The sequence below is a fragment of the Actinosynnema sp. NPDC004786 genome (assembly GCF_053601135.1).
Window position 1 is genome coordinate 1 of the sequence record NZ_JBSGBG010000048.1, and the last position, 56,031, is coordinate 56,031.

52 protein-coding genes and 1 pseudogene (1 of these 53 only partly in view) are annotated in these 56,031 nt (G+C 73.7%); 29 read left to right on the plus strand and 24 right to left on the minus strand.

All coding sequences use genetic code 11. The features are described from left to right. Positions 1–101: 101 nt before the first annotated feature. The 3 genes from ACWEFJ_RS32015 to ACWEFJ_RS32025 are packed head-to-tail and all read right to left on the minus strand — an operon-like array spanning position 102 to position 2,202. Entirely contained in the window at positions 102–902 is an 801-nt protein-coding gene (locus ACWEFJ_RS32015; RefSeq protein WP_449716027.1) for an alpha/beta fold hydrolase, read from the minus strand. Beyond that, positions 899–1,615, minus strand: a complete 717-nt coding sequence (locus ACWEFJ_RS32020; RefSeq protein ID WP_449716028.1) for an SRPBCC family protein — start codon at positions 1,613–1,615, stop codon at positions 899–901. Before ACWEFJ_RS32020 ends, ACWEFJ_RS32015 begins: the two co-directional genes overlap by 4 nt. A 2-nt stretch (positions 1,616–1,617) precedes the next feature. Next, positions 1,618–2,202 carry an ArsR/SmtB family transcription factor gene (locus tag ACWEFJ_RS32025; RefSeq protein WP_378086859.1) on the minus strand — a complete coding sequence of 195 codons (585 nt, stop codon included), beginning with the start codon at positions 2,200–2,202 and terminating at the stop codon, positions 1,618–1,620. Positions 2,203–2,474: 272 nt separating this feature from the next. Between ACWEFJ_RS32025 and ACWEFJ_RS32030 the strand changes: the two genes are divergently transcribed. Beyond that, positions 2,475–3,182 (plus strand): DUF2306 domain-containing protein, encoded by a 708-nt coding sequence (locus ACWEFJ_RS32030; RefSeq protein ID WP_449716029.1) that lies wholly within the window; start codon positions 2,475–2,477, stop codon positions 3,180–3,182. Here ACWEFJ_RS32030 and ACWEFJ_RS32035 read toward each other — a convergent pair. Together ACWEFJ_RS32035 and ACWEFJ_RS32040 are read right to left on the minus strand one after the other, a co-directional pair. Continuing rightward, complete coding sequence (locus ACWEFJ_RS32035) at positions 3,156–3,647, minus strand: methylated-DNA--[protein]-cysteine S-methyltransferase (protein WP_449716030.1); 492 nt, start codon at positions 3,645–3,647, stop codon at positions 3,156–3,158. The two genes, ACWEFJ_RS32030 and ACWEFJ_RS32035, sit on opposite strands and share 27 nt — an antisense overlap. Further along, positions 3,644–5,119 carry an AlkA N-terminal domain-containing protein gene (locus ACWEFJ_RS32040; protein WP_378086853.1) on the minus strand — a complete coding sequence of 492 codons (1,476 nt, stop codon included), beginning with the start codon at positions 5,117–5,119 and terminating at the stop codon, positions 3,644–3,646. The genes ACWEFJ_RS32035 and ACWEFJ_RS32040 overlap by 4 nt, the downstream gene beginning before the upstream one ends. A gap of 618 nt (positions 5,120–5,737) precedes the next feature. Between ACWEFJ_RS32040 and ACWEFJ_RS32045 the strand changes: the two genes are divergently transcribed. Next, positions 5,738–9,796 carry an nSTAND1 domain-containing NTPase gene (locus ACWEFJ_RS32045; RefSeq protein WP_449716031.1) on the plus strand — a complete coding sequence of 1,353 codons (4,059 nt, stop codon included), beginning with the start codon at positions 5,738–5,740 and terminating at the stop codon, positions 9,794–9,796. A gap of 113 nt (positions 9,797–9,909) precedes the next feature. Further along, positions 9,910–10,383 carry a DUF2165 domain-containing protein gene (locus ACWEFJ_RS32050; RefSeq protein ID WP_378086849.1) on the plus strand — a complete coding sequence of 158 codons (474 nt, stop codon included), beginning with the start codon at positions 9,910–9,912 and terminating at the stop codon, positions 10,381–10,383. A 65-nt stretch (positions 10,384–10,448) separates the two neighbouring features. Here ACWEFJ_RS32050 and ACWEFJ_RS32055 read toward each other — a convergent pair whose 3' ends face one another. After that, positions 10,449–12,815, minus strand: coding sequence for a LuxR C-terminal-related transcriptional regulator (locus ACWEFJ_RS32055; RefSeq protein ID WP_449716032.1), 2,367 nt, complete (start codon positions 12,813–12,815; stop codon positions 10,449–10,451). After that, complete coding sequence (locus tag ACWEFJ_RS32060) at positions 12,812–14,089, minus strand: Hsp70 family protein (RefSeq protein ID WP_449716033.1); 1,278 nt, start codon at positions 14,087–14,089, stop codon at positions 12,812–12,814. The genes ACWEFJ_RS32055 and ACWEFJ_RS32060 overlap by 4 nt, the downstream gene beginning before the upstream one ends. Before the next feature lie 222 nt (positions 14,090–14,311). Between ACWEFJ_RS32060 and ACWEFJ_RS32065 the strand changes: the two genes are divergently transcribed. From ACWEFJ_RS32065 to ACWEFJ_RS32085, 5 genes are all read left to right on the plus strand, one after another. Further along, the gene (locus ACWEFJ_RS32065; protein ID WP_378086844.1) at positions 14,312–15,211 is read left to right on the plus strand and encodes an IniB N-terminal domain-containing protein; all 900 of its coding nucleotides are present in this window, start codon (positions 14,312–14,314) and stop codon (positions 15,209–15,211) included. 108 nt (positions 15,212–15,319) lie between these two features. Then, positions 15,320–17,128, plus strand: coding sequence for a dynamin family protein (locus ACWEFJ_RS32070; protein WP_378086842.1), 1,809 nt, complete (start codon positions 15,320–15,322; stop codon positions 17,126–17,128). Then, on the plus strand, positions 17,128–18,501 hold the full coding sequence (locus ACWEFJ_RS32075) for a GTPase domain-containing protein (protein ID WP_449716034.1): 1,374 nt from the start codon (positions 17,128–17,130) through the stop codon (positions 18,499–18,501). Before ACWEFJ_RS32070 ends, ACWEFJ_RS32075 begins: the two co-directional genes overlap by 1 nt. 517 nt (positions 18,502–19,018) lie before the next feature. After that, positions 19,019–20,029 (plus strand): papain-like cysteine protease family protein, encoded by a 1,011-nt coding sequence (locus tag ACWEFJ_RS32080; RefSeq protein WP_449716035.1) that lies wholly within the window; start codon positions 19,019–19,021, stop codon positions 20,027–20,029. A gap of 10 nt (positions 20,030–20,039) precedes the next feature. Further along, entirely contained in the window at positions 20,040–20,621 is a 582-nt protein-coding gene (locus ACWEFJ_RS32085) for a hypothetical protein (RefSeq protein WP_378086836.1), read from the plus strand. A gap of 183 nt (positions 20,622–20,804) precedes the next feature. On the opposite strand, the gene ACWEFJ_RS32090 is transcribed toward ACWEFJ_RS32085, so the two are convergent. Beyond that, positions 20,805–21,620 (minus strand): LysR family transcriptional regulator, encoded by an 816-nt coding sequence (locus ACWEFJ_RS32090; protein ID WP_378086834.1) that lies wholly within the window; start codon positions 21,618–21,620, stop codon positions 20,805–20,807. A gap of 76 nt (positions 21,621–21,696) precedes the next feature. Between ACWEFJ_RS32090 and ACWEFJ_RS32095 the strand changes: the two genes are divergently transcribed. Beyond that, a complete protein-coding gene (locus tag ACWEFJ_RS32095) occupies positions 21,697–22,536 on the plus strand; it encodes a PhzF family phenazine biosynthesis protein (RefSeq protein ID WP_449716036.1) in 840 nt (279 codons plus the stop codon). 46 nt (positions 22,537–22,582) lie between these two features. Here the strand turns inward: ACWEFJ_RS32095 and ACWEFJ_RS32100 are convergent, their stop codons facing one another. Next, positions 22,583–23,014 carry a nitroreductase family deazaflavin-dependent oxidoreductase gene (locus ACWEFJ_RS32100; RefSeq protein ID WP_378086830.1) on the minus strand — a complete coding sequence of 144 codons (432 nt, stop codon included), beginning with the start codon at positions 23,012–23,014 and terminating at the stop codon, positions 22,583–22,585. 322 nt (positions 23,015–23,336) lie between these two features. Between ACWEFJ_RS32100 and ACWEFJ_RS32105 the strand changes: the two genes are divergently transcribed. Continuing rightward, positions 23,337–24,323, plus strand: coding sequence for a LysR substrate-binding domain-containing protein (locus ACWEFJ_RS32105; protein WP_449716037.1), 987 nt, complete (start codon positions 23,337–23,339; stop codon positions 24,321–24,323). 106 nt (positions 24,324–24,429) lie between these two features. Here the strand turns inward: ACWEFJ_RS32105 and ACWEFJ_RS32110 are convergent, their stop codons facing one another. Further along, positions 24,430–25,230, minus strand: a complete 801-nt coding sequence (locus tag ACWEFJ_RS32110; protein WP_378086826.1) for an SDR family oxidoreductase — start codon at positions 25,228–25,230, stop codon at positions 24,430–24,432. Positions 25,231–25,325: 95 nt separating this feature from the next. On the opposite strand from ACWEFJ_RS32110, the gene ACWEFJ_RS32115 reads away from it, so the two are divergent. The 4 genes from ACWEFJ_RS32115 to ACWEFJ_RS32130 all read left to right on the plus strand — a co-directional run bounded on the left by ACWEFJ_RS32115 (position 25,326) and on the right by ACWEFJ_RS32130 (position 28,443). Beyond that, positions 25,326–25,700, plus strand: coding sequence for a winged helix-turn-helix transcriptional regulator (locus ACWEFJ_RS32115; RefSeq protein WP_378086824.1), 375 nt, complete (start codon positions 25,326–25,328; stop codon positions 25,698–25,700). A 153-nt stretch (positions 25,701–25,853) separates the two neighbouring features. Next, positions 25,854–26,954, plus strand: a complete 1,101-nt coding sequence (locus ACWEFJ_RS32120; RefSeq protein ID WP_449716038.1) for a gamma-glutamylcyclotransferase — start codon at positions 25,854–25,856, stop codon at positions 26,952–26,954. 97 nt (positions 26,955–27,051) lie between these two features. Then, entirely contained in the window at positions 27,052–27,657 is a 606-nt protein-coding gene (locus ACWEFJ_RS32125) for a DUF4232 domain-containing protein (protein ID WP_378086820.1), read from the plus strand. Beyond that, positions 27,658–28,443: an alpha/beta fold hydrolase gene (locus ACWEFJ_RS32130; RefSeq protein WP_449716039.1), complete on the plus strand. Its 786-nt coding sequence runs from the start codon at positions 27,658–27,660 to the stop codon at positions 28,441–28,443. Positions 28,444–28,450: 7 nt separating this feature from the next. On the opposite strand, the gene ACWEFJ_RS32135 is transcribed toward ACWEFJ_RS32130, so the two are convergent. Together ACWEFJ_RS32135 and ACWEFJ_RS32140 are read right to left on the minus strand one after the other, a co-directional pair. Further along, a complete protein-coding gene (locus ACWEFJ_RS32135) occupies positions 28,451–29,194 on the minus strand; it encodes an SDR family NAD(P)-dependent oxidoreductase (protein ID WP_449716040.1) in 744 nt (247 codons plus the stop codon). A 94-nt stretch (positions 29,195–29,288) separates the two neighbouring features. Next, a complete protein-coding gene (locus tag ACWEFJ_RS32140) occupies positions 29,289–29,693 on the minus strand; it encodes a hypothetical protein (protein WP_378086814.1) in 405 nt (134 codons plus the stop codon). A gap of 219 nt (positions 29,694–29,912) precedes the next feature. On the opposite strand from ACWEFJ_RS32140, the gene ACWEFJ_RS32145 reads away from it, so the two are divergent. The 5 genes from ACWEFJ_RS32145 to ACWEFJ_RS32165 all read left to right on the plus strand — a co-directional run bounded on the left by ACWEFJ_RS32145 (position 29,913) and on the right by ACWEFJ_RS32165 (position 34,613). After that, positions 29,913–30,770: a hypothetical protein gene (locus ACWEFJ_RS32145; protein ID WP_449716041.1), complete on the plus strand. Its 858-nt coding sequence runs from the start codon at positions 29,913–29,915 to the stop codon at positions 30,768–30,770. Positions 30,771–30,907: 137 nt separating this feature from the next. Then, positions 30,908–31,168 (plus strand): hypothetical protein, encoded by a 261-nt coding sequence (locus ACWEFJ_RS32150; RefSeq protein WP_378086809.1) that lies wholly within the window; start codon positions 30,908–30,910, stop codon positions 31,166–31,168. Between the two features lies 1 nt (position 31,169). Further along, the gene (locus tag ACWEFJ_RS32155; RefSeq protein WP_378086807.1) at positions 31,170–31,421 is read left to right on the plus strand and encodes a hypothetical protein; all 252 of its coding nucleotides are present in this window, start codon (positions 31,170–31,172) and stop codon (positions 31,419–31,421) included. A 1-nt stretch (position 31,422) separates the two neighbouring features. Then, a complete protein-coding gene (locus ACWEFJ_RS32160) occupies positions 31,423–34,188 on the plus strand; it encodes an FtsK/SpoIIIE domain-containing protein (protein WP_449716042.1) in 2,766 nt (921 codons plus the stop codon). Further along, complete coding sequence (locus tag ACWEFJ_RS32165; RefSeq protein ID WP_378086802.1) at positions 34,185–34,613, plus strand: hypothetical protein; 429 nt, start codon at positions 34,185–34,187, stop codon at positions 34,611–34,613. Before ACWEFJ_RS32160 ends, ACWEFJ_RS32165 begins: the two co-directional genes overlap by 4 nt. Before the next feature lie 54 nt (positions 34,614–34,667). On the opposite strand, the gene ACWEFJ_RS32170 is transcribed toward ACWEFJ_RS32165, so the two are convergent. Next, positions 34,668–36,788 carry a PIG-L family deacetylase gene (locus ACWEFJ_RS32170; protein ID WP_449716043.1) on the minus strand — a complete coding sequence of 707 codons (2,121 nt, stop codon included), beginning with the start codon at positions 36,786–36,788 and terminating at the stop codon, positions 34,668–34,670. A gap of 125 nt (positions 36,789–36,913) precedes the next feature. On the opposite strand from ACWEFJ_RS32170, the gene ACWEFJ_RS32175 reads away from it, so the two are divergent. From ACWEFJ_RS32175 to erm, 3 genes are all read left to right on the plus strand, one after another. Then, positions 36,914–37,624, plus strand: coding sequence for a GNAT family N-acetyltransferase (locus ACWEFJ_RS32175; protein ID WP_449716044.1), 711 nt, complete (start codon positions 36,914–36,916; stop codon positions 37,622–37,624). A 41-nt stretch (positions 37,625–37,665) separates the two neighbouring features. Then, entirely contained in the window at positions 37,666–38,673 is a 1,008-nt protein-coding gene (locus ACWEFJ_RS32180) for an NADP-dependent oxidoreductase (RefSeq protein WP_449716045.1), read from the plus strand. A gap of 196 nt (positions 38,674–38,869) precedes the next feature. Further along, complete coding sequence (gene erm / locus ACWEFJ_RS32185) at positions 38,870–39,631, plus strand: 23S ribosomal RNA methyltransferase Erm (protein WP_378086793.1); 762 nt, start codon at positions 38,870–38,872, stop codon at positions 39,629–39,631. Between the two features lie 107 nt (positions 39,632–39,738). Here the strand turns inward: erm and ACWEFJ_RS32190 are convergent, their stop codons facing one another. The 3 genes from ACWEFJ_RS32190 to ACWEFJ_RS32200 are packed head-to-tail and all read right to left on the minus strand — an operon-like array spanning position 39,739 to position 43,213. Beyond that, complete coding sequence (locus tag ACWEFJ_RS32190) at positions 39,739–40,356, minus strand: hypothetical protein (protein WP_449716046.1); 618 nt, start codon at positions 40,354–40,356, stop codon at positions 39,739–39,741. 33 nt (positions 40,357–40,389) lie between these two features. Further along, positions 40,390–41,586 (minus strand): amidohydrolase, encoded by a 1,197-nt coding sequence (locus ACWEFJ_RS32195; RefSeq protein WP_449716047.1) that lies wholly within the window; start codon positions 41,584–41,586, stop codon positions 40,390–40,392. Next, a complete protein-coding gene (locus ACWEFJ_RS32200) occupies positions 41,576–43,213 on the minus strand; it encodes an FAD-binding oxidoreductase (protein ID WP_449716048.1) in 1,638 nt (545 codons plus the stop codon). Before ACWEFJ_RS32200 ends, ACWEFJ_RS32195 begins: the two co-directional genes overlap by 11 nt. Before the next feature lie 16 nt (positions 43,214–43,229). Between ACWEFJ_RS32200 and ACWEFJ_RS32205 the strand changes: the two genes are divergently transcribed. After that, positions 43,230–43,796, plus strand: a complete 567-nt coding sequence (locus ACWEFJ_RS32205) for a TetR/AcrR family transcriptional regulator (protein WP_449716049.1) — start codon at positions 43,230–43,232, stop codon at positions 43,794–43,796. Next, positions 43,793–45,235, plus strand: coding sequence for a glycerol-3-phosphate dehydrogenase/oxidase (locus tag ACWEFJ_RS32210; RefSeq protein ID WP_449716050.1), 1,443 nt, complete (start codon positions 43,793–43,795; stop codon positions 45,233–45,235). The genes ACWEFJ_RS32205 and ACWEFJ_RS32210 overlap by 4 nt, the downstream gene beginning before the upstream one ends. 167 nt (positions 45,236–45,402) lie before the next feature. Here the strand turns inward: ACWEFJ_RS32210 and ACWEFJ_RS32215 are convergent, their stop codons facing one another. The 3 genes from ACWEFJ_RS32215 to ACWEFJ_RS32225 are packed head-to-tail and all read right to left on the minus strand — an operon-like array spanning position 45,403 to position 47,824. Continuing rightward, a complete protein-coding gene (locus tag ACWEFJ_RS32215; RefSeq protein WP_449716051.1) occupies positions 45,403–47,058 on the minus strand; it encodes a WXG100 family type VII secretion target in 1,656 nt (551 codons plus the stop codon). Beyond that, entirely contained in the window at positions 47,055–47,369 is a 315-nt protein-coding gene (locus ACWEFJ_RS32220; RefSeq protein ID WP_378092872.1) for a type VII secretion target, read from the minus strand. The genes ACWEFJ_RS32215 and ACWEFJ_RS32220 overlap by 4 nt, the downstream gene beginning before the upstream one ends. Positions 47,370–47,380: 11 nt before the next feature. Beyond that, positions 47,381–47,824: a YbaB/EbfC family nucleoid-associated protein gene (locus tag ACWEFJ_RS32225; RefSeq protein WP_449716052.1), complete on the minus strand. Its 444-nt coding sequence runs from the start codon at positions 47,822–47,824 to the stop codon at positions 47,381–47,383. A gap of 195 nt (positions 47,825–48,019) precedes the next feature. Between ACWEFJ_RS32225 and ACWEFJ_RS32230 the strand changes: the two genes are divergently transcribed. The 3 genes from ACWEFJ_RS32230 to ACWEFJ_RS32240 are packed head-to-tail and all read left to right on the plus strand — an operon-like array spanning position 48,020 to position 50,413. Next, on the plus strand, positions 48,020–48,277 hold the full coding sequence (locus tag ACWEFJ_RS32230) for a helix-turn-helix transcriptional regulator (protein ID WP_378092867.1): 258 nt from the start codon (positions 48,020–48,022) through the stop codon (positions 48,275–48,277). A gap of 28 nt (positions 48,278–48,305) precedes the next feature. Then, positions 48,306–49,217 carry an ABC transporter ATP-binding protein gene (locus ACWEFJ_RS32235; RefSeq protein ID WP_449716053.1) on the plus strand — a complete coding sequence of 304 codons (912 nt, stop codon included), beginning with the start codon at positions 48,306–48,308 and terminating at the stop codon, positions 49,215–49,217. Continuing rightward, entirely contained in the window at positions 49,214–50,413 is a 1,200-nt protein-coding gene (locus tag ACWEFJ_RS32240) for an ABC transporter permease (protein WP_449716054.1), read from the plus strand. The genes ACWEFJ_RS32235 and ACWEFJ_RS32240 overlap by 4 nt, the downstream gene beginning before the upstream one ends. On the opposite strand, the pseudogene ACWEFJ_RS32245 reads toward ACWEFJ_RS32240, so the two are convergent. The 4 genes and pseudogenes from ACWEFJ_RS32245 to ACWEFJ_RS32260 form a co-directional block, all read right to left on the minus strand. Then, positions 50,409–50,552, minus strand: a pseudogene (locus tag ACWEFJ_RS32245) (FAD-binding domain-containing protein); the annotation flags it as partial. The gene ACWEFJ_RS32240 and the pseudogene ACWEFJ_RS32245 sit on opposite strands and share 5 nt — an antisense overlap. A gap of 68 nt (positions 50,553–50,620) precedes the next feature. Beyond that, positions 50,621–51,934 (minus strand): citrate synthase, encoded by a 1,314-nt coding sequence (locus ACWEFJ_RS32250; protein WP_378092862.1) that lies wholly within the window; start codon positions 51,932–51,934, stop codon positions 50,621–50,623. A gap of 266 nt (positions 51,935–52,200) precedes the next feature. Continuing rightward, positions 52,201–53,139: a carbohydrate kinase family protein gene (locus ACWEFJ_RS32255; protein WP_449716055.1), complete on the minus strand. Its 939-nt coding sequence runs from the start codon at positions 53,137–53,139 to the stop codon at positions 52,201–52,203. Next, complete coding sequence (locus ACWEFJ_RS32260) at positions 53,136–53,732, minus strand: TetR/AcrR family transcriptional regulator (RefSeq protein ID WP_378092858.1); 597 nt, start codon at positions 53,730–53,732, stop codon at positions 53,136–53,138. Before ACWEFJ_RS32260 ends, ACWEFJ_RS32255 begins: the two co-directional genes overlap by 4 nt. A gap of 89 nt (positions 53,733–53,821) precedes the next feature. Here ACWEFJ_RS32260 and ACWEFJ_RS32265 point away from each other — a divergent pair, with 89 nt between their 5' ends. Continuing rightward, the gene (locus ACWEFJ_RS32265; protein WP_449716056.1) at positions 53,822–54,964 is read left to right on the plus strand and encodes an acyl-CoA dehydrogenase family protein; all 1,143 of its coding nucleotides are present in this window, start codon (positions 53,822–53,824) and stop codon (positions 54,962–54,964) included. 83 nt (positions 54,965–55,047) lie between these two features. Next, the gene (locus ACWEFJ_RS32270) at positions 55,048–55,725 is read left to right on the plus strand and encodes a DUF3800 domain-containing protein (protein WP_449716057.1); all 678 of its coding nucleotides are present in this window, start codon (positions 55,048–55,050) and stop codon (positions 55,723–55,725) included. Positions 55,726–55,845: 120 nt separating this feature from the next. Here ACWEFJ_RS32270 and ACWEFJ_RS32275 read toward each other — a convergent pair whose 3' ends face one another. Then, positions 55,846–56,031: the end of an amidohydrolase gene (locus ACWEFJ_RS32275; protein WP_378092852.1), read on the minus strand. It continues 1,008 nt past the right edge of the window; only the last 186 of its 1,194 coding nucleotides appear in the window; its start codon lies off the right edge, out of view; the stop codon is at positions 55,846–55,848.

Below are 56,031 nucleotides of genomic sequence, written 5' to 3' on the forward strand. Positions count from 1 at the left end.
GGGACGGACCTTCCTGGGGGGGCGGGGGCGCCCCCACGCGGGGCCGGCGGGCCCGGGGGGGGGGGCGGGCGCCCCCCCGCCCACCACCCGGTTCCGCGCGGTCAGCGGCGGAAGAAGTCGACCAGCACCGGCGCGGTCACCTTGGCCTTGACCATGTGCGTCTGGCCGGGGAGCACGGTCAGCTCGCCCTTCGGCAGGGTCGAGGCCAGTCGCCGCTGCGCGTTGCGCAGGTACTCCGGGCTCTTGCCGCCGGCGATCACGAGCGCGGGCGCCTCCGCGCCGGCCCACCGGTCGGCGGGCGGCGGCGTGCCGCGCTGGAACTCGGCGACGAGCGCGAAGTCGTGCGGCAGGGTGTGCGCGACGGCCTTGAGCTTCCGCCACGGCGGCATGACCCGGAGCAGCGCGATCACCGGGCCGGGCGTGCCGACGTACCGCATGAACAGCTTGACCGCGTCGCCCCGGCGGCCTTCGGCGAGCGCGCGGCGCACCCGGTCCGGCAGGTCGTCGGCCATGGGCTCGCGGGTGTCGTCGACGATCATCGGCGACTCGTAGATCGCGATCCGCTCGGCCGCCACGCCGCGGTGCGCCGCCTCGGCGACCAGCGTGCCGCCGGAGGACATGCCGAACAGGTGCGCCGAGCCGCCCGCGTGCTCGATGAGAGCGGCGATGTCCTCGACCTCGCGCTCGACGTCGTAGGACGTGGCGTTGCCGCTCTCGCCCCGGCCGCGCCGGTCGTAGGTGTAGACGGTGAAGTGCGCGGCCAGCTCGCCCGCCAGGGCCGTGGCCGGGCCGAAGGCGCGGTGGCACAGCGCGCCGTCCACGATGATCAACGCGGGGCCGGAGCCGACGCGCGTGCAGGCGATCGTCGTGCCGTCCTTGGACACGACCCGTTCCGTGGTCATGCGAGGTCCTCCATCCAGGTCGACCACGTCCGCTCGTCGCGGTGGTCGTCGGTGAACACGTGGTGCATGGCGGTGGGGAAGCCGGCGATCCCCTGGAAGAAGCGGTACAGCGCGCGGTCCGTGCGGATGCCCGCGGTCTGGGCGTTGGCGAAGTAGACGACGCCGGGCTCGCCGTCGAGCACGACCTCGTCGCCGGTGCGGGGGGCGCGGTCGAGGCCGAGCTTGCGGCCGAGCTTCGCCCACGTCGCGGGCCAGTCGGCGACCGGAGGGCCGAAGGCGGTGACCGGGCGGGCGGTGCGGCCGGCGAAGTGGCGCAGGTAGGTGACGAGGGTCTGCCAGAACATCTCGCCGCCCGCGAGCATGGCCTCGAACTCGTCCTCCCAGTCGTCGCCGGGCAGGAAGCCGCTCGCGACCATGCGCAGCACCGTGCTGCCCCGGTCGCGGCCCTCGATCAGGAACTCGTAGGCGACGAACCGGCCGTCGGGCTCCTCGTCGCCGCCGTAGGCGAGGCGCTTGCCGGGCTCCCAGGCGGTGATCGAGTGGGCGGGGCGGTAGTCGCCGAACGCCTGCCGGACGACCTCGCCGGGCTCGACCTCGTTCGAGCCCATGAACCAGGAGTCGATGCCGGGGCCGGTGGCGATGGCCTCCCAGACCTGCTCCGGCGTCACGCCGTCCAGCTCGGCTTCGTTGACGCCTTCGAACGCGTGACCCATCGTCACTCCTTCGGGATGCTCGGGTGGACGGCGACGACCACGCGGTGTGGTCGTCCGCCGGGCGCGGACTCGTCGTGGTACTTGGCGACCAGGGTCGTGACGGCGGCGGCCAGCTCCTCGGCGAACGCCGCGCGGTCGGCGGCGGTGGCGAAGCGGACCTCGCCGTCGAGGGCGAAGGTGGCGACCCTCTTGTCCGCCTTGGCCGCGCCGGTGATCAGCGTGCCGACGTCGCGGACCAGCCGTGCGGCCACGGCCAGGAGCCAGCGGGCCGACAGGCGGTCGGGCGCGCGTTCCGGGTCGGGCTGGACGGCGGCCAGGGCCGTGGGCGAGATGACGTAGGACGCGGCGGTGGCGCGCATGACCCGTTCGGTCATGTTGCCCTTGCGGCGTTCCTCGGCCAGCTCGACCAGGCCGTGCTGCTCCAGCGTGCGCAGGTGGTAGTTGACCTTCTGCCGGGGCAGCCCGATCTTCGCCGCCAGCGTGGTCGCCGAGTTCGGTTCGGCCAGCTCGGCCAACAACCTCGCCCGCACCGGGTCCAACGAGACCTCGGCCACCGCCGGGTCCTCGATCACCGCCACTTCGAACATGCCGGAACCCTCCCACCGACAACTTCTCTTGTCAAGCCAACAAACCTTGTCGGCTGCGCGTGTCCTACGTCCGCGTCACGCGTGTCCTACGTCCGGAACGGCCGAGTTGAGCGTTCAGAACAAGGTCCGGTCGTCCTGAACGTTCAACTCGGGGTGCGCGAACGTAGGACACACGCGTTCTGGACGTAGGACACACGCGTTCCGGACGTAGAACACGCGGGTTGTGCGGGGATGGTGCGTGGTTGGTCAGCGGGGGGCGGTTGGGTGCGGGCATGGGGATGACGAAGTGGTACCGGCGGCCCTGGGTGGTGCCGTTCGGGTTCTTGGTGCTGGTGTTCGTGGCGTTCTCGGTGCCGCCGTACGTGACGTTCGACCCGGCGTTGTCGCGGGTGCCCGAGGTGCCCGCGCACCCGTGGCACTTCCCGGTGCTCGTGGCGCACGTGCTGTTCGGGTCGGTGGCGATCCTGACCTGCGTGGTGCAGGTGTGGCCGTGGTTCCGGCAGCGGTACCCGGTGGCGCACCGGCGGGTCGGGCGCGTCTACGTGTTCGCCGGTGTGCTGCCGGGCGGGGTGACGGCGCTGGCCATCGGCGCGGTCTCGCCGTTCGGGCCGCTCAACCAGGTGGGCAACGTGCTGATGGGGGCGCTGTGGCTGGCGTTCACGGTGGCGGGCTTCCGGATGGCGCGCCAACGCCGGCACGTCGACCACCGCCGGTGGATGATCCGCAGCTTCGCGCTCACCGCGTCGATCATGAGCAACCGGATCTGGGCGGCCGTCGCCGCGATCACGCTGTCGCCGCGGCTGGACACCGCGTTCGGCGGCAGCGAGGTCGCCCTGCTCCAGACGGTCTCCGGGCTGGCCGCGTGGCTCGGCTGGACGATCCCGCTGCTGCTGGCCGAGTGGTGGCTGGAACGGGGCGACGCCCGCAGGCGCCGCGCCCGCCGCGCCCCGGCCTCAGATCGGCAGCCGGTAGGCGTCTGACCGCTGCTCGAAGTCGAGCAGCTGCCGCTTGCGCACGATCCCGCCCGCGTACCCGGTGAGGCCGCCGTTCGCGCCGACCACCCGGTGGCACGGCACGATGATGCTGATCGGGTTGTGCCCGTTGGCGAACCCGACGGCCCGCGCGGCCGACGGCCGGCCCAGCTGCCGGGCCAGCTCGCCGTACGTCGTGGTCTCGCCGTACGGGATCTCGCGCAACAGCCGCCACACGGTGCGCTGGAACGGCGTTCCGACCGGGTCGAGCGGCAGGTCGAACGACGTCCGCGCGCCGTCGAAGTACTCGGCCAGCTGCGCGATCACGTCCCCGAAGGGCGAGGGGTCTTCGGGGCCGAACGACTCGCGCGGCGGCCGGTACCGCTGCTCGGCCAGGTACAGCCCCGACAGCACGCCGTCCCGCGCGACCAGCGTGAGCGGTCCGACGGGGCTGTCGACGGTGGTGTGGCTCATCGACGGACGTCCTCTCGGGCGGGCAGCCGGTTGATCGCGTGGTCACCGGTGGCCCACAGGTACTGGACGGCGTAGGCCCGCCACGGGCGCCACGCCTCGGACCGCCGCACCAGGGCGGCGGGTGTGTCGGGCAGGCCGAGGGCTCGGGCGGCGATGCGGATGCCGAGGTCGGTGGGGGTGAACGCGTCGGGGTCGCCCAGCGCCCGCATCGCGATCACCTCCACCGTCCACGGCCCGAACCCGGGCAAGGCCAGCAGGTCGGCCCGCGCCTTGGCCCAGTCCGCGCCGACCCCGAGGTCGATCTTCCCGTCCGCCAGCGCCTCGACCAGCGCGCGGAACGCGGTCTTGCGGGCCTGCGGCATCGCCAGCACGGCGGGGTCCAGCGCGGCCAGCGCCGACGACGTCGGGAACAGGTGGGTCAGCCCGACGTCGGTGATCGGCTCGCCCGCGGCGGCCACGAGCCGGCCCGCGTGGGTGCGGGCGGCGGCCGTGGACACCTGCTGCCCCAGCACCGCGCGCACGGCGAACTCCTCGGCGTCCACCGTGCCCGGCACGCGGCGGCCCGGTCCGGCGTCCACCACGGGTCCGAGCAGCGGGTCGGCGCGCAGTCGCTCGTCCACCGCGACGGGGTCGGCGTCGAGGTCGAGCATCCGCCGGCACCGCGCGATGGCGATCGACAGGTCGCGCAGGTCGCTCAACGCGAGCCGGCACGCCACGTGGTCGGCCTGCGGCGTCAACGACACCACGCCGTGCCCGCGCGGCAGCCGCAGCGTGCGCCGGTACGCGCCGTCACGCCACTCCTCCACCCCCGGCACGCCGGTCGCGGCGAGGTGGCCGAACAGGTTGTCCGGCCGCAGCGGCGCGCGGAACGGCAGCCGCAGCGACAGCACGCCCGGCGTGTCGGGCGCGGGGCGCCGGCGGGCGCGCAGGTCGGTCGGCGACAGGCCGAACACCTCGCGCACCGTCTCGTTGAACGCCCGGACGCTCGCGAACCCGGCCGCCAACGCGACCTCCGCCATGGGCAACGCGGTCGTCTCGATGAGCAGCCGGGCGGTCTGCGCGCGCTGCGCCCTGGCCAGGGCCAGCGGTCCCGCGCCCAGCTCGGCCATCAGCAGCCGTTCGAGCTGCCGCACGCTGTAGCCGAGGCGGGCGGCCAGGCCGGGCACGCCCTCGCGGTCCACCACGCCGTCGGCGATCAGCCGCATGGCCTTCGCCACCGCGTCGGCGCGGTGGTTCCACAGCGGGGACCCCGGCGACGCGTCGGGACGGCACCTCTTGCACGCCCGGAATCCCGCTTGTTGCGCGGCCGCCGCACTCGGGTAGAACCGCATGTTCTCGACCTTGGGCGCGGTGACCGGGCAACTCGGTCGACAATAGATCCGGGTGGTCAGGACCCCGGTGAAGAACCACCCGTCGAACCGGGCGTCTTTCGACCGCACGGCCCGGGCGCAGCGTTCCGCTTCTTCGTGCACGGCACCAGCATCGGTCAAAGCGGCACCCGGTGGCCGGCGGAAATGCGACATGGCGGAAAACCGGGCCGGACGGGTCGCGCCGCACCGCGTCGTGCGGCGCACCCGGAGGGCTCGGCGGCCCCTGGGCCCGACACCGGCTAGCGGTGCGTCGGGACGGCGAGCCTGGCCAGGAGGTCCAGACCCACCTCGGCACGGTCCCGACCGTGCGCGTCCAGCACCGTCCTCACGATCGGGCAGACCCGTGCTTCACCGGGGACACCCCGGTCCTCACGGGCCGTGACCGGCACGGGCGCGGGCCGCACCGGGTCAACTCCGCCCGGCGTGGCAGGTCGCCGCGCCGTTCCACCGGTCGTGCCGGTGGGGAGCGCACCGCTGAGAAGACCCCCAGGACCCCTCAGCGACGAACGAGCTGCCACTCGCGGTAGTTGCCTGCGACACCACTTCGACCGGTCCCTCCGCATGCCCTCGACGACGTCATCGGAACGTCTCGACCAGTTTGTCGGCGCAAGTCGTTAGGGTGGACTCACAAGGGCTCCACCGGTCGGCAAACGACCTGTTCACGCGCTCACATCCGGTTTTCCGGTCCGGAACGCCGGATCTTGAGGAGGCACGTCGCGGATGGCTGGTTCCGGTCCGGGGTCGGGTCCCCGCGCCCTGTTCGCGGAGCGGTTCGCGCTGCTCTACGCCGAAGCCGGCGACCCGCCTTTGAAGAAGGTGACCGAGTCCGTCGCCCGCGCGCGGCGCACCGACGAACGCGGTCGCCCGGTCCGCGCGACCGCGCAGCGGGTCAGCGACTGGCGTCGCGGGCGAAACGTGCCCGCCCGTTTTCCGGCACTCTCGGTAGTCCTCGAGATCCTGATCGGCGAGGCCCGCAAGTCGCGGCCGCAGCCGCCGGCGCCCGGCCTGTACGACCTGGACGCGTGGCGCGCGCTGTGGGAGGAGGCGCTGGCCAGCCCGGTGTCCTCGTCGGACGTCGAGGACCCGCCGAGTTCCGAGGAAATCGGCGTGTGCCCCTATCGGGGATTGGCCGCGTTCCAGCCGGAGGATTCGAGCTGGTTCTTCGGCCGGGAACGCAGCACGGCCGCGCTGGTGTCCCGACTGGGCAGTGCCGCGGAAACCGGCGGAATCGTGATGCTGGTCGGCGCGTCGGGCGCCGGGAAATCGTCCCTGGTGCGCGCCGGCGTGATCCCGTCCATTCGCGACGGCGCGTTGGCGCTGGAGGGTTCGACGAATTGGCCGGCGGTGGTCATCACGCCCGGCGTCGACCCGGTGAAGGAATTGGTCCGGCAGATCCCGGAATTGTCCGACGTGCTCGACCTGGCGCTCACGCCGGACGCGGTGGACCACGACCTGGTGGCGGCCGGGCACGGGCCCGACACGTTCCTCGGGCAGGCGCTGTTGGGCGTGCCGCGGTTCGCCGCGCGGATCCGGGCCGCGTTCGCGGCATACGCGGCGCGGCACGGCGGCGAGCGGGTGGTCGTCGTCGTGGACCAGTTCGAGGAGGCGTTCACGCTGTCCTCGGACGAGAACCGGGTGCAGGTGTTCGTGCAGGCGCTGCACGTGGCGTGCACGCCCGCGGTGCCCGGCGGCACGGCCCCCGCGGTGGTGCTGGTGGGCGTGCGGGCCGACTTCTACGGCCGCTGCCTGGCGTTCCCGGAGCTGGCCGACGCGTTGCAGGACCGGCAGATGGTGCTGGGGCCGATGACGTCGGCGGAGCTGCGGGAGGCGGTGTCGCGGCCCGCGAAGGCGGCGGGCCTGCAACTGGAGCCGGGCCTGATCGAGCTGATGCTGCGCGACCTCGGCGTGCGCAGCGGCCGGGCGAAGGCGGGCGGCGGCCAGGGCGCGTACGACGCGGGCGCGCTGCCGCTGCTGTCGCACGCCCTGCTGGCCACCTGGCAGCGCCGGCAGGCTGGCAAGCTGACCATCGCGGGCTACCGGTCGGCGGGCGGCATCCAGGGTGCGGTGGCGGCCACCGCGGAACGGGCGTGGGCGGACCTCGCGCCGCCCGCGCAGCAGGCGGCGCGGCCGTTGCTGCTGCGGCTGGTGCGGGTCGGCGAGGACACGCAGGACACCCGCCGCCGCTCGACCCGGCACGAGCTGGTCGAGCAGGCCGCGAACCGGACCGCGGGCGAGGAGGCGCTGGAGGTGCTCGCGCGGGCCCGCCTGGTCACGCTCGACGCGGGCTCGGTGGAGATCACGCACGAGGCGCTGCTCCAGGCGTGGCCGCGCCTGCGGAGCTGGATCGACCAGGACCGGGAGGGCCAGCTCCTGCGGCAGCGCCTGGAGGAGGACGCGGCGACGTGGGCGGGCCAGGACCGCGACCCGTCGCTGCTGTACCGGGGCGCGCGGCTGGAGACGGCGCGGCACTGGGCGGACGCCGCCGGACCCGAGGGCCTGACCGGGACCGCGCAGGACTTCCTGGCGGTGTCGATGCAGTACCGCCGGCGGGCCGCGTGGGGCCGGCGCGCGGCGGTGGCGTGCGTGGTGGTGCTCGCGCTCATCGCCGCCACGGCCGCGGTGGTGGCCGTGCGGCAGCGCGACGACGCGGTGTTCCGGCAGGTGGTGGCGGAGGCGGACCGGTTGCAGGAGTCCGACCCGTCGCTGTCGGCGCAGCTCGCCCTGGTGGCGCACCGCATGCGGCCCGACGACCGCGACGTGCAGACCCGGCTGCTGTCCACGCAGACCACGCCGCTCGCGATCCCGCTGGCCGGGCACACCGGTCCGGTGTACCTGACCTCGTACTCCCCCGACGGGCGGTTCCTGGCCACCGCGAGCTTCGACCAGACCGTGCGGCTGTGGGACCTGCGCGACCCCGACGACCCGAAGCCGCTCGGCTCGCCGCTGACCGGGCACCGCAGCTGGGTCACCTCGGCCGTGTTCAGCCCGGACGGTCGGACGCTCGCCACCGCGGGCAACGACCAGACCGTGCGGCTGTGGGACGTGACGGACCCGGAGCGGCCGCGCTCGCTCGGCCAGCCGCTGACGGGCGGCAACGACACCGTCTACCTGCTCGCGTTCACGCCGGACTCGCGCACCCTGGTCACGGCCAACGCCGACGGCACGGCGCGGCTGTGGGACGTGGCCGACCCGGCCGCGCCGCGACCGCTGGGCGAACCGCTCGGCGGGCACACCGCGCAGGTGCGCGCGGTGGCGGTCAGCCCGGACGGCGCGCTGCTGGCCACCGGCGGCGACGACAACACCGTGATCCTCTTCGACCTCCGCGACCGGGCCGCCCCGAAGGCGCTCGGCGCGCCGATCACCGGGTTCGACCACCGCGTGCACTCGCTCGCGTTCGGCCCGGACGGCCGGGTGCTGGCCGTCGGCAGCGAGGACCACACGGTGCGGCTGTTCGGGGTGGCCGACCCGGCGGCGCCGCGGCCGCTGGGCCGGCCGCTGACCGGCCACACCGAGGGCGTGTGGTCGGTGGCGTTCAGCCCGGACGGCCGGGTGCTGGCGTCCGCGGGCGGCGACGGCACCACGCGGATGTGGAACGTCACGGACCCGGAGCGCGCGCAGCCGCTCGGCCGGCCGCTGGCCGGGCGCAGCGGCATCGTCTACGCGGTGTCGTTCAGCCCGGACGGCCGGACCCTGGCCACCGGCAGCCACGACTCCGTGGTGCGGCTGTGGTCGCTGCCGCACGGCGTGCTGGTCGGCCACTCGGCGCGCACCGTGGGCCCCGCCTTCACCCCCGACGGCCACCATCTGGTGTCGGGCAGCGAGGACCGGTCGGTCCGGGTGTGGGACACCGGCGACCCGGCCACGCCCGAGTCGGCCGCGGTGGTGTCGCACGGCGCGCCCGTGTGGGCGGTCGAGCTGAGCGACGACGGGCTGACGCTCGCCACGGTCAGCGACAAGGCGGTGCGGCTGTGGGACCTGTCGGACCCGGAGCGCCCGCGCCCGCTGGGCGAGCCGATCGAGGTGGGCACCCGCTACAGCTCGCCGGTGGCGTTCCGGCCCGACGGCAAGGTGCTGGCCACCGGCGCCACCGACACCTCCGTGCAGCTGTGGGACATCAGCGACCGGGAGCACCCGGAACGGCTCGGCAACCCGCTCGTCGGGCACACCGAGTACGTGCACTACGTCGGGTTCGCCCCGGACGGCCGGACGCTCGTCACGGCGAGCGCGGACAAGACCGTGCGGCTGTGGAACGTGTCCGACCCGGCCGCCGCCCAGCCCTCGGGGCACCCGTTGACCGGGCACACCGGCGCGGTGGGTGCGGCCGACATCAGCCCGGACGGCCGGACGTTGGCGACCGCGAGCGACGACCGGACGGTCCGGCTGTGGGACGTGAGCAGGCCCGACCGGCCCGCGCCGCTCGGCCGGCCGCTCACCGGGCACGTGGAGGCCGCGGTGGCGGTGGCGTTCAGCCCGGACGGGACGACGCTGGCCAGCGGCGGCGAGGACCGGACCATCCGGCTGTGGGACGTGCACGACGCGCAGCGGCCCATCGCGGTCGGCCGGATGCTGACCGGGCACGACGGCGGGCTGCGCGACCTGCAGTTCAGCCCGGACGGCAAGCGGCTCGCCTCCACCAGCTCCGACAGCACGGTGCGGCTGTGGGAGCTGGACCTGGACCACGTCATCGAGCGGCTGTGCAGCAAGACCAAGGGCGTGCTGCCGGAGGAGCGCTGGCGCGAGCACCTGCCGCAGCTCGACTACGAGCCGCCGTGCCCGTGACGGGGCGACCCGGCGGACGGCACCCCGAACGGTCGTCTTGACTGGTGAATTCTTCCCGTGGACTTCCGGTGGATCGTGACTAGGTTCTACAGAACATGCGCGCACTTGCCAGGGTGGGGACCTCACAGGCGGCGATCACGGCGCTGACCGGGATCACCGCGCTCTACATGGGTCTCGTCGTGTTCGGCAACATCACCGACTACGAGACCAACCACGCGTTCGTGCAACACGTGCTGGCCATGGACACCACGTTCGGCTCGCCCAACACGTCGTGGCGCGCGATCACGAACCCGACCGTCGTGACCGTCGCCTACGTGCTGATCATCGCGTGGGAGGCGGTGACCGCGCTGGTCCTGCTGGCCGGGCTGGTGGCCTGGCTGCGGCGGCGCGAGGAGTCGGCGCGCCGGCTGTCGTCCGCGGGCTGGGTCATGCAGGTGCTGCTGTTCGGCGGCGGGTTCATCGCGATCGGCGGCGAGTGGTTCGTCATGTGGCAGTCCAAGGACTGGAACGGGTTGTCGGCCGCGTTCCAGAACTTCGTCATCGCCGCGCTCGGGCTCGTGCTGCTGCACGCGGGCAAGCGCGACTGACCTCTCCGGACCGGGGGCCGTCTCCCCGCCTGACGGCCCGGCCGGGAGCGGCGGTTTTGCCGTGCCTAGCCGACGATCTGGCGGAGCTGGTCGAGCAGTTCGGCCCGGCTGGCGCAGCCCAGCCGCTGCCGCATCCGGGCCACGTGGTGCTCGACCGTCTTCGCGGAGATGAACAGGCGGTCGCCCACCTGCTTGTAGGTCAGCCCGCCCACGACCAGCTCCGCCACCTCGCGCTCGCGGTCGCTGAGCTTGCCCGCGTCCACCTCCGCCACGGGTTCGGGCTGCTTGCGCGCGGTCGCGGCGGGCCGGCCCTGGAGCAGCCGGGCGCAGTCGAGCAGGCGCACCATCGCCTGCCGGTCCGACGTCCTTATCGCCGCCTGGCCGGCCAGGCGTGCCGCGTCCCACCACTGGCCCACGGCCTGCAGCCCGCGCGCCGACTCCTCGACCTGGTCGGCGTCCACCTTGCCCGCCACCACGTCGAGCCAGCTCTCCGCCGCCGCCGACACGACGCCCGCGTACCGGCTGCGGTCCCGGCACGCGGCCAGCGACGCCGCGTGCTCCTCGGCGACCGACGTCTCCTCGGCGATGATCGCCGCGTGCAGCGCGCTCCAGTGCAGCGGCACGGACCACAGGCTCGGATCGCCCAGGTCCCGCAACAGGGTCCGCGCCGCCGCGAGGTGCGGCGCGAGCCGGTGCTGGTCGCGCAGCCGCGCGGCGGCGGTGGCGAACTCGCCCAGCGGCAGGAACGTGAACAGGTCGACCGGGTGCCGCAGCACCGCCTCGCACGCCTGCTCCCACGTCCGCTTCAACGTGGCCAGGTCGCTCGTGCGGCGCGCGACGCCGATCTCCAGCGCCACCGCGAACAGCCAGTCGCGCGGCTCCAGCGGGCGGCCCGCCTTCCGCAGCGCGGCCAACGTCTCGCGGGCCCGCGGCAGGTCGCCGCGCTGCATCGCGATCCAGGCCCGCAGCAGCCGGTGCCGCACGGCCATCAGCGCGCCGCCCGACGCGGTCGCGAGCGCCCGGTCCAGCACGGACTCGGCGATCCCCGGCTCGCCGCTGTGCAACGCCACCAGCGCGGCCAGCGCGGCGGGCGTGTCCGGCAGCAGCACGGCCCGCCCGGCGGGCTCCAGCAACCCCGCCGCGCGGACCAAAGTGGACAGCGCGGTGGTCGCGGACGACGTCACCGACTCCACCACGCCCTGCGCCATCAGGGAAGCGCCGCCGTCGAGCATGGTCGGCGGCGCCTCCGGCAGCGCCTCGTCCGGCAACCGCCCCGTCCCGACCCGGCCGATCACCGCGAACGCCGCCGACGTGGCGCTGGACGACCACCGGTGCAGCTCCGTGCCGCGGGCGAGCTGGCCCCGGTGCGCCAACGCGATCGCGGCCACCTCCGCCGCCGCGCCGCGGTGCTCCGGGTCGCCGCCGGACAGCACGCCGTCCGCCAGCCGCAGCGCGGCGTCCAGGTCGCCGGCCATCGCCGAGGCCACCGCGCGCCGCACGGCCACGTCGGGACCGGCCGTGCCGACGGACTCCAGCAGCCGCGCCGCCAGCGCCGGGTCGGTCGCCAACGCCTCGTCCGCCGCCGCCCGGAACACGCGCCCCAGCTCCGGCCCGGCGACCCCGATCAGCGGCCGCACCAGGTCGAGCACCGGCCCGCCCGACCGCAGCTGCAACTCCGCCAGCCGCTGCCGCACCGCGATGCGCCGGTCCGTGCGGCTCAACGCCGCCACCGCCACCCGGGCCACGGGCGGCAACGCGCCGTCGGCCCCGACGAGCCCGGTGGCCCGGCCCGCCTCGATGACGTCGCCCACCGCGTCGGCGTCGAGCCCGAGCAGCCCGCCGAGCAGGTCCAGCCGCAGCGCCGCGCCCGCCTCGGCGGCGAGCAGGTACTTCTGCACGTCGGCGTCCAGCCAGTCCAGGTCGGCCCGGAACGACGCCACCACCTCGGGCGTCAGCTCGGCCGCGGTCAGCCCCGCCAGCCGCCGCACGAACCGCGGCACGCCGCCGGTCTGCTGGTGCACGAAGTCCGCGAGCCCGCGCGCGGACGGCGGCAGCACCGCCCGCACCTGCTCCCGGGTGAACGGCTCCAGCGCCAGCGCCGGCCGGGCCCGGCCCAGCGACTCGGCCAGCGCCGCCAGCGCCCGCGACCGCGGCCAGGGCCGGTAGGCCACCACGACGTTGGCGTCACCGCGTTCGACGCGGGCGCGCAGGGACAGCAGCTCGGCGTCGGGCAGCAGGTGCGCGTCGTCCACCACCGTGGCCGACGCGCCCGCGTCCTCGAACGCCCGCTCCAGCTCCCGCAGCACGGTGGTCTTGCCGTGCCCGCCGGGCGCGACGACGCCGAGCCGCACGACGGCTCCCGCCGCGACGGCGTCCAGGACCTGCGTGACTTCCGGGGACAACACCGGACGCGCGGTCGTGCTCAAGCTCAACGGCCATCCTCGGGATCACGGGCGCGGCGCCCACCGGTCACGACGAGCCCGCGCACGACGCGCTTCACCGTGCGCCGCTCGGGCAGGTCGAGGGGGGTGATGTCGACGGGCGGCCGCGGCGGCGGCGCGGTGAACTCCGCGTCCGGCACGTCCAGGCTGCCCACGGGGAACCTCAGCAGCGGGTCGTCGTCCCGCACCAGCACCGACGTCTCGATCGGCTCGGGCTCGGCGTCCGGGCCGGCCACGAGCCGGCGGGCCGCCAGCGCCGCGCCCTTCACCACCGACGTCTCCGGCGCGGCCTCCAGCACCACCCGGCCCGGCACGGACGCCGCGACCAGCGGGATGCGGGCGCTGCCGCCGACGAGCACGGTCATCGCGACGCCCGACGCGACCCTGGTGAACAGCGACACGGCCTGCTCCACGTCGGCGCGGACCAGGTCCTCGAACCGCGCCCGGGTGATCGGCACGTCCACCCGCCCGGACGGCAGGTGCACCGGGATCGCCGTCTCGACCGTGCCGGACAGCACGCGCTTGGCCGCCTCGCAGTCGCGGCGCAGCCGCGCGTGCAGGCCGCGGGTGCGGGGGTCGTCGGGGTCGAGGTCGGTCAGCTCCCGCCCGAGCGAGGTCCGCACGTGCGCGAGCACCGCGTCGTCGAAGTCGGCGCCCGCCGCCTGGTCCACCCCGTCGGCGGTGGCGACCAGCTCGAACCCCCGGCCCACCACGGAGGCGCTGAACGCGTGGCTGCCCAGGCTGAACACGCCGAGCGGGCCGACGGGCGACCGGGTGAACGCGTGGTTCTCGGCCGCCGCGACGGGCTCGGGCACCAGCGACGCCGCCACCCCGACCGACCGCAGCGCCCGGTGCGCCAGCCCCTTGGCGTGCGGCCCCCACCCGGGCGGGTGGGCGAGCACGACGTGCTCGGGGCGCTCGCCCTCGCGTGCCGCGACCTGGTCGACCACCCACATGACCAGCAGCGCGGTCAGCTCCTCGGCCGGGATCCGCTCGACGCCGCCGAGCACGACCGGGGTCGTGTCGCCGAGCCGGCGGACGAAGCCCGTGGCGGTCCACCGCGGGTCGCCCGGCTCGCCGACCGCGAACGCGCCGTCCGGGGTGAGCTGGAGCGTCGAGGCCACGCCGCCGCCGGGGCCGCCCAGGTCGACCGGTTCCGGTTCGCCGCGACCCGCGCCGCCCAGCCGGCACACGGCCGCCGCGGTGCGCGTGGAGCCCACGTCGACCCCCAGGACGTACGGCAACGCGGCGGCCTCCTCACTCACCTGAACGAATTACGGCCAGTGCCTACACGGGTCACGAGATGGTCACAAGTCCATCCCCTAATCCCCTAGGGAGTGAACGAGTCCCACCCCATAGTGGTTGCGGCATCTACGGGGAGTAATCCCCGATGGCCGGTCGGCGGCCTGCTCCTAGCGTGGTCCAGGCCGGATCCCACCCCTGCCGGGCCGGCTTCCCGCGTCCTACTCGACCAGGAGAGATCGATCATGGGCTCCAGCCCCACCACGCTGCACGACTTCGTCCTCGACCTGCTCAGCGACCCGACCGCGCTGGCCGACTTCCAGGCCGACGCCGAGGGTTCCCTGGCCGCGGCGGGCCTGAGCGACATCAGCGCCCTGGACGTGCAGGAAGTCATCCCGCTGGTGCTCGACTACGTGCCGACCGGGAGCCTGCCCGCTCTCGACGGCGCGCTGCTCGAGGACCTGCCGCTCGACCTGGTCGACGCGGGCCAGGCCGGCGCGATCTTCCGGCTCAAGGCCGTCGCCGACCAGCTCGCCGTGTCGGGCGCCACCGGCGCGGGCGACGTCAAGGCCGCCGTGGCGGGCACGCTCAGCGCGGACGCCGACGGCCTGGCCCTGTTCGGCGGCGTGTCGAGCTGGGACCTGCTGGACGGCTCCGCGGCGGCGGAGCTGTCGGTCGAGGGTGACTTCTCCGCGGTGGGTGACGTGACCGACACCCTGGACGGCACGCTGCACACCGCCACCGGTCAGGTCTCGGACCTGACCGCCACGGCGACCGGCACGCTGGACGGTGCCGTCGCCACCGCGGGTGGGGTCACCGGCTCGCTGCCCGGCGCGGACGGCCTGACCAGCACCGCGTTCGGCGCCGTCGACACGCTGCACGGCGTGGTCGGCTCCGTGACCGGTGGCCTCACCAGCGCGCTGCCCGCCAACCTGGGCAACGTCGCCGACCTCGGCGACACCCTCGACGTCTCCGGCGCCACCGACCTCGCCGGCGCCGCACCCCTGTCCGGCGTGACCGACACCGTCGCGGGCGTCGCGGACACCGCCGGCGTCGGCGGCGTGGTGAGCAACGTCACCGGCACGGTCGACCACCTGGACCTGCCGGTCGTCGACTCGCTCGGCGTGGACGACCTGCTCTTCTGAGACTGATCCACCACCGGAGGGCCGGTCCTGCCCGTGGGGGGCGGGACCGGCCCTCGCCCCGTCCGGACTTTCACCCGGAGTGCTTTTGCGGGCACACTCTGCCAGGTGATGTCCGCGCCCTGGCTCGACGTGCTCGACGACACGATCCGGGCTTGCGCTGCGCACAACCGGCCCGACCTGGCCGAACGGTTGCGCGAGAAGCGCGCCCGCCAGCTCGACCCCAAGCTCCGCGTGCTCGTGATCGGCGAGCCGAAGCAGGGCAAGAGCCAGCTCGTGAACGCGATGGTGAACGCCCCGGTGTGCGCGGTGGGTGACGACGTCACGACCACCGTTCCCACGTTCGTGCAGCACGCGGAGACACCGTCGGCCGCGCTGGTGCGGGGCGCGTCCGTCGCGAACACCCCCACCGAGCGGATCCCGGTGCCCCTCGACCGGCTCGCCAGCGAGGTCAGCGCGAGCCACCACGGCGGGGAGCTGGTGCGCGCCGAGGTCGGCATCCCCCGCGCCCTGCTGGACTCGGGCCTGGTGCTGATCGACACGCCCGGCGTGGGCGACCTGCGGCCCGCGCACACCGCCAGCACGTTCACCGCGCTGCTGCAGGCCGACGCGGTGCTCATGGTCTCCGACGCCACCACCGAGCTGACCGGCTCGGAGCTGGAGCTGATCAAGCAGGTCATGACGTCCTGCCCCAACGTGATCGTGGTCCTCACCAAGATCGACATCGCGGCGCAGTGGCGGCGCGTGGTCGAGCGCAACCGCGCCCACCTGGCCCGCGCCGGCGTGACCGCGAAGCTCATCCCGGTGTCCGCCGCGCTGCGGCTGCGCGCGGCCAGGACGGGCGACAAGGCGCTCAACGCCGAGTCCGGCTTCCCCGAGCTGCTGGCGTGCGTGCGGCAGGACATCCTCGCCGCCGCCGACCAGTTGGCCCGCCGCACGGTCGCCGTCACGGCCGCGTCCGCGATCCGGCAGCTCGTCGCGCCGGTGCGCGAGGAGCTGTCCACCCGCGCCGCCCAGGGCCCGGAGAAGACCATCGCCGCGCTCAACGAGGCGCAGCGCCGGATCGACGAGCTGCGCCGCCGTTCCGCCCGCTGGCAGACCGTGCTGGCGGACGAGATGGCCGACCTGGTCTCCGACATCGAGTACGACCTGCGCGACCGCACCCGCAGGATCATGCGCGAGGTCGAGAAGACCTTCGAGACCGCCGACCCGGCGCTGGGCTGGGACAGGTTCGAGACGTGGCTGGAGGACAACCTCACCGAGGCGGCCACCACCAACTTCGCCTGGCTCCTGGACCGCTCGGAGTGGGTGGCGGAGAAGGTCGCGAAGAGCTTCCCGGTCGCCCGCGACGACCTCCTGCCCGAGTCGATCTTCCCGGACGACGTGCTCGACCGCGTCGCGCCCATGGACAAGCCGCTGATCGAGAAGTTCAGCCTGGCGCAGAAGGCGTTCACCGGCCTGAAGGGCTCCTACGGCGGCGTGCTGATGTTCGGCCTGGCCACCAGCCTCGCCGGCATGCCGCTCATCAACGCGATCTCCCTGGGCGCCGGCGCGCTGTTCGGCGGGAAGTCCATCATGGACGAGAGCGACCAGCGCCTGCGCCGCCGGCAGGCCGCGGCCAAGGCCGCCGCCGCCCGGCACGTGGACGACTTCTTCGTGAAGTTCAGCAAGGACTGCCGTGACGCGGCCCGGCACATCCAGCGCAGCCTGCGCAACCACTTCTCCACGCTGGCCGAGGAGTTGCAGGAGACGCTGCTCGAGTCGGCCCGCAGCGCCCGGCGCGCGGTCCAGGACGACACGTCGGAACGCGAGCGCCGCAGCCGTGACGCCAGGCGGGAGCTGGACGAGCTGGTCGCCCTCTACCAGCGCGTGCAGGCGCTGGCGGGCGGTCAGGCGCCACCGCTGGGGATCAGCGCCTGATGGGGTTGGCCGACGAGGTCCTGGCGTTGCTGGACGACGCCCTGGCGATCTACCGCGACAGCCCCCGTGCCGTCGCCTGGCTGCGCGCGCACCGCGCCCGGTTCGCCGAACCGCTGCGCGTCGCCGTCGCCGGCGCGCCGCGATCGGGCAAGTCCACCGTGGTGAGCGCCCTCATCGGCGAGGAGCTGACCTCGACCGGCGCGACCACCTGGTACCAGGACGGCCCCCAGCCGAAGGCCCACGTCGGCCACTACGAGGTCCCGGTCGTGCGCCGCGACGGCAGGGCGTTCGTGGACGCCCCGGACGCCGAGCGCGTCGTGGTCGAGTGGCCCTCCCGCTCGCTGCGGGACGTCACCCTGATCGACACCCCCGCCGGCGCCCCGGTCGAGCACGTCTACGGCGAAGCGGACGCCGTGCTCTACCTGACCCGGCACATGCACAACACGGACCTGCGCTTCCTCCAGGCCGCGCACGACCACCCGGTCGCCCGCGCGACCCCGGTGAACACCGTCGTCGTGCTCTCCCGCGCCGACGAGATCGGCGGCGGCCGGATCGACGCCCTGACCTCCGCCAAGCAGATCGCCCGCCGCTACCGCCGGGAGGCGGCCGTCACCCCGCTGTGCCAGAACGTCGTCGCCGTCGCCGGCCTCCTCGCCGTGGCCGCGCGCACCGTCCGGCCGGACGAGTTCGCCGCCCTCGCCACGCTGGCCGGCCTGCCCCGCACGGCGCTGGAGGAGCACCTGCTCTCCGCCGACCGCTTCGTCGGCGACGACTTCCCGATCCCCCTGGACCCCGCCACCCGCCGCGCGCTGGTCGACCGCTTCGGCATCTTCGGCGTCCGCCTGACCACCACCCTCATCCGCCAGGGCTTCGACACCCAGGTCAAGCTCACCGGTCAACTGGTGCAGCGCAGCGGCCTGGGCGAACTGCGCGACTCGATCGGCATCCACTTCACCGAACGCCACGACGTGCTCAAGGCCCGATCCGCCCTCCTGGGCCTGGACGTCGTCCTGCGCGCCGAACCCCGTCCCACCGCCGCCACCCTGGCCACCACCACCGAACGGATCCTCGCCTCCGCCCACGACTTCCGCGAGCTGCGCCTCCTCGCAGCGATCCACAGTGGACGGATCCGGCTGCCCGACGGCCTGGAAGCCGAAGCCACCCGCCTCGTGGGCGGCCTGGGCGCCGATCCCCTGACCCGCCTCGGCCTGGACCACGAGCCGCGGCCGGACGAACTGCACCACGTGCTCCACCACACCCTGAACCGCTGGCGGGACCACGCCGCCGACCCGCTCCTGGACCACGCCCAACGCCGCGCCGCGGCCGTGGTCGTTCGGACCTGCGAAGGTCTGCTGACCGAACAACCCGCGTAGTCCACGACAGACCACCCCGTTGCGCCAACCGGGTCGTGACACCGCCGCGGCACACCCCGTCGAACCGGTGACCGGTGTTCAGCGGGACAACCTCACCCGGGCGGGTCGGTCGCTGCGCTGTTCCCCCTGGGTTCGACCTCCTGAATGGCGCACGAAAGCCCGTCCACCGTCACCGCCGAAATGCGGCCACCGCCCCGTCGACGGAAGAGGGTGCGACAAAAACCGCAAAACCACTTCACGAGTTGATCACGCAACGTGAAGTCGCCCCCGTTCGACAACGGCTTTCGGCCTATAGCCGGTCCCGTCGGCGCGTGCGATGCTTCCCGACGCCAAGGAAGCCACCGGGGCGAGGGGAGCGCCCGTTCGACCCTTGGCATTCCCGCATGCCCGCGACGATCGGCGGGCAAACGCACGCCTCGGCATTACCGGCCGATTCCGCATTCCGTCCCGCACGAGTGCAGACGGGGTGGGAACACAGCCTTGAGCAGCACAGACGATCAGCAGGAGAGGGGCCGTCATGCCGTTGTCGAAAGCCGACCTCGGAGCACTGGGCGAAATACCCGTCACGATCAAGTCGAAGGCTTACGCGAACGTCTACCTGCGCATGGACGGCAGCAACGTGACGTCGTTCACCGATCCCGGCAGCGGCAAGGTCAACGCCCAGTTCAAAGCCGGAGCCACCGAGAAGTTCAAGCTCCGTCCCCATTCCGACGGCACGTACTCGTTCGAGTCGGCGACTTTCCCGAACGTGTACCTGCGGCTGGACGGCAGCGGGGTGGAGCCGGGCAGCTCACGTGTCGGAACGGTCAACTGCCAATTCGGGGCACCCGGCCTGTACGAGAAGTTCAAGCTCAACGCCCAGCCCGGCGGTGATTTCATGGTGGAGTCGGCGGCCTTCCCGAACGTGTTCCTGCGGCTCAACGGCAGCGGGGTGACCGCCACCACGAGCACCGGGGGCGGGACGGCCACCGGTGAGCCAGGCAGCAGCACGCTCGCGAATTTCGTGCTCGACATGGCCGACCAGAACGTCAACTTCGTCATGCAGCACCAGGAGCAGACCATGTGGTGCTGGAGCGCGGCCACGGTCAGCGTCTCCAGGTTCTACGACCCGGCCTCGGCGTGGACCCAGTGCTCGCTCGCCAACGCGGAGTTCAACCGCAAGGACGCCTGCGTCCCCGCCGGTCAGGAGTCGCCCGCCAACGAAGGGCGGTGGCCGGACACGGCGCTGCAGCGCGTCGGGAACTTCAGGGAGCGCCTGAACGAACCGCTGACCACCGTGCAACTCGGTGCGGAGCTGGCGAAGTCCGCGCCCGTCGTGGTGAACATCGCGTGGCGCGACCAGAACGGCTTCATCTGGGGCGGCCACATCGTCGCGGTGCGGGGACGCTCGGTGCGCGACGGGGTCGAGTGGGTCAGCGTGGGCGACCCGTGGTCCGGCGACCTCGACATGACCTACGACAACTTCCGCAGCAGGTACCAGAACAGCGGACTCTGGAACGTCAGCTACAAGACCAAGGCCCGGGGCTGAAGGAGCTGCCATGCCACTGCACCTGCCCGACCCGCCGACCGGACTGCCCGACCGGGTCAAGGCGACCCTCCACTCCTTCGTGGACGGAGCCCACTTCTCCACCAAGGCCCTGCGCGGCGCGCGGAAGGACCGGCTCGACCTCTCCACGCCGCACCAGGTCTTCACGCTGGGGATCGACGACATCACCTCCGGCGGCGGCCTCGACCGGGCGCAACCGGTGGGCTGGCGCTACCTCGTCGAGGACGGCGGGCAGGCCATCGCGAGCGCCGAGACGACCCCGGGCCCGGACGGCGCCCAGGAGGTGTCGCAGTTCACCGAGGGCCCGTTCGTGGCCGAGACCGACAAGGCCGTCAAGGCCGTCCGCCTGCTGCCCCAGCTCGCGGTGGCCGGCTTCGAACTGCGCCTGCTCCGCATCGCCCCCCTCTACGTGATGGCGCTCTGGCTGCACTCCCCCGTGACGGACCTCGTCGTGCCGCTGGCCCCGTCCCCGTTCCGCAAGGAGGGCAAGCCGCTGCCGGCGCGGGAGTTCCTCGCCGAGCTGACCGAGCTGGCCCAACGTGCCCGCCGAACGGGCCCGCCACCGACCACCTGAGGCTCGATCCGACCGGTCGGAGCCGGCAGGCGCGGCGGGACGCTCTATCCCCGGGCCTGCCGGCTTCGGCCTGCCCGTGTCACATCGAGCCGGACGCGAGCGTTGAACTCACGGGTCCTGAACGTAGGACTCTCGCGTTCTCAACGTAGGACACACGGGTCCTGAGTGTTCGACACGCGTGGGTCAGTCGAGGGCGGCGGCGACGGCGCGGACGGCGGCCGAGGGGGTGCGGCGCGGGTCCGTGACCAGGAACAGCGTGCTGTCGGGCAGCTCCCGCACCCGCTGCAACGTGCCCGCGTCCAACTGCTCGGCCACCGCCACCCGCGGCAGCACGGCCCACCCCAACCCGGCCACCACGCACGACCGCACGGCCTCGATGCTGCCGAACCGCGTGATGCTGGGCGTCGCGGGCAGCTCGCGCACGAACCGGTCGCAGTACGAACACCCCTCCTCCAGCAGGAAGTACCGCTCGTCCAGCACCACCCCCGGCGCGGACACCAGCTCGATCGGCTCGACCCCGACCGCCGTCACCTTCAACCCCGGCGCGGCCAGCGAGTCCTCCAGCACCAGCGCCAGGTCCAAGGTCCCGTTGCGCACCCCGGCCAACGCCTGCCGGGTGCCCGCCGGCGACAGGTGCACCGAGATCCCCGGCCACCGCATCGCCACGTCCGCGATCCGCTGCGGCAGCCGGTAGGCGCACACCGACTCCGGTGCGGCTATCCGCACGTCGCCCTCCACCGCCGTGCTCCCCCGCACCGCGTCCCGCAACCGCTGCTCGGACGTCAGCACCTCCCGGGCGTGCTCGACGGCCTGCCGACCCGCCTCGGTCAACCGCGCCCCGCTGGGCAGCCGGTCGAACAGGCGGGCCCCGAGGTGCCGTTCCAGGGCCTTGACCTGGCTCGTCACCGTGGATTGCACGAGGTGCAGCTCGGCCGCGGTGGCGGTGAAGCTGCCCGTGCGGGCGAGCACCAGGAGGGTGCGCAGGAGGCGGGTGTCCACCACATCGACAATACCGATAGCGCACATCACTGGGAATCGTTGGACTCGATGCGCCCTCCTGGGGGACGCTCGTCCCATGACCGACGCGCAGGAACCGACCGTGCTCCGCTACACCGCTTTCGCCACCGACCCCGCCGGGGGCAACCCGGCCGGTGTCGTGCTCGACGCTACCGGCCTGACCGACGCCCGCATGCTGGAGATCGCCGCCGAGGTCGGCTACTCGGAGACCGCGTTCGTCGTCCCCCGGCCCGCCGAGCCGGACGACTTCGACGTCCGGTACTTCAGCCCGCTGGTCGAGGTGCCGTTCTGCGGCCACGCCACCGTGGCCGCCGCCGTCGCCCTCGGCCGGCCCGGAACCCTGCGCTTCCACACCCCCGCCGGCCTGGTCGACGTCGCCACCACCCCCACCACCGCGACGCTGACCAGCGTGCCGACCCACGCCACGCCCGCCGCGCCCGCCGACGTCACCGCCGCGCTGCGCGCGCTGGGCTGGTCCGCCGACGACCTGGACGACCGCTACCCGCCGCACTGGGCGTTCGGCGGCTCGCGCCACCTCGTCCTGGCCGTCCGCACCCGCGCCCGCCTGGCCGCGCTGGACTACGACTTCGACGCGCTGGCCGACCTGCTGCGCGCCCACGACGCCGTGACCGCGCAGCTGGTGCACCAGCGCGAGGAGGACGTGTTCGACGCCCGCGACCCGTTCCCGGTGGGCGGCGTGGTCGAGGACCCGGCGACCGGCTCCGCCGCGGCGGCGTTCGGCGGCTACCTGCGGGCGATCGGGCGGGTCGAACGGCCGAGGTCCGTGACCATCCACCAGGGCGTGGACCTGGGCCGCCCGAGCCTGCTCGAGATCCGCGTCGCGCCCGACGACCCGCGGGTCACCGTGACGGGCTCCGCCGTGCCGATCACCGGGTGACGCGCCCGGACCGCGCTCCCGGTCCGCGATCCGGACCGGGCCGCGCCTACGACCCGACGCGCTCCAGCACCACCACCGGGATCTCCCGGTCGGTCTTCTTCGCGTACTGGTCGTAGGCCGGCCACGCCTCGGTCATCAGCTTCCACAACCGGTCCCGCTCCTCACCGGTCGCGGTGCGGGCGCGGGCCCGGAACACGTCCGGGCCGACCTGGACCTCGGCCTCGTTGCGCTCGGCCAGGTTCCGGTACCACGACGGGTGCTTCGGCGCGCCGCCGTAGGACGCGACGACCACGTACGCGTCGCCGTAGGGCTGGTAGATCAACGCGGTCCGACGCGGCTGCCCGGACTTGCGGCCGATCGTGGTCAGCAGGAGCGTGAAGACGCCCGGCTGCCACTCGTGCCCCTCCGCGCCGCCGGTCGCGACGTACTTGCGGATGTGCTCTTTCACCCAGTCGACTGGGCTGTCCACCACCGACATGGTTCGAACGTACCGACTGCGCGGCGGGGCCGCCGGTCGCGCACTCCGCAATGGCGACCGGCGGCCCCGTTCGGGGTGGGGACGTCCGCCTCGCACCCCCTGGCCGTCACCGCCCCCGGCGTCGCCCGGACCCCGCCCGCGTATAACGGGGCGCGGGCCGCTCGACGGGACGGCACGGCCGAGCCGCTGCTCAGTGGATCCGGCTCGTGCGGTAGATCTGGCTCGCGTGGCGCATCTGTTCTCCTCCGCAGCAGTGGGGACTGGCCAACTATGACGCCCGCCAGGGCTGGCGGCTCATACGGAAGGGGGATAGAAGAGCGTTATGCCCGAGCTCGAGCTGCGCCACCTGCGCGCGGTGTGCGCGATAGCCGAAGAAGGCAGCCTCACCAAGGCGGCCTCCCGCCTGGGGCTCACGCAACCGGCGATGAGCGCCCAGTTGCGGACCGTGGAGCGGATCGTCGGCGGTCGGCTGTTCGACCGCACGCCCGGCGGTTCCGCGCCCACGGACCTGGGCAAACAGGTCGTCGGCACGGCGAGGCTGGTGCTCGACGAGGTCGACCAGCTCGTCTCGCTGGCCCGTCAGCGCAGCGGGGGCGGCACGCCCGGACCGCTGCTGGTCGGCGGGGTGCCCACGTTGTTCTTCGGGCACTTCGTGGAGGAGCTGCGGCGGGTGATCCCGTGTTCGGAGGTCCGCACCGAGATCACGCGCGGCGCGTCGAACCTGCTGGAGCTGCTCGTGTCCGGCCGGGTGCAGCTCGCCGTGCTGGACCGGTTCGAGGGGTTGGAGCGACGTGAGCTGCGCGGGCTGGAGGTCCGCCGGCTGGTGAGCGAGCCGCAGTTCGTGGCGCTGCCCGAGACCGACCCCCTGGCCGCGCAGGAGGAGGTGGACCTCGGGCAGCTCGCCGACCGGGACTGGGTCTCGCCGCCGGACGAGTTCGTCGGCAACCGGCTCCAGATCTTCGCGGCGTGCGCGGCGGCCGGGTTCACGCCCCGGTTCACCCACCACGCGCACGAGGCGAGCACCGCCCGCAGCCTGGTGACCAACGGGGCGGTGTCGTTCGCGCTGCCGCAGTCGCGCAGCGGCGACGGCATCGTCATCCGCCCGCTGCGCGGCTCGCCGCTGATGGTGGACCTGCTCCTGGCGACCCGCCGCGAGGGGCCCGCCGCCGGGCGGGCCCACGACGTCTTCACCGCCGCGGCCAAGGCGTACCGCGCGGTGCTGACCCGCAACCCCGGCTACGCGAAGTGGTGGGAGGAGCACCCGGAGGCCCACCGCGAGATCGACGCCGCCCTGCTCATCGACGGCTGAGCGGCCGACCGCGCACGCCGGCCGGGCAGCCGCCGATCGTCGACCGCGCACGGTCGTCCGGCGACAGCCGCCCCGCCCCCGGGAGCAGCCGCGCCACGGCCGGGAATCAGGCCCGCACGACGTCCTCGATCGCCACCGGCGGACGCCCGATCAGCTTCTCCAGGTCCGGCCGGACCTCCGAGAGCACACCGCGACCGATGTTCACCTCGATGTCGGTCAGCAGTTCGGCGAGGAAGTCCGGCAGCCCGAACCCCTTCAGCCCGGCCACGCGCTCCTCCGCGCCCACCGCCCGGTGCGTCGTGCCCGCCGCCGCGGCCAGCTCGTCGAAGCTCCACGCCCGCGGCCCGGTCAGCTCGTACACCGCGTTCTCGTGCCCCGGCGTGCTCAGCACGACCGCGGCCGCGAGCGCCAGGTCGTCACGCGACGCGCTGGCGATCCGCCCGTCGCCCGCCGCCGTGACGATCGGGCCGGGGCCCTGCGGCAGGTAGTTCTCGTGGTACATCCCGTTGCGCAGGAACGTGAACGGCACGCCCACCGCGCGGATCGCCTCCTCGGTGGCCTTGTGCACCGCGGCCAGGCCCAGCGGCGAGGTGTCGGCGTCGGTCACCGACGTGTAGACGATGTGCCGCACGCCGGCGTCGGCCGCCGCGCGCACCGCGTTCAGGTGCCGGCGGACGCGGATCTCGTCCGGCCCGTCCACCGACACGATCAACAGCGTCTCCACGCCGGCGAACGCGTCCGCGAGGGGGCCGTCGAAGTCGCCCGCGCGGACCTCCACGCCCAGCCCCGCGGCCTTCTCCGGGTCGCGGACGGACACGGCGAGCCGGTCGGCGGGCAGGCGGTCGAGGGCGTGCTTGAGGATCAGGGAGCCGAGGTGGCCGGTCGCGCCGGTGATCAAGGTCGTCATGCGGCCCACGGTAGGCACGACGCTAACCATTCGAAAGCACCTACCCGAACGTCAGGTACTGACGACTCGGAAAGCATCCAGGTACCGTGGCCGCCATGGAGCCGCGAGGTGACGTATACGACCGCAACTGCCCCTCCCGCGTCATCGCGAACCACGCCACCGGCCACTGGGGCAGCCTGGTGCTCGGCAAGCTCCTGGACGGCACGCAGCGGTTCGGCGAGCTGCGCCGGGCGGTGACCGGGGTGAGCGAGAAGATGCTCGCCCAGACGCTCCAGGCGCTGGAGCGGGACGGGTTGGTGCGCCGCGAGGCCCACCCCACCATCCCGCCGCGGGTGGACTACTCGCTCACGCCGCTGGGCACCCATGCGGCGAAGCAGATCCGAAACTTGTTCGGCTGGATCGAGGAGAACCTGCCGAACTTCCGGGCGGCACAGGAGGAGTACGACGCGCGGCGGGCCGAGAACGTGTGACAGGTCACGTTCACACATCCGATGTGAAGCGATCCAGTTCGGCCGAAACACCCGAGACAGCTCCCTCCGGACGCCTCGAAAGCTCGGACCTCTTCCACTCCGTAGAAACCAACAACGGATGAATTCCGAGTGAGGTTTGCCAGAATGGGAGCCATGACGCAGCCGTTCACCGACGATAGTCACCCGGCCGAGCCCTATCCGGGAGCTCGGCCGGGACACTGCTTCGTGCACCTCGACGGCGCCGGGTGGCCGGTCACGCCGGACCCGGGCGCCGACTCCGGGTGGCGGGTCGCGCCCGACGGCGAGGACCTGGACGAGTGGCTGGCCCGGCACGGCGAACCGCCGCTCGCCGGCCGGATGCCGGTGCTGGCGTACGGCTCCAACGCCAACCCCGCCAAGGTGACCTGGCTGCGCGAGGAACTGGGACTGACCGGCCCGGCGGTCGTGCTGCGCGCCCGGTGCGACGGCCTGGCCGCCGTCTGGGCCGCGGGCCTGCGCAAGACCGACGGCCAGCGCCCGGCGACCCTCGCCGCCGCGCCGGGCGTCGAGGAGGAGCACGCGGTGTGGTTCGCCACCGCGGAGCAGCTGCGCGTCCTCGACCGCTGCGAGGGGCGCGGCCTGCGGTACCGGCTCGTGCGCGTGCACACCGGCCGGGTGACGTTGTTCAACGGGGCCGTGGTCGACTCCGTGCTGGCCTACACCGGCGCGGGCACCCGGCGGATGCCGCTGCTGGTCAACGGCAGACCCGTGCGCTGCGCCGACGTGGACCAGCGCGGCGCGCGACGGCTCGGCGGCCGGCCCGCCGACGGCGACGGCCTCGACGTGACCCCGGTGCACGGCGACCCGTCGCCGGACGACTGGCCCGACCGCCTCTTCGTGTACGGCACCCTCCGGCCCGGCTCGACCGCGTGGCCCCTGGTGGCCCCGTTCGTGGTGGGCGCCCCGGAGCCCGCCCGGCTGCCCGGCGCCCTGCACGACACCGGCCGCGGCTACCCCGCGCTGCGCCCCGCGCCCGAGACCTCCGGCCCGAACGCCTCCCGCCACCCCTTCGGCCAGGCCGCCGTGCCGGGGCACGTGCTGCGCCTCGAACGCCCCGAGGAGGCCCTCCCGGCGCTGGACGAGTACGAGGGCGACGAGTACCGCCGCGTGCGCGTGGCGCTGCCGGACGGGCGGATGTGCTGGACCTACCTGTGGACGGCCCCCGTCGCCGGCATGCCGCTGCTGCCGGACGGCTGGGTCGAGAACCGTCAATGATGCCCCCGATCCGGTGAATTCCTCGCCGATCCACCCAACCGACCGGGGCCGGGGTACGTCCTGGGAACAAGGACCCGTTCCGAGCCGGGAGGTGGACATGAGGCGACTCGTGGCGTTCGGCGCCCTGGCGGTCGCGCTCACCGCGTGCGGGAGCCCCCAACAAGCGGCGGACCGGTCGACCCTCGGGGTCGAGCCGCCCGCCTCGACGTCCTCGTCCGCCGAGGCGGCCCCGGTGCCGCCCTCGTCGGTCGCGCCGTCGTCGGGCCAGGCGACCGGCCAGGCGGCCGGCCGCTGCACCGCCGCCGTGCTCGCGGGCGCCGTGGAGCCGACCGACGCGGGCGCGGGCAACCGGTACGGCAAGCTCGTGATCACCAACAACGGCGCGGCCCCGTGCACGGTCAACGGCTACAGCGGCCTGCAACTGCTCGACGCCGCGGGCAACCCGCTGCCGACCGACCTCCAGCGCACCCCCGACCCCGGTCCGTCGCCGGTGACGCTGACGCCCGGGGCCGCCGCGGCGGCGAACCTGCACTGGACCGTCGTGCCGACCGGTGACGAGCCGGTCGACCGGCCGTGCCAGGCCGAGGCGCCGCGGGCCGCGGCCATCCCGCCGGACGAGACCGAGCCGGTGAACCTCCAGTGGGGCCTGGGTCCGGTGTGCGCCGGCGGGAAGATCGAGATCAGCGCGTTCTACGCTGCCTAGGTGATCGAGTCCAACGTCCCCGGCCACGCCGGGGAACTCGCCGTCCGCACCTGGCCCAACCTGGACGCCGACTGGCTCGCCGTCATCGTGCACGGCTACGGCGAGCACAGCGGCCGGTACGCCGACGTGGCCGAGGCCCTGGTGGGCGCGGGCGCGCTCGTCGTCGCGCCCGACCTCGTCGGCCACGGCCGCTCCGAGGGCGAACGCGCGCTGATCACCGACTTCGACGGCGTGCTGGCCGACGTCACCGCCGCGGTCGCCTCGGCCGCGTCCGACCTGCCGACCGTGCTGATCGGGCACGCCGAGGGCGGGCTGGTCGCCGCCCGGTACGCGCAGCTCGACCCGCCGACCGCGCTGGTGCTGTCCGCGCCGGTGCTCGGCACGTGGCAGGGGCTGGACCAGCTCGGCTCGCCGGGGTCCGCGACCGAGCCGTTCGACCCCGCGCTGCTGTCGCGCGACCCCGAGGTCGGCAAGCGGTACGCGGCCGATCCCCTGGTGTGGCACGGGCCGTACCGGCGGGAGACCCTGGAGGCGCTGGAACGTGCGCTCGACCAGGTCAACTACGGGCCCGCGCTGGAGCACCTGCCGACGCTGTGGCTGCACGGCGACGCCGACGAGTGGGTGCCGGCGGCCGACACCCGCACCGGCACCGACCGGTTGCGGGGCCTGCTGTTCGAGGAGCGCCTCTACCCCGGCGCGCGGCACGACGTGTTCCACGAGACCAACTCGGCCGAGGTGGTCGCCGACGTGCTGGCGTTCGCGCGCCGCGTACTGGGGCCGCGCTGAGGGGCGCTCACCAGGGCTGGTCGGTCGGCCGCACCAGGATCTCGTTGACCGACACGTGGTCCGGCTGCGTCACGGCGTAGCGCACCGCGGCGGCCACGTCCTCCGCCTGGAGCTGCCGCATCGCCCGTGCCCGCGCGGTGATGTCCTCCTTGGCCGCCTGGTTCGTGATGTGCTCGCGCAGCTCGGTCTCCACGACACCGGGCTCGACCACGACGACCCGCACCCCGCGCTGGGTCACCTCCTGGCGCAGGGCCTCGCTGAACGCGTTGACGCCGAACTTGGTGGCGTTGTAAACCGCCGTGCCGGCGCGGGCGACGCGGCCGGCCGTGGACGACACCTGCACCACCGAACCCTTGCGCGCCACCAGGTGCGGCAGGGCGGCGTGGGTGAGGAACAGGACGCCCAGGAGGTTCGTCGACACCATCCTGGTCCAGTCGGTGGTGTCCGCGCCCTCCACCGGGCCGAGCAGCATCACGCCCGCGTTGTTGACCAGGACGTCCAACCCGCCGAACACCTCGACGGTGCGCGCCACCGCGTCCCGGCACGCGGCCTCGTCCGTGACGTCCAGCGCGATCGACAGCACCCGCGCGCCGTCGCCCGCGAGCCGTTCTTCCAGTGCGCGCAACCGTTCCACGCGCCGCGCGGCGATCACCACGGCCGCGCCCTCGCGCGCCAGCGCGACGGCGGTCGCCTCCCCGATGCCCGACGACGCGCCGGTGACCAGCGCGACCTTGTCCCGCAAGTTCGTCATGGGACCACCCAACACGCCGGAGCGCGCTCCAGGTCAAGCCGCGGACATGAACGGGTGGGGCGGCACGCGGCGCGCCGCCCCACCCCGTCAGTGATCAGTCGTCGTAGTGGTCTTCGTCGTCGTAGTCGTCGTCGCCGTCGTAGTCGTCATCGTCGTAGTAGTCCGGGGCGTCGGCGGTGGCCGAGGTGTCGCCCGTCCACGCGCCATCGGGGCCGGACCAGCTGTAGTTGTCGAAGTAACCCGCGTGGCCGTCGTACACCCAGGACACGACCAGGAACGACCCGGCGCCATCCTCACCGGCGAGCTGGTACTGCTCGTAGTAGTAGGAGTTGCCGTAGTCGTCGGCACCCGCAGCCTGGTCGTAGACACTGGCGCCCTGCGATGTGGCGGCCACGTCGGACTGGTCGAACTCGACGTCGGCCGACGCGATGCCCGCGGCACCGATGATGATCGGGAGCGAAAGCGCGCCCGCCGCGACCAGTCGGATGATGCTGCGCATGGTGGAACCTCCTTGGTGTCGTTGGCCATGCGCTCACATCGTTACCTCGCACGGCGGCGCGTCGGAGGTCGCCGACCGCATCGTGTGAACGAAGGTTGAAGTGGCGAAAACGGCCTGATCAGCGGACATCACGAGGGGTGGGCGCAAGTCCCTGCTTATGGGTGACATCAGTGGCACCCTCACGCGCAACAGGCGTGTCGTGGACAATTCGTTCCCGAGATGGTGGTAGAGGACCTTGAGCTGCTGATCACCGCGGTGGTGGCGGCCGACGACGAGCAGCAGGCGCGCGCCGCCTGCGCCGCACTGCTGCGCCGGGTCGGCGGGCGGGTCGTGCGCGCCTTCGACTGCTCCGACGAGGAACCCGGCTGCTGGTCGGTCACGATCAGCCGGGTCAGCGGCGAGCGGGCGTCGGGCAACGTGGCCGGCGCGCTGGCGCGGGCGGTGCGCGCGTTCGTGCGGCAGCTCGGCGACGAGTTCCCCACCCCGCGGGTGGCGTGCGAGCCGCCGACCGCGTGGACCGTGCTGGAGGACCCCGCGCTGCTCGACCCCCTGGTGCCGGGCGCGGAGCGGCTGCTGGTCGAGGCGTGGGCGGGCGGCGACCCCTCGCAGCAGCACCACACCCGGGAGGCCGGCGCGCCCGACGCCGGGCGGGACCGCGAGCCGCAGGGCCGTTCGACGGACACGCCCGCGCCCGAACGGGTGATCACCGCCGACTCTGCGTCGGAGACCCGGCTGTCGTTGCGCGTCGACGTGGCCACGGACCGGTCCGCGAGCGCCGAGTGGCAAGCGCGGGCGGTAGCGAGCCGGGTCGCGCGCAGTGGCAAGATCACCCGGGTGGCTCCGCACGGGCACCTACTGAGCGTGCACATGGATCTCGGTTCGAGCGTCAGTTCGCCCACGGTCGCGCTACACGACGCGGTGGCGTCGCTGGGCCGTTCGGGGTGGTCGCCGGTCGAGTGGTCCGGCGCGTCCGGGTCGATCCGCTGGTCGGCGGCGCCGGCGCCGGCGGCGGGCATCGCCGCGATGGAACTCACCGCGACACCGGCCTCGGCATTCGTGTGGACGGTGCCCGACTGAGATCGTTCGCGCTGCCCCGATCGAGTGGTTTTCACATCCCACCCGGTCAGCCGATCTTGCTTGTGAATCGTGAAACTTTAGGTACTACTTTCAACTATAGGAACCCAGGCAGTCCGCAGGAGGGGTCGGGAGCCGACATGGCCAGCATCGAAGAGGTCCGCAACGCGATCGCTCAGGCCGTCGAGAAGGCGGGCCAGAGCGTCAACGCCCTGCAACAGGCCGCCGACCTGGCCGAGGACGCGCAAGCCCTGCTCAGCACGGCCACCCAGGGCAGCGTCCAGGCCGACGTCGAGCAGGCGAACGCGCGGTTCGCCGAGGTCGTCAGCGGCGTGTCCGACCTGCAGAAGCACCTCGGCGCGGGGATCTCCCAGGCCGAGAGCATCAACTCCAGGCTGTGACGTGACGTCGGTAGGCGAGGTCAGGCTCGCGCTGGAACAGAGCTGCGAGCTGCTCCGGGACGCCTACCGCAGCGTCCGCGAGGCCCAGCACGCGTTGGACGAGGCGGTCGACATCCTGCTGGAGGCGGGCGCCGACCACCACGAGTCCCTGGTGCCGGCCGGGTTCGCGGCGGCGGGCGAGAAGTTCGCCGCCGAGCTGGAGCTGATCGTGGGCAGCCTGGAACTGGTCCAACGCCTAGCCGTGGAGCTGTGACGTGAGCAGGCGTGACGAGCGCCGCAGGAGGATCGAGACCTCCTTCGCGGAGTTCCGCAGGGCGGTCGCCGCCGCGCTCGGCAACGCCGCGCGCGAGCACCGCCTGCTGGCCGACGAGCGCGCCCGCGACATGTTCGAGGTGATGCTGCGCGGCGACGGCGTCGACCGGGCGCTGGAGGACCCGCTGCTGGCCAAGGCGCTGGCCAACCCGCTGTTCACGCAGCAGGTCGCGCAGGCGATGGTCGACCGGGTCGAGGCGTTCCGCGAGTGGTCCGAACGCGGGCCGGACCAGTTGACCGCGCTGGTGAACGCGGCGGCCGAAGGCCCGGCGTCGTGGCCGCCCGAGGCGTGGCTCGGCACGCCCGGCACGGCCGACGGCGAGGGCGTGCCCGAGCTGTGGCGCATCGGCACCGGCGTGGTGCGCGGCGCGCCGGAGCCGCGCCGGTTCCCGGTGGCGGTGCCGCTGCTCGACCACTCGCACCTGCACGTCTCCTCCGTGCACGAGAGCCGCGCGACCGCCGAGGCGCTGGTGGAGAACCTGCTGCTGCGGGTGCTGAGCCACTTCCAGCCCGGCCTGGTGCACGTCCACGTGTGGGACGTCGGCCAGCTCACCGGCGCGCTGCCCGGCCTGTACCCGCTGACCCGCGCGGGCCTGCTGACCGTGCACGACCCGGCGCGGCTGCACGAGCTGCTGGACGAGCTGTCCGACCACATCCGGCGCGTGCACACCGGCGTGCTGACCGAGGGCCACCAGTCGGTCCGGGCGGCGGGCGGGCGGCGCACCGAGCCGTGGCGGGTGGCGGTGCTGTTCGGCAACCGGCAGCCGTTGAAGGAGGACCAGCAGCAGCAGTTGCAACGCGTGGCGCGCAACGGGTTGGCGGCCGGGATCCAGCTGGTGATCGTGGACATCCCGGTCACGGTCAACTCGCCGATCGAGACCGTGACCGTCGCCGCCGACCAGTCCGCGACCTGCACGATGACCGGCCGGCACGTCACCGTCGCGCTCGACCCGCCGCTGCCCCGCGCGCAGGTGCCCCGCGCGTGCGCGGCGATCGCGGACAAGCGCGAGGAGCGCCGCAACCGGCTCAGCACCTTCGCCGACCTGCTGCCGGAGCGGTTCTGGGCGGAGGACTCCTCGGCGGGCGTCCTGGCCCCGGTCGGGTTCCTGGAGGGCGAGCCGGTGCACGTGGGGCTGGGCGACACGTCGCCGCACGCGCTGATCGGCGGTCCCAGCGGCTCGGGCAAGACGAACTTCCTCTACGCCATGCTCGGCAGCCTCGCCGCCCGGTACGCGCCGGACGAGCTGGAGCTGTACCTGCTGGACTTCAAGGAGGGCGTGTCGTTCGCGCAGTTCGCGCCGGGCCGCAAGGACCCGACGTGGCTGCCGCACGCCCGGCTGGTCGGGGTGAACGTCAACACCGACCGCGAGTTCGGCGTGGCGCTGCTCGCGTTCCTGGCCGACGAGATGCGCCGGCGGGCGGACGCGGCCAAGCGGCACGAGGTCACCAAGCTGGAGCAGCTGCGCGAGGAGGACCCGCACGGGCACTGGCCGCGGATCGTGGCGGTGATCGACGAGTTCCAGTACCTGTTCGGCGAACGCGACCAGGTCACCGCGCAGGCCACCCAGCTGCTGGAGGACGTGGCGCGGCGCGGCCGGTCGCAGGGCATCCACCTGGTGCTGTCGAGCCAGGACGTGTCCGGCATCGAGGGCTTCTGGGGCAAGTCGGCGATCTTCGAGCAGTTCACCGTGCGGATCGCGCTGCCGAAGGCGCGGCGGGTGCTGGCCGAGCCGCAGAACGACGCCGCGGTGGAGCTGCCGCGCTGGCACGCGGTGGTGAACCACGAGTCGGGCGTGCGGCCGGGCAACGAGGTCGCGCGCATCCCCGACGCCACCGCGAAGGGCACGTTCGACGTGCTCCAGGCCGAGCTGCACCGGCTGCGCCCGCCGGACCTGGCCGAGCCGATCCTGTTCGACGGCAGCAAGGTGCCCGTGCTGCGGGCGCTGCCGGACTTCCGGGCGCTGCGGCCGGTCGACGGCGGCGCGCCCACCGTGCTGCTGGGCCAGGTGATCGACGTGGCGGGCAGCGCGGCCAAGGTGCGCTTCGCCCGCACGCCGGGCCGCAACATCGCGGTGCTGGGCTCGCTGGCCGACGACGCGGCGGGCGTGCTGGGCGGCGCGGCGCTGTCGCTGGCCCGCCAGCACGAGCCGGGCGACGCCCGGTTCACCCTGGCGTGCCTGGCCGAGGACGCCTGGCCGCACGCGCAGCGGCTGGCCAAGCGGCTGGAGGACGCGGGCCACTCGGTGGACGTGCTGGGCCTGGACGGCGTGCAGGCGCTGCTGGAGGGCACGGCGGGCGGCATCACCGCGAGCATGACCGGCGGGACGGGCGCGCCGCCGCAACCCCACTACTTGGTGGTTTACGCGGTGGACGCGGCGCACACCCTCCTGGAGGCGAAGAACCCGACGACACGGGTCTCCGGGCTGGACCACCTGCGGACCGTGCTCAAGCACGGGCCGGAGAACCGCACCCACGTGCTGGGCTGGTGGCGTGGCGCGCAGCGGCTGAAGAACAGCCTGCCGCCGGGCGTCTACGACGACATCGGCGCGTGGATCGCGTTCGACATCCAGGGCAAGGAGCTGCTGTCGTTCGGACCGGAGCAGGTGATCGCGTGGTCGCCCCGACCGCGGCGGGGCCTGTTCTTCGACCGGTTCGAGCACTCGCGGCCGCAGGTCGTCATCCCGTTCGACCCCGGGGAGGAACCATGACCACCCACGCCTCAGTGGTGCCCGCGCAGCGCGCCGGCGGGCACGGCGCGCCGGAGGTCGAGGCGGTCTCGGCGATCGAGCGGTACCGGGAGGTCGTCGCGCTGGCCGGCGAGTCGGTGGAGCGGATGCGCGCGGCCGACCGGGCCAGGGTGCGGGTGCTGCTGGAGCGGCTGGCCGCCTCGCAGGACCGGATGGCCGAGGTCATCGACCAGGAGAAGCTGGTCAAGCAGGTCGTCGCGGAGCACTGGGAGGCCGTGGTCGGGCTGCTGTGGGACGAGCGGTGGTTCACCATGACCACGGTGCCTGCGCCGGACGAGTCCGTGCCGCCGCGCGACCAGAGCGAGTACAACACCGCGCTGGACCTCGCGTTCCGCGCGTTGGAGGAGTCGCTGCAGAAGCGCGCCCTGTTCCGCAAGGGGGCCTGAACGCCGGGGTGGGGCGGGCCTTGCGGTCCGCCCCACCCCTGTCGCCGTCCTCGACTACGGCGACGCCAGCGTCTGCCACGGCCCGAACGAGGCGGCCCCGCTCGCGGCCGTCTGCACGCGGAACGCCACGCCGCCGCTGTCGGTCAACGTGAACACGTGGACCCGGCCGGACCCGTCCGGCACGGCGGAGGGCTGGCCGACGACGAACCCGCCCAGGTCCGACCACTGGGGGTTGAACCCCATGCCGGCCCCGTACTGCTTCGTCGTGCTGACCCCGCCGCCGTTGTTGGTGGTGAACACCATGATCCGGGCGTCGGTCGTGCCCGTGCCGGGCGCGTCGGACACGGCGGGCGGGCCGAGCACGCCCTGACCGGAGATCGACTCCAGCGTCCCGGTCCAACTCCCGTCGGGGTTCTGCCAGGTGTGGCCGACCTGCCCGGCCCGGTCACCGCCGTTGTTGGTCGCCAGCGGGTAGAACACCTCCTGGCGGCCGTCGCGGTCGTGGCCCACGGACGGCGGCCCGGCCGGTTCGAAGCCCGTCAACGGCGCCGGCTTCAGCGTGAACGGCGGGATGGTGTTGTTCGCGTCCGGCGGCGTCGCGAACCAGTGCAGGATCCGTCCGACCTGGTCCGTCCCGACCGCGTACCCGAACACGTCGGTGCCGCCCGAGCGGTCCAGCCCGACCGCGAGCCCGTCCTGGAGCCCCGCGCCGCCCGCGTCCTGCCACTGGGGCTCGAACCCGTCCTCCGGGTTCGTCTGCGCCTTCACGCTGAGGCCGCCGCCGCCGTTCTTGACGAACACCCGGATGCGACCGTCCGACGTCCGCGCCGCCACCGGCGTGCCCACCTGGGCGGCGAAGTCGGTGCCCGCGTTCGGGTTGCCGAGCGTGTCCCACCCGACGAGGTCGCCGTTGATGACGTTCTGCCACATCGTGACGATCTCGTGCGTGTCGAGGCGTCGCGCGAAGAGCTGGAGCCGCCCGCCCGCGTTCGCCGCCACCGAGATCCCCGGCGCGAGCGGACCCGGCGGTTGGTGGACCTGCGGCCCCTTCCAGGTCTGCTCCACGTCGTCGCGCCACCAGGTGACGAGCTTGCCGTTCTGCACGGCGAACACCTGCGGCCGGCCGTCCTGGTTCACGCCGGCCCACGTGGTGCCGGTGGTGTAGCGGTGGAACATCCGCGAGTTCCAGCTGGTGTACGGCGGGTCGGCCGACGTGTTGCGGTCCCACTGGTCGTACGCGGCGAACGTCGCGGCCTTGTCCGCGCGCTTGCCCGCGCCGAGGTTCACCTGCATGTTCCCGATGTTGTAGTTGCGGTAGGGCGCCAGCCGCACCACGGCGCGCCCGCTCGGCCCGGCGTAGATCCGCGCCGCCTCGGCCGCGAACCGGGCGCCGATCACGTGGTCGCTGTGGTCGTGCAGCTTGGCGGGATCCTCGTACCGGAGGTCCGCTTCCGGGTCCTGCGTGCGGATCACGGTCGGTCGCAGCCACTCCAGCAGGTGCCACAGCACCTCCACGGTGACGGCGCGGTCCGGGTACCAACTGCGGATGTCGTCCGGCCAGAGCGCGGTGCCGCTGGGCACGATCGTGCGCGCCCCGCGCTCGTCGAACCAGAGGTGGTACAGGCTCGCGCCGGCCAGGTCGGGGTCGTACTGCGCGCCCTCGTGGGGCACCATGACGTCGGGGCTGGTGTTCGCGTGCTCCGGCAGGTTCAGGAACAGCAGCCTCAGGGCGGGGCGGTTGACCAGCGTGTGCACCTCGACGTCGACCGTCAGGTCGCCCAGGTCGACCGTCCGGATCTCCTCGCTCCACTGGTCGGCGACGCCGGCCATCTGCGCGTACGCGGCCCGCGCCCCGAGTTGGCGGCACCGCGCGTAGTCCTCGCGGTCGATCGGGCCGGCGCCCCGGCAGTGCGCGAGCGACGGGTTCCCCCGCTGCCCGGGCCCCACTTCGTACGTGTTCTCGCCGGCGGTGAGGAAGATCGTGGTGTTCGGCCGGTTCGCGGTGATCGAGTTCGCGAGGTCCGGGTTCATGAACAGGATGTCGTCGTCCTGGTGGGCGACGATGTTGACGTACGACACGGCGGGTGGTGCGGCGTTCGCGGTCGTCGGCAGCAGCACCGACAAGATCACCGCGAGCACCGTCGTCACCGCGCCGACACGGCGCGTTGTGCGCAAGTTCAGCTCCCCTCGTCAGCCTCGCGGCCGACGTTAGGGAGCGAAACTCACAAAACGACCACACACCGCCGCGACGTCGGGAGCCCCGCGCGGCGACCGCCCCGGAGTGGGTGATGATGCCGGTCGTGCGCGCCCTGTCCTCCCCCGCCGACGTCGCCGCCGCCTGCCCCGACTCCCTGGTGAGGTGGGCGGCGCAGGCGTTGCTGCCCGGTCGCGGCGGCGCGGCGTGGGCGCACGGGGACGCGGTGGGCGTGCGGGCGCCGGCGTTGAACCGCTTCGACCGGCTGGTGCTCGCCGGGCCGGCGGCGGACGTGGCGGCGCTGCTGCGGGCGCACGCGCGGCCGGGCCTCCGACCGCTGGTCACCGCCGCCGTGGCCGAGGAGCTGGACTGGCCCGCGCACGCCACGTTCGGGTGGATGGAGCGCACCGGGTCCCTGACCGCCCACGCCGGCCCGCGGTGGCTGGCGGAGGACGAGTGGGACGACGTGGCCGCGCTGCTGCGCAAGGCCAGTCCGAACTCGTACGTGTGGCCGCGCGAGCCGGGGCCGTCGCGGTGGGCGGGGGTCTTCGCGGACGGCGTGCCGGTGTCGGTGGCCGCCGACGCGTGGTCCGCGCCGGGGGTCGGGTTCCTCGCGGGCGTGGCCACCCACCCCGACCACCGAGGCCGGTCGCTCTCGACCGCCGTGTGCTCGTTCGTCGCCGCCGCGCTGCTCGCCGAGCACGGCACGTGCGCGTTGATGGTCGACCCGGCCAACCCGGCCGCCGTGGCGGTCTACCGGCGGCTCGGGTTCGGCTACCGGAGCGTGACCGCACTGCGGGACTCAGCTCACACCTGAACGGCGGAACAGCGCTCCGCCGCGGCGGTGTTGCACGCGGTATGACGCTGCCTGACAACGCGCGCGAGATCCGCCTGGCCTCCCGTCCCGAGGGCTTCCCCACGCCGGGGAACTTCGACCTGGTCGAGGTGCCCGTGCCCGCGATCGGAGCCGGACAACTGCTGGTCCGCAACGTCGTGATGAGCGTGGACCCGTACATGCGGGGCCGGATGAACGAGGGCAAGTCGTACACGCCGCCGTTCGAGCTGGGCAAGGCCCTCGACGGCGGCGCGGTGGGCGAGGTCGTGGCCTCCGAGGCGGACGGGTTCGCGGTCGGCGACACCGTGCTGCACGGGCTCGGCTGGCGCGACTACGCGGCGGTGGACGCGTCCACCGCGGTGAAGGTGGACCCCGAGGTGGCGCCGCCGGGCGCGTACCTGGGCGTGCTCGGCATGCCGGGCATGACGGCCTACGCGGGCCTGCTGGAGATCGCCGCGTTCCGGGAGGGCGACGTGGTGTTCGTCTCCGGCGCGGCGGGCGCGGTCGGGCAGGTCGCGGGCCAGGTGGCCCGGCTGCGCGGCGCGAAGCGGGTGATCGGCAGCGCCGGCAGCGCGGACAAGGTGAAGTACCTGGTGGAGGAGCTGGGCTTCGACGCGGCGTTCAACTACAAGGACGGCCCCGTCGCCGAGCTGCTCGCGCAGGCCGCGCCGGACGGCATCGACGTGTACTTCGACAACGTCGGCGGCGAGCACCTGGAGGCCGCGATCGACGCGTTCACGATGCACGGCCGGGCGGCGTTGTGCGGCTCGATCTCGAACTACAACACCACGTCGCCGACCGGTGTGCGCAACCTCGGCCTCGCCGTGGGCAAGCGGCTGTCGCTGCGCGGGTTCATCGTCGGGGACCACGAGCACCTGCGCGCGGACTTCGTGCGCGAGGTCGGCGGGTGGATCGCCGAGGGGAAGCTGCGCTACCAGGAGACCGTGACGGAGGGGTTGGAGCGCGCGCCGGAGGCGTTCATCGGCATGCTGCGCGGGGAGAACACCGGGAAGGCCCTGGTGACCCTGTAGGTCCCGGATATTCGTTGTGGGGCACGGCCGGCGATGCGCTAGCGTCGCCGGCATGTGCGCTATCGCAGTGACCCGGTTGCGCCGCGTCTAGCGGCGGGTCATCCCACGTGGTCGCTCCGCCGCTCCAGCGAGTCCTCGCCGGGCGGTCGTCTTCGCGCTGCCCGGTTCGCCTCCCAGCAGCCGCGGAGCCCCAGCAGTGCGCACGCACCACGACGGCCGGCACGAGAACGGCCAGAACTTCCTCGTCGACCGCGCGGTCATCGCGACCGTGGTCGACCTCGTCGCCCCCACCCGCGGGCCGATCCTGGAGATCGGGCCCGGCTCGGGCGCGCTGACCCTGCCGCTGGCGGCGCTCGGCCGCCCGCTGACCGCGGTCGAGATCGACCCCGACCGCGTGCGCGAGCTGCGCCGACGGGTCGGGCCCGGCACGTCGGTCGTGCACGCGGACTTCCTGCGCCACCGGCTCCCGACCGGGCCGTACGTGCTGGTGGGCAACCTGCCGTTCCACCTGACCACGGCGGTGCTGCGGCGCGTCCTGCACGCCGGTCACTGGACGGACGCCGTGCTGCTGGTCCAGTGGGAGGTCGCCCGCCGCCGCGCCGGGGTCGGCGGGGCGACGATGATGACGGCCCAGTGGTGGCCCTGGTACTCGTTCGAGCTGGTCCGCCGGGTGCCGGCGGCGGCGTTCCGGCCCCGGCCGGCCGTGGACGGCGGCCTGCTGACCGCGACCCGCCGCCCGACCCCGCTGGTGGACGCCCGCGACCGGCGCCGGTACCAGGCGTTCGTGCACGGGGTCTTCACCGGCCGGGGGCGCGGCGTGCCGGCGATCGTGCGCGCCGCCCACCCGTGGGCACGGACGGCGGCGTGGGCCCGCCGGCACGGCGTCACCGACGGCACCCTGCCGCGCGACCTGACGGCCGCGCAGTGGGCCGACCTGTTCGCCTCGTGCGCCCGCTAGGCCGGGCTCGGCGGGGATCCCCCGGACCGCGACCGGAGCGGGCCTCGCGGGTCGCGCGGGGCCGGCGAAGGGTCCCGACCTCGACCGGGGTCTCGCGGACGGGCAGGTCAGGCGTGCCGGGCGAACAGCCGCCGGACCTCGGCCAGAGCGGCCTCGCGGTCGGCCGCGTCCTCGTACCAGCCGTGCTCGACCCGGTTCGCGACCACCGACTCGGGGGTGAACTCCCGGCCGAACAGGTAGGGGTCGAGGCAGTAGCCGAAGCCGGACTCGCCCATCGCGTCCACGCCCTCGCGCTCGCAGTACGCCGTGAAGCCCTCGGCGGGCTCCCAGCGCGTGCCGTCGAACCAGAACACGCCGCCGGCGTAGTGGATGGTCCGCCCGGTCGCCTCGTCCACCAGGTTGAGCGACTCGTAGTTCTCCGGCCGGTCGCGCACCAGCCGCACGAGGTCTTCGGGCACCCCGTCGTAGAACGACTCCTGGAGCGCGTAATCGCCCTCGGCGTACAGGTTCAACTCCGACTCGTGGTCGAAGGTCAGCAGCAGCGCGCGACCGTCCGGGGTGAAGTACCAGACGGCCGACTGCCCGCCGCCGTCGTTCCACGCCTGCCGCTCCGCGTCGTCCACCGCCATCGGCGCCACCTCGGCCAGCTCGCCGACGATCGCGGCGCGCCGCCGCACCTCGGCCAACGGCGTCGTCCGGAGGGCGTCCCACAGGTCCACGTCCATGGCGCGCACGCTACCGGCGACCACCGACGGAACTCAGACCACTTCGCCGTCCGCGGCCACGACGCGGCCCTCGTGCACGACGAGCGTGCGCGGCGCGCGGTCCATCACGGCGGCGGTCACCGTGTCGCCCGGCACGACGACCAGGTCGGCGGGCGCGCGCTCGATCAGGCCCAGGGACCGCCCCATGACGGCCGCGCCGCCGCGGGTGGCGACGTCCACGCACATCTCGACCAGCTCGTCGCGCCGGAAACCGTTGCGGTAGGCCAACTGCCACGTCCGGTCGAGCATGTCGCCGTTGCCGTAGGGCGACCAGTAGTCGCGGATCCCGTCCTGCCCCAGCCCGACCCGGACCCCCGCCCACCGCAACTGCCGCAGCGGCAACGGCTCCCGCACGCCCGGCGCGACCGTGGTCACCGCGACGTCGTGCTCGGCCAGCAGCTCCACCAGGTCCCGCTGCCGTTCGCCATCCACAGTGGACAAAGCGAAGGCGTGGCTGATGGTCACCTGGCCCTGCATCCCCAGCGCGTTCACGCGTTCGCAGATCAGTTCCACCTGGAACGCGCCGAGCGTGCCGGCGTCGTGCAGGTGCACGTCCACCCCGCGCTGGTGCTTCTCCGCCAACCCGAACACGACGTCGAGGTGCCGCACGGGATCGCGGTCGTAGCCCGCCGGGTCGAGCCCGCCGACCAGGTCCGCGCCCGCGCGCAGCGCCGCGTCCAGGAGGTCGGCGGTGCCCTTCTCGCGCAGGATGCCGCACTGCGGGAACGCCACCACCTCCACGTGCGCCCGCCCGGCGTGCTCCTCGCGCGCCGCGAGCACGCCTTCGAGCTTGTCCAGCCCCGAGTCCACGTCCACCTGCGCGTGGCTGCGCACGTGCGTCGCGCCGCACGCGATCGTCCGGCCCAGCGTGTGCGTGGCGCGCCACGCGACGGACGCCTCCGCCGACCGCCAGTTGCGCCGGTCGTTGTCGATCAGCTCGGCCAGCCCCTCGCCCGCGCTGTGCGGGCGGAACGGCAGGCCGAGCCGGGTGGAGTCGAGGTGCGCGTGCGCGTCGGTGAACGCGGGCAGCAGCACGCCGCCCCGGCCGTCCACGACCGGCACGGCGGGCGGCGGGTCGAGGTCCGGCGCGAGCGCGGCGACGCGGCCGTCCTCGCAGAGCACGTCGACCAGGGGTGCGCCGGGGGCGTTCGGCCACGGCCGCACGGAACGGATCAGCAGGTCACCGGTCACCAGGCGACGCTAGCCCCGCCGGGTGGAAGTCGCCAGCGATGAGCTTGCCCGGGTTGAGCACGCCGGTCGGGTCCAGCGCCCGCTTCACCGCGGCCAGCACGCCGACGCCGAGCGCGCCGACCTCGGCCTCCAGGTACGGCGCGTGGTCGGAGCCCACCGCGTGGTGGTGGCTGATCGTGCCGAGCCCGGCGATGGCCTCGCTCGCGGCGGCCTTGGCGACCTGCCACTGGCCGATCGGGTCGGCGGCGTCCCGGGCCGCCAGCACGGTGAAGTACAGCGACGCGCCGGTCTCGTAGACGTGCGAGACGTGGCACATGACCACGCACCGGCCGAGCGCGTCGACCAGGGCGTCGCGCACCGCGGCGCGCAGCTCGGCGAGCTTCGACCAGTGCGTGGCGGTCTCCAGCGTCTCCACGCACACGCCGACCTCCATCAGCGCGTCCCGCTGGCGCGGTCCGCGGAACCGGCCGTGCCGCCACGCCTCGCCGAGCGCCCGGCCCAGCGGCACCAGCTCCGCGCCGCGCAGGGTCTCCGCGCGCCTGCGCCGGACCTCCGCCTCGGACGCGCCGTGCCAGCCGAGCACCAGCAGGCACGGCCGCCGCACGCCCCGCGCCCGCAGGTACGCCTTGAGCGCGCCGATCTTCCAGCCGCCCGCCAGGGCGAGCGACACGTCGGTCTCGTCCACATCGGACAGTCGCGTCACGTCGGCGGCCACGCGCCGCTGCGCCATCGCGCGCACCGCGGTCGTGCCGCGGCCCCAGCCGTCGACCACGAATCCCTCGTACCGCTCGACCGCCGGCCGCGGCCGCACGCGCAGCGCGACCTCGGTGATGACGCCGAACGCCCCCTCGCTGCCCACCACGAGCCGCCTGAGGTCCGGGCCGGCGGCGGACGCGGGCGCGCCGCCCAACCGCCACTCGCCCACCGGCGTGGCCAGCCGCACGCCCTCCACCATGTCCTCGAACCGGCCGTACCCGGTGGACGCCTGCCCGGCTGAGCGGGTCGCGGCGAACCCGCCGATGGTGGCGCGCTCGTAGGACTGCGGCACGTGCCCGAGGGTCAGGCCGTGCGCGGCGAGCAGCCGGTCGGCCTTGGGCGCGGTCAGGCCGGCCTGGAGCACGGCCACCCGGGACACCGGGTCCACCTCCACCAGCCGGTCCAGCCGGGCCAGGTCGAGCGCGACCACCGCCGCCTTGTCGCCGCGGTCCGCGGTCACCCCGCCGACCACGGACGTGCCGCCGCCGAACGGCACCACGGCCACGTCGTGCTCGACGCACGCCTCCAGCACCGCCACGACCTGCTCGGGCGACGCGGGCAGCACCACCGCGTCGGGCACGGCGAGGTCGCCGTCACCGCGCTGCCGCAACAGGTCCACATAGGACAGACCGCCCGCGCGCCCGAGCCGGGAGTCGCGGTCCACGCGGACGTGGCCGGGGCCGACGACGGCGGCGAGCGCGGCGCGGGCGGCGTCGTCCAGCGCCGAGGGCGGCACGTGCGGGGCGCGGGCCGGGGTGCGGACGTCGCCCAGCCCCGTGCGGTCGCGCAGCAGCTTGACCGCGTGCGGCGGCAGCGGGGCCGCGGTGGGCGTCCAGCGCCCCCGGAGGGTGTGGTCGATGTGCTCGGTCACCGGTACAGTGTGACACATGACGTCCCAACGTCACAGTGATGACGCGCTCCTCGACGCGGCCCGCGACTGCGTGGTCGAGGTCGGCGTGCGCCGCACCACGCTGACGGACATCGCCAAGCGCGCCGGCGTGAGCCGGATGACGCTCTACCGCCGGTTCCCGGACGTGGGCACGCTGGTCAGGACCCTGATGACCAGGGAGTTCACCGCGCTGCTCGGCCGCATCGAGGCGACCGGGGACAACGCCCGGCAGCGGCTCGTGGCGCAGGCCGTCCAGGGCATCCGGCTGCTCGCCGCCGACCCGTTGCTGCGCCGGGTGCTCGACCTGGACGCCGAGCTGATGCTGCCGTACCTGGTGCGGCGGTTGGGCAGCACGCAGAAGCTGGTCGAGGCGTTCCTGCTGGCGCGGGTCGAGGAGGGGCACGCGGACGGCTCGATCCGCCGGGGCTCCGCCGCCGCCCAGGCGCGGCTGGTGCTGCTGACCACGCAGTCGCTGGTGCTGTCGATCGGGCCGGCGACCGCGGACCTGGACTTCGAGGAGCTGCTGGCCGAGCTGGCCACCCACCTCGACGCGGCGCTGTCGTGACCACGTCGCTGAACGCCGCGCGCCGCCGGGCGGACCTCGACCACCTGGCGTCCTCGCGGGTGGACCTGCTGGTGGTGGGCGGCGGGGTGACCGGCGCGGGGGTCGCGCTGGACGCGGCGTCGCGGGGCCTGTCGGTGTGCCTGGTGGAGGCCCGCGACCTGGCGTTCGGCACGTCGCGGTGGTCGAGCAAGCTCGTCCACGGCGGCCTGCGGTACCTGGCGCAGGGCGAGGTGGGGCTCGCGTACGAGAGCGCGGTCGAGCGGGGCATCCTGATGACGCGGACCGCGCCGCACCTGGTGCGGGCGTTGCCGCAGCTCGTGCCGCTGCACGGCCGGTCGCACGACCCGGTCGTGCTCGCCGGGCTGCGCGCGGGCGACGCGCTGCGCCGCCTGGCCCGGACGCCGTCGCGGGTGCTGCCGGGGCCGCGTCGGGTGCCGGCGGTCGAGGCGCTGGCCCTGGCCCCCGGTCTGCGGCGGGCCGGCCTGCGCGGCGGGCTGCTGGGCTTCGACGGGCAGTTGGTCGACGACGCCCGGCTGGTGGTGGCCCTGGCGCGCACGGCGGCCGGGTTCGGCGCGCGGGTGGTCACCCGGGCGCGGGTCACCGCCCTGACCGGGCGCGGCGCGCACGTGGTGGACGAGCTGACCGGGGCGTCGCTGGAGATCGGGGCGCGGGCGGTGGTGAACGCGACCGGGGTGTGGGCGGGGTCGTTGGTCCCGGGCGTGAGGCTGCGGCCGTCCCGCGGTTCGCACCTGGTGCTGTCGGCCGGCGCGGTGGGGCTGTCCGGGACGGCGTTGACCGTGCCCGTGCCGGGAGCCCGCAACCGCTTCGCCCTGGTGCTGCCCCAGCGCGACGGGCGGGTGTACGTGGGGCTGACGGACGAGCCGGTGGACGGGCCGGCGCCCGACGTGCCGACCGTGCCGCGGTCCGATGTGGACTTCCTGCTGGAAGTGGCGTCGTCGGTGCTGGAGCGCCCGTTGACCACTGTGGACGTGCTCGGCGCGTTCGCGGGCCTGCGGCCGTTGCTGGACACCGGCGACGGGCCGAGCGCCGACCTGTCGCGCCGGCACGCCGTGCTGACCGACGGCGGGGTGACCACGGTGGTGGGCGGCAAGCTGACCACGTACCGCCGCATGGCCGCCGACGCCGTGGACGCCACCGGCCTGACCGCGGTCCGCTCCCGGACCGCGAACCTGCCGCTGGTGGGCGCGGGACCGGCCACCGGCCCGCCCGACCTCGTGGCCCGCTACGGCGCGGAGGCCGCCGCGGTGGCCCGGATCGGCGAAGTCGCGTGGGCCGTGCGCCACGAGGGCGCGCTGTCCGCGGACGACGTGCTGGACCGCCGCACCCGCATCGGCCTGGTCCCGGCCGACCGCGCCGCCGCCGAACCCGCCGTCTCCGCCGCCGTGGCCGAGGAACTGGCCGCCCAATCCCACCCCTGACCGTTCAACTCGCCCGACCCGAACGTAGGACACACGCGTTCCGAACGTAGGACACACGCGCGTGTCCTACGTTCACGTCGCGCGTGTCCTACGTTCGGAACACCCGAGTTCAACGGTCAGGACGCGAAGAGGGGCCTCCGCGGTGGAGGCCCCCTCGGGTCGTCAGGTCACTCGCCGATGATCGGCTTCGCCGCCTTCGGCGGCTCCTCGATCAGCGGCTGGCCCTCGATCCGGACCTTGCGCTGGTGGTCCTTGCCGTCGCCGCCCTGGCCGGGCGCGCCCATCATCGGCGCGCCCATCATGCCCATGCCGCCCGCGCCACCGGGACGGCCACCGGCCGCGCCCGCCGCGCCACCGGCGCCCGCGGCCCCGCCCGGACCGCCCGCCGCGCCCAGCACGCCGGACGAGCCACCGGCCTGGAGCGTCGCGCCGCCGCCACCGGCACCGCCGGCGCCACCGCCGCCGAAGCCGCCGCCACCACCGGCGAAGCCACCGCCGCCGCCACCGCCGAAGCCGCCACCGCCACCGGCGGTCGTGGACGGCAGGTCGGCCGCCACCGGCCGCACGGTCGGCATCGGGGGCACGGTCGGCGTGCCGGTGCTACCGGTCGCGTACGTCGTGTCCCGGAACGACGGCGGCGGGGGAACCTGGCCGCCACCGGTCGAACCGCCGGACGGCACCCACCGGCCCGGCTCCCAGTGACCGCCGCCCGTGCCGCCGGACCCACCGGAACCGCCGGACCCGCCCGAACCGCCGCCCGTGCCGACCGACGGCGGACGCGAGACCACCGGGCCGCTCGGCCCGCCGGGGTAGGCGCGGCCCGGGTCGTAACCGCCCGTGCCCGTGCCCGGCCCGTACCCGGTGCCGACCGTCGGCGGACGCGACACCACCGGACCGCTCGCGCCGCCGCCCGCCCCGGAGGACGGGTTCGTGGTGCCGCCGGGGTTGTTGGTGAACCGCTGCTCCGAGTCGCGGCGGACCTGGTCGAGCTGCCGCTCGTCGAGCCCGACCCCGCCCTGCGTCAACCGCGGCCCCGAGCCGCCACCGCCGCCGGAGCCCTTGTTGGACGACGTCATCGCGGTGATCGCCTGCAGGATCTGCTTGGCGGTCTGCGCGATCTGCGCCACCGACTTGATCAGGTCGATCAGCTTCTTGAGCGAGTTGCCGAGCTTCTGCAGGAAGTCGGCGAGCTTCTTGGCGTAGTTGCACGCCATCTGCACGATGTCGGCGATGGCCGCCGCGATGGCCGCGCCGAAGGTCAGGAACGACGCCGCCAGCCACTGGATGATCTTCATGACCATCTCGGACACGGCCTGGCTGATCAGGTCCATGATGGTCTTGCGCACGGTGGCGACCAGTTCGCCCGCGCCCTTGGCCGCCCGCGAGATGCCCTGCGTGGCCTTGGACAGCGTCTCCAGCCCGGCCGCGTGCTTCTTGCTCGCCGCCCGGTAGCCGTCGGCCGAACGGCCGCGCCAGGTCCGCGTCTCCTCCACCGACGTGCGGCGGTAGTCGGCGACGATGCCCTCGATCTGCTTGGCCGCCGAGGCCCAGCTGTCGGACATCTTCTGGATCGCCTGCGGGTTGCCCAGCAGCGCGTCGAACGGCTCGCGCAGGAAGTCGACGTGCTGCATGGCCCAGCTGAACCCGGCGGACAGGAAGCCCGACAGCGGGTTGCTGGCCAGCCCGACGATGCCCATGGCCGTGTTGGCCATGCCGAGCCCGGCCTGGACCCAGTCGCCCCGCTCGACCGCCGCGACGGTGCCCTGCACGTCGCCGATCAGGTGCGAGGGGTCGCGCCCCTGGGTGGTGGCTTGCGCGCTCATCCGCGTGCCCTTCCGCTGAAGCCGAACGCGTTGTCGAGGTCGACGTTCTCGTAGAGGTCGGCGACCTCACGCAGGCCCTGGCACATGTCGGCGACGGTCTCCGTGGCTTGGCCGAGGATGTCCTGGGACGAGCCCGCGGTCTTGAGCAGGAACTGCGCCAGGAACGAACCGAACACGCCGAAGGCGTCGGTCGAGAGCGACGGGTCGGCGGTCTGGGTGGCCGCGAGCATCCGCTGCGTCAGCTGGTCGACCGTTCCAGCGTGCGCCCGGATCTCGTCCGGGTTCACGTTGAACGAGACGAACATGGTCATCTACCCCCTGCTCAGGCCATGACATCGGGTGGGTTGGTGAAGTAGTCGTCGTCGGGCCTGGTGTCTCGACGCTGCAGCTCCGGCTCCGGTTCCACCGCGTCCGTGCCGTCACCCGAATAGCCGTTGGGCATCTTCGACTTCACGAACTCCAGCGCGGGGCTGTCGCCGACGAACTCGGTCATGATCTCGACCACCCGGCCCGCGGCGGCGCGCTGCGCCTGCGCCACGGCGGTCATGATCGCGCCGGAGATCCGCTCCGGGTCCTCGCCGCGCAGCTGCGGGCGCAGGATCAGGTCGGTCAACGCGCCCGAGGCGTTGACCGTCACGGTGATCAGGCCGTCGGGCGACGTGGCGCTGCCGCCGACGCTCCCGAGCTGCGTCTCCGCCTGCGCGGCGTTCCGCTTGGCCTGCTCGATCTTCTCTCCGTACTGCGCGAGCCACTGGTCCGGCTCCATGGTCACCCCTCACGGCAACGGGGCTTGCGGCCCTTACTGCGCAATTCGACCCGTCCACCCTCGATTCGGTTCCGGCCGACGTATCGTTTCACCGAATCGTGATTTCCGGGCGCGCCACCGGCGGATACCGCCGTTCGGCCCATTCCGCGGATCGTTTGCTTGCCGATGCGTTGGGTTTTCGCAACACTTCGTGCCATGAGTCCGGCGCGCCGGGGCCGGGGCGGCCCCATCCACAACCGGATCGGTGTGCTCCGGGTCGAACGCGGGTTGACCAGGGCCGGGTTGGCCGAGGCCGTGGAGGTCAACCCCCAGACGATCGGCGCGCTGGAGCGGGGCGACCACTACCCCAGCCTCGACCTCGCGCTGCGGATCTGCGACGTGTTCGGCCTGCCGGTCGAGGCGGTGTTCAGCCGCACGCCGTTCAAGCCGCTGTCGACCCAGCTGTACGGCTAGCACACCGTCCGCGACAGGAGGAGAGCACGTGGCACAGGGAGTGCTGGAGATCGACGGGGTCTCCAAGCGCTACGGGGACGTCGTCGCGCTGGACGGGATGACCTTCGACGTGCGGGCGGGCGAGCTGTTCGGGTTCGTCGGCAGCAACGGCGCGGGCAAGACCACCACCATGCGCATCGCCCTCGGCGTGCTCGCGGCGGACTCGGGGCAGGTGCGGTGGAACGGCGCGCCGGTCACCTTCGAGACCCGCCGCCGGATCGGGTACATGCCCGAGGAACGCGGCCTCTACCCGAAGATGAAGGTGCTCGACCAGCTCGTCTACCTGGCCGAGCTGCACGGCCTGCCGACCAACGCCGCGCACCGCTCGGCGGAGGACTGGATCGGCCGCCTCGGCCTGCGCGAGCGCCGCCACGACGAGGTGCAGAAGCTCAGCCTCGGCAACCAGCAGCGCGTGCAGCTCGCCGCGGCGCTGGTGCACGAGCCGGAGGTGCTGGTGCTGGACGAGCCGTTCTCCGGCCTGGACCCGGTCGCGGTGGACGTGATGAGCCAGGTGCTGCGGGAGAAGGCGGCGACCGGCGTGCCGGTGGTGTTCTCCAGCCACCAGCTCGACCTGGTGGAGCGGCTGTGCGACCGGGTCGGCATCGTGCGCCGCGGCCGGCTGGTCGCCTGCGGCCCGGTGGACGAGCTGCGCGCGGGCAGCGGCGGCACGTTGGTGGTGGACGCGCCGCTCGCCGCCGCGGGGTGGGCCGACGACCTGCCGGGCGTGCGGGCGGCCCGCACGTCGGCCGGCCGCACGGTGCTCGACATCGCGCCGGACGTGGACGACCAGGCGGTGCTGCGCGCCGCCCTGGCCACCGGACCGGTGCACGAGTTCTCCCGGCAGCGGCCGTCGCTGACCGAGTTGTTCCGCAGCGTGGTGACCGAGGAGTCCGCCGGATGAACAGCCTCACCCCCGGCCGGGCGGTGTTCCTCGTCTCGCGCCGCGAGTTCCTGGGCCGGGTCCGCGCCAAGTCGTTCGTGTGGGGCACGGTGGCGATCGTCGCCGTGATGGCCGGGTACGTGCTGCTCCAGACCCTGCTGTTCGACGACGTGGGCCGCTCCCGCGTCGCGTTGAGCGGGCAGGCGACCGTGCTCGCGGAGCCGTTGCGGCAGACCGCCCGGTCGTTCGGCCGCGAGGTGGAGACGGTCGACGTGCCGGACCCGGCGGCGGCCGAGGCGCAGGTGCGCTCGGGCGAGTTCGACGCCCTGGTCAGCGGCGCGGCGGACGACCTGCGCGTGGTGGTGAAGGAGTCGCTGGGCGAGGACCTGCGCAACTCGATCGACCTGCTGGTCAAGCAGCAGGTGCTCGACGCGCAGCTGGCGGAGGCGGGCCTGGACCCGGCGGTGGTGGCGCGCAACGTCGAACGCGCGGGCGTGCAGGTGGTGGCGCTGGAGCCGGGCGACGAGCAGCGCGGCCAGCGGATCGTGATCGGCCTGGTGATCGCGGCGCTGCTGTACTACTCGCTCGTCGTCTACGGGATGATGGTGGCCCAGGGCGTGGTGGAGGAGAAGTCCAGCCGGGTGGTCGAGATCCTGCTGGCGACGCTGCGGCCGTGGCACCTGCTGCTGGGCAAGGTCGTCGGCCTGGGCGCGGTGGGGTTGCTGCAACTGCTGCTGGTCGGCGTCGTCGGCCTCGTGCTGGCGGCGGTGTCCGGGGTGCTGGACGCCTCGGCCGTGGCCGGTGGCGCGCTGGCCGCCGGCGCGCTGTGGTACCTGATCGGGTTCCTGCTGTACGCCACGGTGTTCGCGGCCGCCGCGGCGCTGGTGTCGCGGCAGGAGGAGCTGCAGGCGGTGGTGACGCCGATCACCATGTCGATCGTGGTCGGGTTCGTGGTGGGCGTCAACCTGCTGATCGGCGACCCGACCGGGACGCCGGCGGCCGTGCTGTCCCTGCTGCCGCCGTTCGCGCCCGTGCTGATGCCGGTGCGGATGGCGATGGGGCTCGCGCCGGCGTGGCAGGTGCTGCTGGCGGTCGTGCTCGCGCTCCTCGCGGTGGCGGGGATCGCCCGGCTGGGCGGCACGGTGTACGCGAACGCGGTCCTGCGCACGGGCGCGCGTGTGCGGCTGCGGGACGCTTTGCGCCGGGCCAACCCTTGACCTCGGCGTAGCGGACGAGCGCTTCGCGGCGCTCGTCCGCGTGGTCGACGACCGGGTCGCGCGGCCGGTGGACGGCCCGGCCGGCGACGTCGCGCAGCTCCGGGACGTACCGGCGCACGTAGTCGCCCTGGGGGTCCCACGACGGCCGGGCCCACGACAAAGGCCCGCCCCCGGACGTCGGGTGCGGGCCTTCGGTGGGACCTGTGGTCAGCGCTGGTCGATCGGCACGAAGGCGCGCTCCGGCGAGCCGACGTAGACCTGCCGCGGCCGGCCGATCTTCGTGGCCGGGTCGTTGATCATCTCGCGCCAGTGCGCGATCCAGCCGGGCAGCCGGCCCAGGGCGAACAGCACGGTGAAGAACTTCGTCGGGAAGCCCATCGCGCGGTAGATCAGGCCGGTGTAGAAGTCGACGTTCGGGTACAGCTTCCGCTCGACGAAGTAGTCGTCGGCGAGCGCGGTCTCCTCCAGCGACTTGGCGATGTCGAGCAGCTCGTCGGACGCGCCGAGCTTGCCGAGGATCTCGTCCGCCGTCTTCTTGATGATCGCGGCGCGCGGGTCGTAGTTCTTGTAGACCCGGTGGCCGAAGCCCATCAGGCGGACGCCGTCCTCCTTGTTCTTGACCTTCTTCACGAACGCGGCGACGTCACCGCCCTCGCGCCGGATCTTCTCCAGCATCTCCAGCACGGCGGAGTTCGCGCCGCCGTGCAGCGGGCCGAACAGCGCGTTGATGCCGGCCGAGATGGACGCGAACAGGTTCGCCTCCGACGAGCCGACCAGCCGCACGGTCGACGTGGAGCAGTTCTGCTCGTGGTCGGCGTGCAGCACGAACAGCAGGTCGAGCGCCCGCACCAGGTCGGGGTCGACGTCGTAGGGCTCGGCCGGGAAGCCGAACGTCATGCGCAGGAAGTTGTCCACCAGACCCAGGGAGTTGTCCGGGTACAGGAACGGCTGGCCCACGGACTTCTTGTAGGCGTAGGCCGCGATGGTGGGCACCTTGGCCAGCAGGCGGATCGTGGAGATCTCGACCTGGTTGGCGTCGAAGGGGCTGAGGCTGTCCTGGTAGAACGTCGACAGCGCGGAGACCGCCGAGGACAGCACGGGCATGGGGTGGGCGTCACGCGGGAAGCCGTCGAAGAACCGTTTCAGGTCCTCGTGCAGCAACGTGTGCCGGCTGATCTTGGAGGAGAACTCCTCCAGCTGGGCCTGGGTCGGCAGCTCGCCGTAGATCAGCAGGTAGCTGACCTCGAGGAAGTTCGACTTCTCGGCGAGCTGCTCGATCGGGTAGCCGCGGTAGCGCAGGATGCCCGCGTCACCGTCGATGTAGGTGATCTCGGAGGAGCAGGAGGCGGTGTTGACGAATCCGCTGTCCAGGGTGACCAGGCCGGTGGTGGCCAGCAGCTTGCCGAGATCGACACCGGGCGCACCCTCGGTGGCCGGTACTACCTTCATCTCGTGCTCTCCGCCCGGATGGCGCAGCGCGACGGTACCGGTGTCGATGGGCGCAATCGTCGCGTCGGGCATGCAGAGTCCCTCTCACGCTAGGCGGGGTGGCTCATGCGGGTCTCGCACGCACGTGCGCGGGCGTGGGATCGCCCCGCACCGCAGCACCACCCCGTTGGGGTCCTGTCAGTTCTCCCACGCTAGTCAGAGGACGACCCCAGCACAGCCGCGGTGTGAACCGATTCTGCGAGGTGGGACCGGCATCACATCCGGATGCATGGGTGGCTAGCGTGCATCCACCACCGTAGCCCTTCGGGGCTGTTTCTCCACCTCAAGAGGGGTGAGAGCTAGGTCATCTCCAGCTCGGCGGCGAACGGCGGCTCGGCGCCGGCGCGGGAGCACGTGACGGCCGCCGCGGCGCCCGCGTAGGCCAGCGCCCGACGCCACGCGTCGGCGTCCAGACCGCGGACAGCCTCGGCGGACAGGGCGTCGTGCGCGTGCAGCCAGGCGAGCAGCGCGCCCTGCACGGTGTCGCCCGCGCCGATCGTGTCGACCACGTCCACGGGCGTGGGTGGGACGCGGATCACGTCGCCGGCGCCGGTCAGCACGGCCAGCCCGTCCCCGCCGCGGGTGAGCACGACGGCGGCCGGCCCGGCGCCGCGCCAGTCGCGCGCGACCTCCAGCACGTCGTCCTCGGGCGCGTCGTCGGGCAGCTCCGCGAGCCACCGCGCGTCCTCGACGGACACCTTCAGCAGGCCGACGTGCGGCAGCCACGAGTCGTACCGGTCGCGGTAGGCCATCGGGTCGTGGATGAGGCCCGCGCGGATGTTCGGGTCGAGCACGGTGAGCGCGCCGCGCTCGGCCTCCCGCCACAGCACCCGCTCGTAGGTGCTCGCGCCCGGCTCCAGGACCAGCGACAACGTGCCGAACGACACCGCCCTGGCGCCGGCGGGCAGCGGGCCGGGGTCGGTCACCTGGCGGTCCGCCGTGCCCTCGACGTAGAAGGAGTAGCGCGCCGAGCCGTCCTCGGCCAGGCCCACCACGGCCAGCGTCGTCGGCTGGTCGCCGCGCTGGACCAGGTCCGTGCGCACGTTCGAGGCGTGCAGGCGCTCGATGAGCCGGTCGCCGAACAGGTCCGACGACACCCGGGACAGGAAGCCCACGGGCGCGCCGAGCCGGCCCGCGGCCACGGCCACGTTGTACGGCCCGCCGCCCAGCCTCGGCGCGAGGTCCCCCGAGGGCGTGGGCACCAGGTCGACCAGCGCCTCACCGGCAACGACGATCACGACTGGCTCCGTTCTCTGCGCAACCCGTCCAGCAGCAGTTCACCCAGCGCGGTGAACGCCTCGGCGTCCGACACACCCGCGCGCCGGGGCAGCACACCGGTCTGGATGCTCTCGATGAGCAGACCGGCCATCTCGGCGATCAGCGTCGCGTGCACGTCCCGGAAGACCCCGTCGCGCACGCCCTCCTGGATGAACTCGCGGATCCGCTCGGCGGCGGCGCGGGCGTTGCGCTCGTAGGTCGCGCGCGTGGGGCCGAACGCGGAGACGTCCGCGATGAACCGGTCGGACGCCCGCCGCAGCTCCTCGGCCGCGCCGGCCAGGTAGGTGCCGACCCGCGCCCGGACGTCGCCGACCTCGGCGATGCGCTGCTCGATGCGCTCGGCCGCACCCTTGAAGTACCGGCCGACGACCTTGACGGCGAGCTGCTCCTTGCTCGCGGCCAGCGCGTACAGGGTGGACTTCGAGCAGTGCAGGCGGGCGGCGAGGTCGTCCAGGGTGAAGTGCGCGAACCCCTCGTCGAGCACCAACGCCTCCAGCCGGCCCAGCAGCTCCTCCTGCCGGGGCGTCAGCCTTCTGCGCGCGATCGAGGTCATAGGCGGCAACTCTGTCACAACGCCTGGCTCCAGTACTGGAGTACGTCCTACAGTACTGGGAAGAGTACCCCGTGACCCGGAGGTCGACGATGCCCGCCGAGCGCCTGCTGCCCACGACCGAGGCCGAGGACCTGCTCGCCCTGGTCCGCGAGATCGCCCGCGAGGAGCTGGCCCCGCACGCCGCCGAGGCGGAGGAGCACGAGCGGTTCCCGCGCGACAAGTTCCGGCTGCTCGGCAAGACCGGGTTGCTGGGGCTGCCGTACCCGGAGCGGTTCGGGGGCGGCGGGCAGCCGTACGAGGTGTACCTCCAGGCGTTGGAGGAGGTCGCGTCGGCGTGGATGTCGGTCGGCGTCGGGCTGTCGGTGCACGTCATGTCCACCTACGCGCTGGCGACGTTCGGCACGGAGGAGCAGAAGGCGCGGTGGCTGCCGGACGCGGTGGCGGGCGACCTCCTGGGCGGGTACGCGTTGTCGGAGTCGCACGCCGGCTCGGACGCGGGCGCGTTGTCGACCCGTGCGGTGCGCGACGGCGACCGGTACGTGGTCAACGGCACGAAGGCGTGGATCACGCACGCCGGGGTGGCCGACTTCTACACGTTGATGGCGCGCACGTCGGACACCGGCGGCAAGGGCGTCAGCTGCTTCTTCGCGCCGGGGCGCGGTGAAGGGCTCAGCGCGGCCAAGCCGGAGCGGAAGATGGGGCTGACGGGGTCGATCACCGCGCAGCTGTCGTTCGACGGCGTGCGGCTGGACGCGGACCGGCTGATCGGGGCCGAGGGCGACGGCCTGCGCATCGCACTGTCCGCTTTGGACTCGGGCCGGCTCGGCATCGCCGCGTGCGGCGTGGGCCTGGCGCAGGCGGCGCTGGACGAGGCCGTGGCGTACGCGAAGCAGCGCACCCAGTTCGGCCGGGCGATCATCGACTTCCAGGGCCTGGAGTTCCTGCTGGCCGACATGGCCGCGGCGGTGGAGTCGGCGCGGGCCACGTACCTGGAGGCGGCCCGCCGCCGCGACCGCGGCCTCCCGTTCCGCCGCCAGGCGGCGATCGCCAAGCTGGTCTGCACGGACACCGCGATGAAGGTGACGACGGACGCCGTGCAGGTGCTGGGCGGCGCCGGCTACACCCGCGACTTCCCGGTGGAGCGCTACCTGCGCGAGGCCAAGGTGCTCCAGATCTTCGAGGGCACGAACCAGATCCAACGCCTCGTCATCGGCCGCACCCTCCGCGCCTGACCGGAACGGGACCGCCGGGGCGGGAAGTCGCTTGCCGCAGCCGGACGTCACCCTGTGTGGCGGACGCTCTACGGTTCGCGGTCGTGAGCGGAGTGCGCCTGTTCTACCTGGACGACTCGGGGGCCCAGTCCTCCGGGATCGTCGTCTTCGGTTGGGTCGAGCTGCCGGTCGCCTGCTGGCGGCCGGCGTTGCGGTCGTGGCTGGACTGGCGCAAGGCGCTCCACGACGCGGTCGGGCTGCCGGCCAGTTACGAACTGCACGCGACGAAGTTCGCGAACGGGCGCGGCCGCCCGACGAAGACCGACTGGGACCACAGCAAGGGCAACCGGTCCGCGGTGATGGCGGAGGCGCTGAGGACCGTCGCGAGCCTGCCGGGGGTGAGCACGGGCGCGGTGTTCCGCGACACGAAGGGCACCAACTACTCCGACGCCAAGGCCACCGCCTACGCCGACCTGGTGGTGATGATCGACGTGCGGCTGGCCGACACCGGGCAGCACGGCTTCGTCGTCATGGACGGCGACGGGAGCGACCCGTCCTACCGCCAGGCGCACCGCAGCCTGCGCCTGGCCACCCGCAACCTGGTCGAGGACCCGTTCTTCCAGGGTTCCCACCTGAGCCAGTGGGTGCAGATCGCCGACCTGGTGGCCTACGCGGCCTACCAGGCCGTGCTGCGCGCGCCGGGCAAGGAGCCGATGTGGGACTGGTACTCCGACCTGCTCGGCCCGGCCTGCGTCCACGGCGGCCGGCCGCGGGAGATCTGACCGGACCGGGCGGGACGTGCCCCGAAAAGAAGCTGGACCCGCTTCCCCACGGGAGTGGGACGGGTCCGCGCCTTGAGCCTAGCAGGTCCCGGCCACACCGGCCGGGACCGACCGATCACGTCAGGATTCGGTGTAGAAGGGGTTCGTGACGATTTCCTCGCCGTCCTCGAAGCGGTAGACCTCGCGGCCCTCCACGAAGACCTTCAGGGCGCGGCTCATCACGTCCAGCGGGTCGCCCGACCAGATCACCACGTCGCCGTCCAGGCCCGGCCGCAGGGAGCCGACCCGGTCGTCCAGTCCCATGAT

Coding starts and splice junctions, on each gene's coding strand:
- ACWEFJ_RS32095 (WP_449716036.1), top strand. CDS start 21,697: ATGACCGACGCGCAGGAACCGACCGTGCTCCGCTACACCGCTTTCGCC.
- ACWEFJ_RS32140 (WP_378086814.1), bottom strand. CDS start 29,693: ATGCGCAGCATCATCCGACTGGTCGCGGCGGGCGCGCTTTCGCTCCCG.
- ACWEFJ_RS32045 (WP_449716031.1), top strand. CDS start 5,738: ATGGCTGGTTCCGGTCCGGGGTCGGGTCCCCGCGCCCTGTTCGCGGAG.
- ACWEFJ_RS32260 (WP_378092858.1), bottom strand. CDS start 53,732: ATGACCTCGATCGCGCGCAGAAGGCTGACGCCCCGGCAGGAGGAGCTG.
- ACWEFJ_RS32225 (WP_449716052.1), bottom strand. CDS start 47,824: ATGGAGCCGGACCAGTGGCTCGCGCAGTACGGAGAGAAGATCGAGCAG.
- ACWEFJ_RS32015 (WP_449716027.1), bottom strand. CDS start 902: ATGACCACGGAACGGGTCGTGTCCAAGGACGGCACGACGATCGCCTGC.
- ACWEFJ_RS32085 (WP_378086836.1), top strand. CDS start 20,040: ATGCCACTGCACCTGCCCGACCCGCCGACCGGACTGCCCGACCGGGTC.
- ACWEFJ_RS32150 (WP_378086809.1), top strand. CDS start 30,908: ATGGCCAGCATCGAAGAGGTCCGCAACGCGATCGCTCAGGCCGTCGAG.
- ACWEFJ_RS32125 (WP_378086820.1), top strand. CDS start 27,052: ATGAGGCGACTCGTGGCGTTCGGCGCCCTGGCGGTCGCGCTCACCGCG.
- ACWEFJ_RS32025 (WP_378086859.1), bottom strand. CDS start 2,202: ATGTTCGAAGTGGCGGTGATCGAGGACCCGGCGGTGGCCGAGGTCTCG.
- ACWEFJ_RS32030 (WP_449716029.1), top strand. CDS start 2,475: ATGGGGATGACGAAGTGGTACCGGCGGCCCTGGGTGGTGCCGTTCGGG.
- ACWEFJ_RS32100 (WP_378086830.1), bottom strand. CDS start 23,014: ATGTCGGTGGTGGACAGCCCAGTCGACTGGGTGAAAGAGCACATCCGC.
- ACWEFJ_RS32115 (WP_378086824.1), top strand. CDS start 25,326: ATGGAGCCGCGAGGTGACGTATACGACCGCAACTGCCCCTCCCGCGTC.
- ACWEFJ_RS32135 (WP_449716040.1), bottom strand. CDS start 29,194: ATGACGAACTTGCGGGACAAGGTCGCGCTGGTCACCGGCGCGTCGTCG.
- ACWEFJ_RS32035 (WP_449716030.1), bottom strand. CDS start 3,647: ATGAGCCACACCACCGTCGACAGCCCCGTCGGACCGCTCACGCTGGTC.
- ACWEFJ_RS32110 (WP_378086826.1), bottom strand. CDS start 25,230: ATGACGACCTTGATCACCGGCGCGACCGGCCACCTCGGCTCCCTGATC.
- ACWEFJ_RS32240 (WP_449716054.1), top strand. CDS start 49,214: ATGAACAGCCTCACCCCCGGCCGGGCGGTGTTCCTCGTCTCGCGCCGC.
- ACWEFJ_RS32080 (WP_449716035.1), top strand. CDS start 19,019: ATGCCGTTGTCGAAAGCCGACCTCGGAGCACTGGGCGAAATACCCGTC.
- ACWEFJ_RS32180 (WP_449716045.1), top strand. CDS start 37,666: ATGACGCTGCCTGACAACGCGCGCGAGATCCGCCTGGCCTCCCGTCCC.
- ACWEFJ_RS32190 (WP_449716046.1), bottom strand. CDS start 40,356: ATGGACGTGGACCTGTGGGACGCCCTCCGGACGACGCCGTTGGCCGAG.
- ACWEFJ_RS32145 (WP_449716041.1), top strand. CDS start 29,913: ATGGTGGTAGAGGACCTTGAGCTGCTGATCACCGCGGTGGTGGCGGCC.
- ACWEFJ_RS32215 (WP_449716051.1), bottom strand. CDS start 47,058: ATGAGCGCGCAAGCCACCACCCAGGGGCGCGACCCCTCGCACCTGATC.
- ACWEFJ_RS32250 (WP_378092862.1), bottom strand. CDS start 51,934: ATGCCCGACGCGACGATTGCGCCCATCGACACCGGTACCGTCGCGCTG.
- ACWEFJ_RS32230 (WP_378092867.1), top strand. CDS start 48,020: ATGAGTCCGGCGCGCCGGGGCCGGGGCGGCCCCATCCACAACCGGATC.
- ACWEFJ_RS32070 (WP_378086842.1), top strand. CDS start 15,320: ATGTCCGCGCCCTGGCTCGACGTGCTCGACGACACGATCCGGGCTTGC.
- ACWEFJ_RS32220 (WP_378092872.1), bottom strand. CDS start 47,369: ATGACCATGTTCGTCTCGTTCAACGTGAACCCGGACGAGATCCGGGCG.
- ACWEFJ_RS32105 (WP_449716037.1), top strand. CDS start 23,337: ATGCCCGAGCTCGAGCTGCGCCACCTGCGCGCGGTGTGCGCGATAGCC.
- ACWEFJ_RS32065 (WP_378086844.1), top strand. CDS start 14,312: ATGGGCTCCAGCCCCACCACGCTGCACGACTTCGTCCTCGACCTGCTC.
- ACWEFJ_RS32165 (WP_378086802.1), top strand. CDS start 34,185: ATGACCACCCACGCCTCAGTGGTGCCCGCGCAGCGCGCCGGCGGGCAC.
- ACWEFJ_RS32120 (WP_449716038.1), top strand. CDS start 25,854: ATGACGCAGCCGTTCACCGACGATAGTCACCCGGCCGAGCCCTATCCG.
- ACWEFJ_RS32075 (WP_449716034.1), top strand. CDS start 17,128: ATGGGGTTGGCCGACGAGGTCCTGGCGTTGCTGGACGACGCCCTGGCG.
- ACWEFJ_RS32205 (WP_449716049.1), top strand. CDS start 43,230: ATGACGTCCCAACGTCACAGTGATGACGCGCTCCTCGACGCGGCCCGC.
- ACWEFJ_RS32265 (WP_449716056.1), top strand. CDS start 53,822: ATGCCCGCCGAGCGCCTGCTGCCCACGACCGAGGCCGAGGACCTGCTC.
- ACWEFJ_RS32020 (WP_449716028.1), bottom strand. CDS start 1,615: ATGGGTCACGCGTTCGAAGGCGTCAACGAAGCCGAGCTGGACGGCGTG.